This window comes from Bacteroides sp. 4_1_36 (assembly GCF_003466325.1).
In the GTDB taxonomy this organism is placed as follows: Bacteria; Bacteroidota; Bacteroidia; order Bacteroidales; family Bacteroidaceae; genus Bacteroides; species Bacteroides uniformis.
Genome location: NZ_QSOX01000003.1, coordinates 245,657 through 303,327, shown reverse-complemented (window position 1 = coordinate 303,327; position 57,671 = coordinate 245,657). Strand labels below are relative to the sequence as shown.

Here is a 57,671-nt window from a genome sequence, read left to right as displayed (position 1 = left end):
ACGGAATACAACCGTGCCCGTGCCGAATATCTGCGCCAACTGGAATCTGCTTATAACGAGCGTGACAAACGCAAGAATGAAGAGTACGTGGATGAATATGTCCGTCATTTCCTCGATAACGAACCGATTCCGGGCATCGAAAACGAATACGCCATCATCAATCAGATAGCTCCCGCCATTCCGGTTGCCGCACTGAACCAGATGATGCAAGCCCTCGTGACAGACAGTAACCAGGTAGTCGCAATTCTCGGTCCGGATAAGGAAGGATTGAAAATGCCGACAGAAGATGCAATCAAGAAGATTCTGAAAGATATTAAAGCTGAAAAACTGACTGCCTACGTAGACAAGGTGTCGGATGAACCTTTGATGGCCGAAGCCCCGAAAGGCGGAAAGATTGTATCCGAGCAGACAGATGATACATTCGGCACTACAACGCTGACACTCTCCAACGGAGTCAAGGTCATTATCAAGAAGACAGATTTCAAGGCAGACGAAATCCGCATGAAGGGAGTCAGCCTAGGCGGTAGTTCCTTGTTCCCCGACTCGGAAATCATCAACATCAACGGACTGGATGCAGTGAGTGTCGGTGGTCTGGGTAATTTCAGTGCCGTAGACCTGGAAAAAGTTCTGGCCGGCAAGAAAGCTTCCGTCAGCTATGGTATCGGTGACAAGACAGAAACCGTCAATGGCAGCTGTTCACCGAAAGACTTCGAAACAATGATGCAGCTCACTTACTTGACGTTCACCGCTCCACGCCGTGACGACGATGCCTTCGCATCCTACAAGAACCGCAACAAAGCTGCTTTGCAGAATATGGAAATGAATCCCCAGGTGGCGTTCAGTGACTCTGTCTCGGCCGGTATTTACATGCACCATCCCAGAAGAGCCAGAATAAAGGCGGACATGATTGACAAGATGGATTATGACAAGATTCTGTCCATGTATCAAGACCGCTACAAAGATGCCAGCGATTTTACCTTTATCTTTGTAGGAAATGTGAATGTGGAGGAAATGAAACCACTCATCGCCGAGTACCTGGGTTCACTGCCTGCCATCAACCGCAAGGAAACATTCAAGGACAATAAAGTGGACATGCGCCAGGGAGTTTATAAGAACGAATTCGTACGGAAGCAGGAAACTGCCAAAGCGTCGAACTTTGTCCTGCTGAACGGTGACTGCAAGTACGACCTGAAAAATGACATCCTGCTGAGTATGACCAGCCAGATTCTCGACTTGGTTTATACAGCCAAGGTACGTGAAGACGAAGGGGGCACTTACGGTGTATATGTAGGCGGCCAATTAAGCAAATATCCGAAAGAAAAGGCTCTCTTGCAGATTGTATTCGAAACCGCTCCGGCAAAAAGAGAAAAGCTGATGCAGATTATCTTTGCAGAACTCGACAACATCGCCAAAGCAGGTCCGTCGGAAGGAGACTTGAATAAAGTGAAGGAGTTCATGCTGAAGAAACATGCCGAAGACTTGAAGGAGAACAGCTACTGGCTGGGAAGCATTGACGAATACCTGTTCACCGGTATGAATCCGATAAAGGATTACGAACAGATTGTCAACAGCATCACCGTGAAGGACATCCAGAAGTTCACCGACGACTTGTTCAAGCAGAAGAACGAGATTGAGGTATCAATGATCAGTCCTGAAACTCCTGACAAAGAATAAGAGAGCCATACACACAGAAGGCTGCGTTGTTCGATGAAAGGCAGCGCAGCTTTTTTTATACAAACTCTATATATACAAATACTATGAGTCTTTTCTTAGATTTGCGCAAGCACGGAAAACTGGCAGAAAAACGAAATCCGATGTACGAAAAAAGTAAATTCGGAAAATTCTGGATGTACTTCATGTTCGTCTTCTGGGCCGGTTACCTGATATTCTTCGGTACGACCTTTGCATTCGCCTTTGACGGTGGTGCCACAGAAGCCTATCACGTAATGAATTCCGGATTGATATTTGTCCTTGTGCTGGATTTCCTGATACGCCTGCCTTTCCAAAAAACACCCACCCAGGAAGTGAAGCCCTACCTGCTGCTTCCCATCAAGCGGAACCGTCTTATCGACTTCCTGCTGATCCGTTCCGGACTGGATGGCTTCAATCTGTTCTGGCTGTTTCTGTTTGTTCCGTTTTCCATCATCACCGTCACCAAATTCTATGGAATCAGTGGTGTGCTGACCTATTGCATTGGCATCTGGCTGCTGATGGTATTCAATAACTACTGGTTCTTGTTGTGCCGCACACTGATGGGTGAGCGCATCTGGTGGCTGGCACTACCGGTAGTAGTATATGGTGGCATTGCCGCCGCACTATTCATTCCGGACAACAGTCCGCTTTTCGACTGTTTTGTCAATCTGGGAGAAGGGTTCATCACCGGCAATATACTGTCATTCATCGGTGTACTGGCTGCCATCGCCCTCATGTGGTTCATCAACCGCACCTTGATGCAGAAACTCATCTACAATGAACTGAACAAAGTGGAAGATACACGGATAAAACATGTATCCGAATACAAATTCCTCGACCGCTACGGCGAAATAGGCGAATACATGAGACTGGAACTCAAGTTATTGCTACGCAACAAGATTTGTAAGCGTTCGCTCTATTCCATCACCGGTGTAGTGATAATGTTCAGTAGTATCATTAGCTTTTCCGATGTGTATGACGGAGGTCTGAGAGATTTCTTCGTCCTTTATAATTACATTATCTTCGGCATCATGTTCCTCAGCACACTGATGGGTTACGAAGGCAATTACATTGACGGACTGATGAGCCGCAAGGAATCTATCTACTCGCTGCTGCGTGCCAAATACATACTGTACAGCATTGCATTGCTCATTCCTACGATTCTGATGATTCCCGGTATGGTTACCGGGAAGGTATCCGTACTCGGTTGCATCGCATGGCTGATATTCATTCCGGGAGCCGTATACTGCTGTCTGTTCCAACTGGCAGTCTACAACAACAAGACTACCGACCTGAATTCAAAGATGACCAGTCGGCAGAATATAGGCACCGGTCTGCAGAATCTGATTTCCGGAGGTGCTTTCGGCATACCTTTACTGCTGCTTTTTGCACTGAATGCCATCTTTGGCAAAGAGGTCACCCCCTGGATACTTATCGGCATCGGCGTGGCATTTATCGCCACTTCCAAATTCTGGCTGATGAATGTATATCACCGGCTCATGAAACGCCGCTACAAGAATATGGAAGGCTTCAGGGACAGTAGACAGAAATAGAAATCATTAAACATCAATCACTAACATGATACGCATCAACAATTTACAAAAGAATTTCGGCACAAAAAAAGCCGTAGATATAGAGAACTACACCATCGGGCAAGGCGATATGCTGGGACTGGTAGGCAACAACGGTGCAGGCAAGACCACCCTCTTCCGGCTTATTCTTGACTTACTGCAGGCAGACCGGGGCTATGTAACCATCAATGACATTGACGTCAGCAAAAGCGAGGACTGGAAGAACTTCACGGGAGCCTTTATAGACGACGGTTTCCTGATAGACTACCTCACCCCCGAAGAATACTTCTACTTCATCGGTAAGATGTACGGTCTGAAGAAAGAGGAGGTAGACGAACGCCTGCTTCCCTTCGAACGCTTCATGAACGGCGAAGTGATGGGGCAAAAAAAATTCATCCGCAACTATTCTGCCGGAAACAAGCAGAAAATCGGCATCATCTCCGCTATGCTACATCACCCGCAACTGTTGATTCTGGATGAACCGTTCAACTTCCTTGACCCCAGTTCACAGTCTGTAATCAAACACTTGCTGAAAAGATACAATGAAGAGCACGGAGCCACCGTCATCATTTCCAGCCATAACCTGAATCACACAGTGGACGTTTGTCCACGTATTGCATTGTTAGAAAACGGCGTTATTATCCGCGATATACGAAATGAGAACAACTCTGCCGAGCAGGAATTGGAAGCTTACTTCAACGTCGGTGTGGAGGAAGAAGCCGTGGTAGAAGAAACGGTAGTAGAAGCAGCCGTAGAAGAAATAACGGAAAAAGAAGATAAAACGGTAGAAGAAAAAAATTCGGAAGCATGAAAAAATATCTTTCTTATATAGTAGCTCTTACTATCATATTGATAGGCCTAAGTTCTTGCCATACTTCCGCGCCACGCCTGGACTACAAAGCCCTGGCGCAGGCATCCGTCCGTTTGGGAGTGGATATTGAACTGCAGGACAACCACAAGCTATACATCCATGCCTCCGAATGGATAGGCACCCCCTATCGCGCAGGTGGCGACAGCAAACGTGGAACGGACTGCTCCGGACTGGTATCGCAACTGTATAAGAAAGTTTACCACACCCGTCTGTCGAGAAGCACAGACGGGCAACTGAAAGAGAGCAGTAAAATCTCCCGCCGTAACTTGCGTGAGGGAGATTTGGTGTTCTTCACCAGCCGTGCTTCCCGCAAAAAAGTGGCACACGTAGGCATCTACCTCAAGGACGGCAAGTTTATACATGCCAGCACCAGCCAGGGAGTCATAGTCAGCAACCTCCGGGAAAAATATTACACCCAACACTGGCTCTGCGGAGGAAGAATAAAATAATACTAATTTTTCCCTTCTTGTGATTTTCTTTACTCTGTCCCGACTGATAGTCCAGAAACTATTAAAAGAAGAAAACAATGAAGAAACTTTTAGGCATCCTCTTATTCATCAGCATTGCGCTGAGCGCCAATGCACAACTTTTATGGAAAGTATCCGGTAAAGGATTAGAGAAACCATCCTATATTTTCGGTACTTATCACCTCTCTCCACTCAGTATAAAGGACAGCATTGCCGCCATGCCGCAGGCCATGAGCGAAACCGCCCAAGTCTACGGGGAAGTTGTGATGAGCGAAATGGCGACTCCCGCCTTCATGCAAAGCATGCAACAGCAGATGATGATGCCCAAAGACACCACGCTGCAAAGCCTCTTTACTCCCGAACAATACGAAGAAGTAGGCAAAGCCATCAAGGAAAACATGATGGTGGACATTGCCATGCTGGCACAACTGAAACCGGCTGCCATCAACCAGCAGCTTGTCGTCCTGCTCTACATGAAACACACTCCGGGCTTCAACCCGCAAGAACAGCTTGACACTTACTTCCAGCAGCAGGCCGCACAGCAAGGCAAGAAAATTGGCGGTCTGGAAACAGCCCAGTCACAAATAGACATTCTGTTCAACAGCCAGACGCTGCAACGCCAGGCAAGCCTCCTCTACTGCGCCATCAGCGACATTGAGAAAGGTATCGACCAAAGCAAACGCCTGATTGCCGCTTATGAAAAGCAAGACCTGGACGCCATGCTGCAACTGATGGAAGAGCGCGACGGCAATTCATGTGACCCACTACCCGGTGAGATGGAAGCCATGCTGGACAACCGCAACAAGGCATGGGTTGAAAAGATGCCTACCATCATGACGGAAGCCCCCACCCTTTTCGTAGTCGGCGCCGGGCACCTGCCCGGAGACAATGGAGTGTTGAACCTTCTGAAACAACAAGGATACACCATAGAAGCCATGAAATAAATCCTCTAACAATTCTCTCTAACAACTTTTAATGGCAAGCTATACAAAGCGTGACGGTCAAATACCATCACGCTTTGTTTGCATATACACTTTATTCTCCTCATCATATCGTACATCCCGAAAAATATACTACTTTTGCACCAAAGTCTTGGCAGTTATAGTGATAACGGCCATTTTTGACTTGATTCGATAAGAACGCAAGAAGCGAAAGTTATTATCCCTGCCTATTCGGAATCTGGAAAATTCAATAAACGTCATGGGATGATAGCAACAGTTTCTTCACGTCTATGTTATTATATACTTAGGCGTGGGGACTGTTGTCTATTTATGACGTGGGCATTTTCCAGAGCCTCGAATGCAGATAGGCAATAACAGTCCTCGCGCTTTTTATATAATAACCTTCGTCAACGGGGACAGACGAAATGAAAGATACCGCGTATGCATCTTACATTATTTGGAGAAATACAGTTATTTCTGTTGATTGCCGCTACATCTGCAAGCTTTCTATACTGGATAAATTATAAATACAAAAGTCTGAACAGGCAGATTATCCGGGCAATAGACATTCCGGTATATCTGCTGAACAGACAAGGTTTTGTCGTAAAACTGCTCAATACACCTACCGAAAAGGCGAACAGACTTCCGTTCCAAAACCTGGGAACTCTCAACATCAAAGATTTGGTGACAGACGCCGATGAATGCCGGAAATACATGACGTCGCTGTTACGCGTACTGAATACCCGCACTTCGGACAGCCTGACCCTAAAGATAAGAATAGAAAGTGGTGAGAAACTATATATCGCAGTGCGCATGGTCTACCTCAACAGAAATTATGTCATAGCCTTCATACGCGACATTACGGAAGATGAAGTCCAACGCCGGGAAAACGAAAAATACCGTTTCTTCCTTGAAAGTATTCTGGAGAACCTCCCCATCGCCACTACAGTAAAAGATAAAAACGATGAAGGACGTTACCTGATATGGAACAAAAAAGCGGCAGAGATGATGGAAGTCCCCGCTGAGGATATTGTGGGACACTATGAAGAGGAGTTCAAACCCCTAATGCAAGATAATTTCATTCAGGAGACAGACAAAGAAGTTGAAGAGTCGGAAATTCCCCAGTCCTACATCAAACACTTTGTCAATCCCAAAGGCAGAGAGTATATTCTGTCGTTTCACAAAACGCTGGTGTCCTACAACAAAGGGAAAGAGAGGTGGATTGTCAGTTCTGCACTGGACATCACCGAACTGCTGGCAGCCAAAGAGAAAGCAGAAGAAGCCAACCGCCTGAAATCGGCTTTTCTCGCCAACATGAGCCACGAGATACGTACTCCGCTAAACGCCATCGTCGGATTCTCCTCCATACTTTCCGATTATATACAAGACGAAGATACAAAGGAATACATACATATCATCGAAGAAAACACCCAACTGCTGCTGCAACTGATTAATGATATTCTCGACCTGTCACGCATCGAAGCTGGCATTCTCGAATTCACAGAAGGAGATATGGATGTAAACAAGACGCTTGATGAAATGCAGACGATGGCAAAACTGAAACTTCCGTCCGAAGTCAGTATACGTCTCCTGCCCGGTGCGGATTACTGTATTATTCACACAGTCCCCAAACGGGTAAGACAAGTGCTGAACAACTATCTGTCAAACGCCCTCAAGCATACGGAAGAAGGTTTCATCGACATTGGTTATCACCTGCCGCAAGAAGACAGGATTCGCTTCTTTGTCCGTGATACCGGTTGCGGCATTCCTCCTGAAAAGCAAAAGGATGTATTCGAACGCTTTGTCAAGCTAAACAGTTTTAAACAAGGCACGGGTCTCGGACTCTCCATCTGCACCATGATTGCCGAGAAAATGAACGGAAAAGTGGGCGTCAGCTCTATTCCGGGGAAAGGTTCCGAATTCTGGTTCGAAATACCCTATCAACCTACCGGAAGCCAACCTGCATAAAAAAGCCCGCCACTGACATGAACTCTGTCAACGACGGGCAACCTAAACCATCACCGATGCTATCCTGACTCACAATACCTATCGAAGACTAAATCGCAGTTTTCCACTCTGCACCAGTTCTTCATGAGTGATACGATATCGGGACAGTTTTTTTCCTCCTAGTTCCATTTCACGGATATAAAGCGACTCTGCCGACGGGCGTTCCGTCTCTATCACCAGTTGGTCGCGTCCCCAATACTTAGGGTCGAGCTTTATGGTCACCTTATCAAATACCGGAGTAGACAGCGTATAAGCCGGTTCTCCGGGACAATCCGGATAAAAGCCCATCATATTGAAGATAGCCCAAGCAGACATCGTTCCGGTATCATCATTGCCGGGAATTCCGTCGGGGGCATTCTTGAAATACTTCTGCAAAAGGCGGTGCAGCTCTTTCTGCGTGCGCCACTCCTCACCCTTGAAATAAGAAAAAAGATGGGCGTATGCAATGTCCGGTTCGTTGGCAGGGTCGTACAGTCCTTCGTCGAACACACGCTGAAGCTTGTCTACGAACGGCTTCTTTCCACCCATGAGCCGGGCAAGCCCTTTCACATCGTGGGGAACATAGAAAGTATAGTTCCAGGCACAACCTTCGTGAAATCCGGGGTTCGGCTCAAAGTTCTCTCCCTGCCTCGGGTCGAAAGGAGCATAGAATTCACCGTTAGGCAGGATAGGACGGAAAGTACCGTACTCCTTACAGTAATAATGCTTGTAGCCCAGCGAACGTTCGTGGAACAGACGGGCATCCTCCTTCTTGCCAAGCGCAGCGGCTATGCGCGACAAGGCATTGTCGGCAATATAGTATTCCAGGGCATGTGAAACGGAATTGTCATACTGCTCCCGCAGGGGCACATATCCCAATGACACGTAGTCGTCATTGTCCGGTCGGAGCAGATTCTCCGCTCCCGGCAGGGTGGCTCCCTTGCGCATGGCTTCGTAGGCCAGTTCTATATCAAAGTCGCGCAGACCTTTCAGCCAGGTGTCGACGATGACGGGAATGGAAGGGTCACCTTCCATGGTCAGCGTCTCACGTCCGTAGAGTTCCCATTTGGGAAGCCAGCCGTGTTCGCGGTACATGTCGAGCATGGAGCGCACCATCTGCAATTGCCGTTCGGGATATACCAGCGTAAGAAGCTGGTGCACATTGCGGTAAGTGTCCCACAAAGAAAAGACGGTATAACGGTCGCCTTGGGTAGTCAAAATCTTATCACTCTCCATAGCGGGATATTCCCCGTTCACATCTTGCAGGATATTGGGATGTATCAGCGTATGATAGAGTGCCGTATAAAAAACGGTTTTCTGCTCTTCCGTACCTCCTTCCACAAGGATGCGCGAGAGGTCATCGTTCCAGCGGCGACGGGCTTCTTCCAGCACTTGACCGAAGTTCTTTCCCTGCTGCTCGGTATCCAGATTGAGGCGGGCATTCTCCATGCTCACAAAAGAGACTCCCATCTGTACTTCCACCTGCTCGCCTTCTTCGGTATCGAATGTAAGATAGGCGCCGATATCATCTCCCGCCAGTTCCTTCTGGTAGCGGGTGTAAAGTTTGTAGCGTCCGTTATCGGGGTCCCATTCGGCCTCTACACCGGTCATGGGGCGCTGCTTCTTCCAGTAGCCCGAAGCGGCGGGCTGCTTGTTGACACGCATCACAAAGTAGATGGGAAAAACGGCTTGTGGGTTGTAGCAGAAAGTACCCAGCAGCTTCATACCTTCAAACTCGCATTTACCCGTCTGGCGCAGAAAAGCTCCCGATTCATTGGTCAGGCCTTCGCCCAGGTTCAGCAGCACATGGCTCTGCCCGGCAGGAAAGGTGAAACGCGCCACACCCGTGCGAGGAGTTGCCGTCACTTCCGTCTTCACATTGTAGCGGGTCAGGAAGTTGCTGTAATATCCGGGGGATGCCTGCTCGTCCTTATAGCGGCTTCCATATTCCTTATAATCTACGGACAGCTCTCCCGTAGTGGGCATCAGCAGCAGAGAACCCAATTCCGGACAGCCCACACCGCTCAAATTGACATGCGAGTATCCGGTAAAGAAACAATTGTGATACTCATAGGGAGTAGACCACCAGCGGGCATCTTTATCGTATTTGTTGTCCTCCGAACCCATCACGTTGAAGGGCACTACGGACATCATTCCATTGGGACAGACGGCTCCCGGATTCGTGGTACCGAAGTTGGTGGTACCGACAAAAGGATTCACATAGTCCGCAGGATGCTTCTCCGCAGCCATAGATGCCGTGAGCATTCCAAAGGAGATGATACAGAAAGTAATCAGTCGTTTCATAATATAGTAAGGATTTGTTCTTTATTAGTTAGTGAGCACGCTACCCATGCCGGTGTCATTGCATGCACTCTGCAAAGTTATTGCAAACGGTCTGCAGTGACACTGCAAACTACTTTGCAGTAGCGCTGCAACAGTTTTGCAGTGACGCTGCATCAGCTTTGCAGTGGCGCTGCAACGGCTTTGCAGTAGCACTGCAAAAAGCATGCAGTATCTTTGCAGTGACATTACACTAAGTATAAGACAGTTACGGCAGACGCTTTTCAGCAATACCAAGCACCCGCCAACTGCTTGGTGCTTACAAAATACTTGTGCGCTTCGTGAACTCCAGAATCTCGCGGATATAGCCAAAAGCAAGCCCCACTACCGTATCGGCTGCACCGTAGTATACAGCTACACGTTCTCCATCCTGCAATGCTGCGCAAGGGAACACCACATTGGGTACATCGCCTGCCAGTTCGTATGGAGCAGCCGGCGCAAGCAGATACTCACGGGTGCGGTAGAGCAACTTGGCAGGATTGTCCTTATCCAGAATAGCTGCTCCCATGGAGTAACGGAAACCGTTACAAGTGGTTATCACGCCATGATAGAACATCAGCCAACCCTCGTCCGTGAGGAACGGTACCGAACCTGCCCCTATCTTGGTACACTGCCAGGCACTTTCGGGGAAAGGCGTAGGAGCCATCACATGGCGGTGTTCGCCCCAGAATTTCATGTCAGGGCTGAAGCTAATGTAGATGTCGCCAAAAGGAGTATGTCCGCTATCGCTGGGACGGCTCAAGAGCGCATATTTGCCATCGAACTTCTGAGGCAACAACACACCGTTGCGGTTGAAAGGCAAGAAAGCATTCTCGCACTGGAAGAACTCTTTGAAATCGAAAGTATAGCCGATGCCGATGGTGGGGCCGTAGTAGCCGTTGCACCACGTAATCCAGTAGCGGTCCTCAATCCATGTCACGCGCGGATCGTATTTATATTCGGACTCTATCATGTCCGTATTCCCGGCCTTGAACTTGATTGGCTCATGCTCTATTTCCCAGTGGATGCCGTCCTTGCTGAAACCGGCAAAGATATTCATCTGCACCGCCCGGTTGTCACAACGGAACACACCGGCATAACCATCCTTAAACGGAACCACCGCACTGTTGAAAATGCTGTTCGACGACGGAATATGGTAGCGGTCTATTACGGGATTCTCCGAATAACGCCACATTACATCCTTACAGCCTGCCGGCCGTTCTTCCCAAGGCATTGTGATTTTGTTGCTCATAATTGCTCTATATTATTAATTGGTTATTGTTGTTTCTTCTCATCGGCATACGTAAATGGTATGAAGTACGTAATGAGGAACGCCGGAATGGTGGCAAACAGCGTGAAGGTAAAGAACGCCTCGTACCCCAACCAGTCGCTGACAAAACCGCTGATTGTGCCCGGCAACATCACACCCAGATTCATGATGCCCGAAGCAAAGGCATAATGTGCCATCTGGTGCTTTCCCGGCGCCACCTGCTGCATCATGAACAAAGTCAGTCCCACAAAACCAAAACCATAACCGAAGTACTCGAGCACGATGGCACTACCTATCAGCAACCCGCTTTCCGGCTGGTACATGGCAAGCAGGGTATACGCCACAAAAGGCAGATTGAAGATGCAGCACAGAGAGAACAGCGTCCGCCGCAATCCCCGGTGCGAAATGTAATAGCCTGCCAACAGTGACCCCAGCACAAAGGCTGCCGCCCCATAAGTGCCGTAGTACAAACCTATCTGCTGCTCATTCAGTCCCAAGCCACCTGCCGAACGCTCCGCCTTCAAGAAAAGAGGGACAATCTTCATGACAAAACCCTCGGCAAGGCGATAAAGGATAATGAACGCTATATAGTACCAGATGTGCTTCTTCAAGAAGAAATCCTTGATTACCGCCACCAACTGCTCCCACGTCTCTCTTGCCGACTTGGCGCCGGATGCGGCAGCACCGCCCGATGGCAGCATGCGCATGTGGTAGAAGCCAAGCAGCAGCATCACCGCCGCCAATATCAGCATCACCGTCATCCATGCATGCCGGGTAGCCTCGTGGCGGACTGCCTCTGTGGCACCCTCCACCCCACCGAAACCTACCAGCAAGGCACCTGCCAGCCAGACCAACCCGCCGGACGCCACAATCTTCGCTATATTGTAGAAGGCTCCCTGCCAACCGATATACTTGGCCTGGTCCTGCTTGTTCAGTTCCGACATGTAGACACCATCCGTAGCCACATCGTGCGTGGCTCCGCTGAAAGCAATCACTGCCAGCAGCGCAATGCATATCGCAAAAAAGAACGGTAACTGCAACGCCAAAGCCACCAGAGCAAAACCTGCTCCGGTAACCATCTGCGTCAGTACCACGAAAAACTTCTTCGTCTTGAACATTTCAAGGAACGGACTCCAAAGGAACTTCAGCGTCCAGGGCATCATGATGAGCGACGTCCACAGAGCAATCTGCGCGTCACCGATACCCAGCCCCTTGAACATCAACACAGAAACCATGTTCAGCACCACAAACGGCAATCCCATGGCAAAATATACGGTGGGGACCCACGATATAGGATTATGATTTTTTCGGCTCATCCCTTCTGTATATTATCTGTGTCACTTCAACGGTTCACTGCCCATAGTCAGCTCCAGCGTACCGCCGTCCACTATATCCTGATGCGTGAAGAATGGAGTCTCCAACTTATTGCCGTTCAGCACAATGCTCCGCACATACTTGTTGTCGCGGCTGTTGTTGTGGGCTATCACCTTGAACGACTTGCCGTCTTTCAGATGAACGGTCGCCTCGTTGAACAGCGGGCGTCCGATGGAATATACCGGCTTGCCGGGGCATACCTGATAGAAGCCCATCGCATTCAGAATGTACCATGCAGACATCTGTCCACAGTCTTCATTGCCCGAAAGTCCGTCGGGGTTGTTGAAGTAAAGCGTATGCAGCACCTCATCCACAATCTCCTGCGTACGCCAGGGCTGGCCTACGTAGTTGTAGAGATGGGCAATGTGATGGCTTGGCTCATTGCCGTGGGCATACTGGCCTATCAGACCGGAAATATCCACCGAGGTCGATTCACCTTCCAGCTTGGAATCGGCCGTGAACAGAGAATCCAACTTGCCGATGAAGGCGTCGCGTCCTCCCATCAGTTCCACCAGTCCGTCCACATCGTGGGGAACGAACCAAGTCCACTGCCATGCCGTACCTTCGCAATAGTCATCATTACGGTGATTGGAAGCGCGGGGGTTGAAAGGCGTACGCCAGTTGCCCTCACTGTCCAGTCCGCGCATGAAGCGGGTACTCGGATCGAAATAAACTTTATATCCCTCGGCAAAGGCCGCATACTTATCGCGGTTGGCTTCGTCGTCCAAGGCACCTGCCAGTACGGAGATACACCAGTCATCGTAAGCATATTCCAAAGCTTTAGCCACAGATTCATTGTCTTTATCGCAAGGCACGTAGCCAATCTTGTTCTTCCAGTACTTGGCCTGCGGCATCAGATGCGGCACAACCAAAGGATGGGTGATAATACCCGTCGTATCGTATTCTGCCGTACGGAGGCAAGCCTTGTAAGCCTCCTGCACGTCGAAGTTACGGTATCCCTTTACATAAGAATCCGCTATGAGGGAGGCTGCATGATAACCAATCATGGTACCCGTATAGTTTCCGGCCAGTTCCCACATAGGCAGGACGCCGCCCTCGCGGGACTTCTGGATGAGCGAACGGATGAAAGCCTCGTTCAGTTCAGGATCAATAATCGTCATCAGCGGATGATAGGCACGGAAAGTGTCCCATAAAGAGAAAATGGTGTAGATAGGCTCGTCCACCCTGCCTTGATGGGGCTTCAAGTCCATACCAAAGTAACGTCCGTCAGCATCGGTAAACAAGTTGGGCTGCATACCCGTGTGGTAAAGTGCCGTGTAGAACATGGTACGCTGGTCGTTGTCCTTCGTATCGATGTCAATCTTGGAAAGATAAGTGTTCCACTGCTGGCGGGCAGCACGGCGCACACCGTCAAAATCCCATCCGGAGATTTCGGCTTCCACATTCTTGCGGGCACCGTCCATATCCACGGCAGACACACCTACCTTTACCAATACCTCCTCATTGGGCTCCGTCTGGAATTGCAGTAAAGCTTTAGCTGTAGGCAGAAGCGGACCGCCTTCGTCCAATGCCATGGAGTCCGTGACCAGCGTATAGGTGAATGGTTTGGAGAACTTGGCATAGAAGTTGATATACTGGTCGAAAGCCCAATATACAGTCTTCTTGCGTCCACGGATTTCAGTATCGCTGATTACTTCCAGCTCCATCTGTTCATTCTTCTGGCGCTGGATACTGTAATCCAGGTCGAGGATAAAACCTGCATCTTCCGCTTTCGGGAAGGTATAGCGATGAATCGCCGCACGTTTGGTAGAGGTCAGTTCGGCTTTCACCCCGTAGCGGTCCAAAAATACGGAATAATATCCCGGTTCGGCTGTTTCATTCTCGTGGGAAAAGGCAGAGGCGTACGCCATCTGCTGGCTCTTCGAGCCCATGGAGTGGTAATCCTGCCGACCTACAGTGGGCATCAGCAGCACATCCCCGTAATCGGCACAACCCGTACCGCTGACGTGGGTATGTGAAAATCCGTTGATAGTAGTATCTGCATAGTAATATCCGGAGCAGGCATCCCACTCGTAGATACGCGTGTCGGGGCTGGGCTGAATCATCCCGTTGGGAACTACCGCTCCGGGATAGGTATGCCCATGTCCACCCGTACCGATGAACGGATTGACGTAAGACGCATAGTCCGGTGCCGTCTGGGTACAGCTGCAAACCGCCCCCAGCAGAAAAAGTCCGCCCAACAGTATGGAACTAGATTTCATGTTTTTCTTCATATTGTTTATTGTATAAGTAGGTGTATAGCTTCATAATAGAATCTTGTTATATGAGAATGCTTGAGGAGGGCCGCCCTATTACTTTGAGCAAAGCCCTCCTTTGTTTCATGTATGAAAAGGTTCAAGCATCCGTTTTCCGAAACCTCAGTTTACGGAAAACACGGCATCAGCGTACCTTCTTCATCGTATAGTTCTCACTCACGAAGTAAGGAACATCGGGGAAGATGTCGGTCTCAATCTCACCGCCTACATACTTATAGGGATTGATAGCCCATCTGTTGCCTAAGCCATAGATATGCATATCACCGTTAGGAGCAATAGCACCATCCATATAGTAATCATCATAGTTAGGATATGCTTTCCACTGGAAATTCTTGCTGTAAGTACCGAAATGCATCTTGTAGGTAGCAGGGTCTTCAGCATCGCCCTCATGAATGGTTTGCGGATAGATGAGCAGTGCACCGTTATAGTAATCGCAATGCATCGGATACTTACCGGTGATTTCGGGGAAAGTACCCCAGTTGTAAACCACATATCCGGTACCTTCTTCATCCTTCTCTATAATTACATTCTTCTCAAACTCCTGACTGCCTTTCCAATCCCACCAGCGAGGATTGCCTTCTTCATCCACATAGGTAAAGAGAGAGTTACTGGAAGTTACTTTCCACTCGCCGACCAAATCTTCATAACCCAACATTTTGCCCTGATAAGCTTCACCGATACGGCTCCAGTACTTGCCGCTCCACTCCACTTCATCATCAAAAAGTACTTTACTTATTTCCGAAAGCAACGTATAATACTGATACACCAGCGGTTTGGGATTGTAGAACATCTGAATGCCATAACCTTCATCTTTCACTTTCTGGAATTTGCTCTTGTCAAATCCACTCCAACCTCCGTTCAACTCATCATTAATCTTCCAAGGCAGCGGAGCATACTTGGATTTGGGCAGGTTCTCAAAATGAGACTCTTCACGGCCAAAGGCTCCCTCGGGATTCTGATTCTGGTAGTAACCGTAGGTCATATAGTCCACAATGTCACCTACCTTCATACCCTCTACCTCACCGTCTGGAGAGTCGAGCGAACCATATTCATACACACCAATCAACTTGTTGCCAAATACCTGGCGGCACTCATAAACCAAACGCGCGAAGTTGGCACGTGAGCGTGTTTCGAAGCCGGGGCTGGGATTGGAGTTGTTGTAGCTGGTGTACTCATCATCAAAGTCAATACCATCCAAACCATAAATATCCAAGTAGGCTTTCAGTTCCTTGGCAAAGTCTTTGGCAGCAGCTTCCGAAAGGTTACCCATACCAGCCTCGTCATGGTTGCCAAGAATAGTCATAGCCACCTTAATGCCCTTAGCCTGCAAAGGACGGATGAACTTATCCGCATTTCTCAGCAAGAAGGAAACCTGGTCATTGCAGAAAACATGTACGCGACCGGTCTTGCTATCCACATTGATGTTGGCAGCAAAAATGCTGACTACATCAAAGAAAGGCTTTCCGTTGCTCTTCATGGTATATTCACCCATATTCAAGATGTTCTCGTCATTTACTTCCACAAAGCAATGTGTAAGTATATCACCCTTACTGATACTCTCAGGAATAGCAGCCAAAGGCTTTACCAAGTAAATATATTCCTGATTGTTTGTAGAAACTTCCACACCGTTATTGGCAGATGCAGAAACGGCAACAGCATAAGTCTGTCCGATTGTGCCTCCGGCATTGATATTCAGTTCCACAGAAGCCGACTTCTGTTCGCCCGCCTTGATAGTGGCAGTTCCACCGTTCGCCAGGCTCAGCTTATCGGCGGGATACATTTTATAGCTTGTTCCATTCTTCTTATTGTAAGCCTCCAAAACGTCTTCGTCCACTTTGAAGGTCACCGTAACATCCTGCTCTGCAGCTTTGCTCAGTTCAAAATAGAGATGTCCGGTAGCAACCTTGTCGCCAAAAACAGAAATCGGAGTAAGTTCACGTGCACCGGCGGCAGACTTTACATAGCCATACACGCCATCCACAGTATCCAGCTTGTCACTGTTGCCGGTGTTGATGACAACATCATCTTCACAACCGGTGAAGCATATTCCTGCACATGCAAAAGCCATTGCCAGCAAGCCTGATTTTACATGATTCATATATTTCATAATCAATATCTTTTTATTTGAATTAAGGTATAACTAAATTATTTAGCGGGCAGTTCCACAGCAGTCCAAGTCAATGATTCCACTGCAGTAGCATTGTTCTCATTTCCGCTATAATCGTGAATGGCAGTACCGGCGCCCTCATCGAACTTCCAGTAAGAAACCAGTCCGTCAGCATCCGGCTCTACCTGGTAGAAGTGGTCCTTTGCATTGATTTCTGCTGATGTCAACACCTTGTTCCAGATACGCACCTCTGAGATATTACCTTCCAACCAACGGTCACGATTGTATGAATGGCCAATCCAGAATCCGTTACCTTCATCGGTCATGGTCTGGCCCCAGTTCACGACTCCGCAGTCCAAAGTAGTCTCCAGCATATTCTTACCATTGATGTAGATTATAACTGTTCTTGCATCCGCATCGTAGGTCACAGCGATATGTGTCCATTCGTTTGTCGGAATAACCAGACTCTCATCGGTCACATTGCCGCTACTTGTAGCCACCTGCAACTGGTTTTGAGGAATTCCGGCATCACCGATGCGGAGCAGGAACTTACCTTCGATACCCATAATGGAAGTCAGCATCTTGTCAAACTTGCTTACACGAATCAACGCTTCTGCCGTCAGCTTATTCATATTATTGGCTACATCTGGATTGGTCCAAGTTACGTAAACCAGATTCTTGGTAATATCAGGAACCGTATTAATCAATGCGGCACCCTTCAGCACGTAGTACATGGTACCGGAGCTCTTCAAGACTCCGATGCTTGCCTGGTCTACCGTAACCGGCAATACATATACCTTCTCACGGTCCAGCTCCGTCAAGTTCTTGAAGCTGACAGTGATGTCGTCTGAAATGACAGCACCGGCCAAAATGGTAGCCTGCGGAGTTTCTACCGTATAATAGTTTTCCGGCAGAGCCTCGGCTGTGTCATAATAGGTAGCGTTATAAGTAGCTACCAGTGAAGGGTCCGCCTTCAAGGCAATAGTTATATCCTGCGATTCAGGACGGGCCATTGAAATCCGGAATGAACCTTCCGTATCGGAAACAGTGTTTTTCAACAACACAGTACTGGTCATCGCCGAGCCGTTGATATACACCTGATTATCGAAATTCTCAACGTCATTATCATTACAAGCAGCAAATACACCTGCCAATAATGCCATCGATACTAAATATATACTTTTCAGTTTCATGATATTCTTTTATTTTTTAGGAGCAGGATTCATAATATTGATAGCTTCTCTCACGTATTGATAGGTATTGGTAGCATTGTAATAATCATTCTGCATGTTCTCAATAGCCAGACCAGCTTTTGTAAACTCTGCAGACGGTTCTGTCACCCAATAAGCAGCTTCCGACAGAGCTCTCAAAGCATTGTAATATCCGGTAGTCTTATCTGTTGTATCCAGAGAGACGGTAGATGCCGATACAATGAAGCGGTCAGCCGGAACACCGTCTGCCATCAAGGCCTGAAGCGCTTCTATCCCCAGTTGGGCAACATCCGTGACATCATTTGTAATCAAGATGATATGGTCACAAGAAGAGAGCACAGACTGGCCTATCAGGTTGGCAGGATACCCCTGGAACACCAGTTGCTTACCTGAATTGGCACTCTTCCAGTTGGATATCACACCGAAGAAAGTATCCTGATTTGCCTTTGCTTCAGCCTTGTCGGCTTCGGACATGTAGATAGGATTGCTACCACGATACTCGGCTACAATACCGTCGAAAGGTGCTTCAAGAGCTATCAGTCTGTTCAGCTCAGCCGACAGATAAGCCGAGAATGCAGATGTTTCTGTTCCTTCTTTCACCTTGTCGGTATGTTCCTTCAAGATATTGTCATAGCTGATGGAATAGAATACTTTCGTTCCCTTCTCATGTACATTTGCAATATCTTCCAATTCGAATTCCGCCAAATCGGGAGTAGTTGCGATAATTACGTCCAGGCTGTCGGGAACATCCGACATGTGCTGCCCGCGGCTGAAAGGAACTTTCTCACTATTATCAAACCAGCCGTATACAATCTTATGGTCAGAATTCTTGTATTCCTGCAAGTTCTTCAGATACTTGGCATACAGTTCGGGAGACTGTTCGTCGATTCCGGGTTCTTTCAGTTTAATACTCTCTGAATCCGTCCAGTCGGAGCAGGCAGACAATGCCAATACGGAAAAAGCTGCCAGCGCGATTCCTTTGAATGATTTCTTATATAATTTCATAATTATTCAGCATTTATTGTTATTATTTGCGTGCCCACCATACGTCAGTAGCCATGTTGTCCGGTCCACCCAGATAGCTGTTTACTGCCTCTTGCACGTTTTCAGTATTACTTGTATATTCTTCAGAAGGATAAGGCATACGGCGTGCACCTTTCTCGCTATCAACAATTCCACCACTCAAGTTACCTTCACTGGTTGCAGGCAACAGTTTGGGATAGCCTGTACGGCGATAGTCAGCCCAAGCTTCGTTACCTAACGGCCAATTCGCAATCCACTTCTGGGTAATGATACGTTCCTGTTTTTCTTCCTTGGATGCCCCTTCATTCCACTTGACAGTAATGGCTGAAAGGTTCTTTTCATAAGTATTAAGACCGGCGGGATCTTTGTAAAGAGCAGGTACACTGCTTTCATCAGCCAGATAGCTGTCTACACCGGTAGCTCCCCACTGTTCGAAAGAGAGACGGACACCTTGTTCATAAAAATCAGCAGCGGTTCCTTTCATGTTGAAACCATAGATTGCAGTGGCTTCAGCACGCAAAAAAGCAACTTCTGCCGCATTCATCCAAAGCACGGGATCAGAAGAGGAAATCTTCACACGTGAATAATTGATGAAATACTCCTTCATCTTACTGAGGTTGATACCGCGACGTAATCCTACATAAGTCTCTCCAGGCCATTTTGATTCCTCAAAATAGCTGGCACGACGATTGTCGTTGTAACCGTTCATGTAGCAGATGATGTCGGCAGCAGGATGGGTATCACCACCTGAAGCTTCTTCATTGTAACGTACTGCCACAAACAACGGATTGCTAATTGTACCGAAATACTTCCATGTAGCATTGTCTGCATTTGTTTCAATCAGACCCAACTCGTGATTCACTGCACTTTCAGCCATTTCTTTAGCCTTAGCAGGGCTTACATTGGCAATACGGATAGCCAAACGCAGTTTCAATGAATTGGCAAACTTCACCCACTTCTGTACATTACCACTGTACACGAAATCTGCAGAAGCAACCAACGCCGCATTTCTGTTTTCAGTCAGCACCTCGATGGATTCGTCCAGTTCCTTGAAGAATGCGTTATATACTTCTTCCTGCGTATCATAAGGAATGGTAATCTTGCCATCCTGACCGATTTTAGAATAAGGAATAGGACCATACGCATCAGTCACGCGACTCATGGCAGCAACCTTTATGATTTGAGCAATGGCATAAGGAACCGGATTATTGGTATTCTCCGATACTTGTTTCACTGTGCTCAAGTTACCGTAAAGTGTTGAAATGATACGGTCACTTATCAAGAACACACGCGTCCAGTCATTTGTAGCATTAAAATTGGATATTGTATTGGACCAGCCGGCATTTGAATCGGCAAAATAACCTCCCAACGGTCCACCCAACAAACAATCAGTAAACTGTGCCGTATTGACATCTGATGAGATAACCGTACTTGCCAAGTTACTCATGGCAGAACCCAGTGCATAATCATCCGGAGTCAAATCACCCGGTTGATAAGGATTGGAGTTGATATCCATATAATTGCCGGTACAGGACATAAAGCCCATAACCAACGGAGCAACAATCAATTTATTTATAATATTTTTCTTTTTCATATCGTTTGGTATTAAAATTTAAAGCTCAAGCTAAAGCCGATGTTACGCAAAGCCGGCATCATGAAATAGTCTATTCCCTGATAAAAGTTATCGGTAGAAGCTACACTTTCGGGATCGAAAGGAGCCTTGCTGTAAATCATCCACAAGTTGCGGCCTACCAACGAAACCTTGATATCGCACACATCATTCAACAACTTTCTGGGGATGGTGTAACCCAAAGATACTTCCTGCAGACGAACATTGGTAGCAGAATAAGTGTAGTATTGGGGAACAGACGTGCCGCTACCTACTACACCGTACCATGTTTCGGGGTTTACCTTATCTCTACCATTCACCAACACGTAACCTAAATCACGTGCATCGGCAGAAGCCTCGGACACACCGTAATAGTCCAACATAGCTTGTGTACGTGAGTAAACCACACCACCCAAACGGGCTGAAATCAAGAAACCTGCTGTGAAATTCTTCCAAATGAAGTTATTACGCCAAGCCAAATTACCTTTAGGAAGTACGCTTCCCAACTTGATGTATTTATCCGGGTCCGTTATGGCTTCCGTAGCAACCGTTCCATTTTGGTCCACAAAAATCTGTCCATTGGCATCACGTTTCATATCTCGCAGTGAGTAAAGGTCACCCATGCTCCCACCTTCTTTCAGCAAGAAGCGGGCATCACCTAAGCCACCCATATTCAACGTGCTCAAAGAGAACAGCTCACCGGTAACGGGATTGATGGCATTGTCTGCCAAAGTCAGGATTTTATTCTTGTTACTGGAGAAGGTTATACCGGTATCCCATGTAAAATCTTTCCAGGTATTCTTGTAATTCAGCGACAACTCAATACCGGAGTTACGTACGGCACCAGTCTGGATATACATAGCCGACCAACCGCTGACAGGCAACTGCGGGTTGAATGTCTGGTTCATAGTCTTGGCATTGTAATATGTCACGTCCAATTCAAAGTTCTTGAGGAAACGCATGTTCAAACCGATTTCCCAAGAATTGGTACGTTCAGGTTTCAAATTGTACAACGGATATTGGGTCGTGATACTCCACTGGCCGGAACTTGAATTCCATTCATAGTGAGGATTAGCCAAATATCTGGAGAAAGCACTACCAACAGATGCCCATGAACCACGAACCTTTATAAAAGAAAGATAATCTTTGTTCAAGTTAGGCATTAGCTCAGACAGTACAACAGAACCACCGACTGAAGGATAGAAGAATGATTTGCTGTTGGAGTTGGGACCTGCCAGCTGTGAAGGCCAGTCGTTACGTCCGGTCAGCGTCAAGAAGTAAGTGTTCTTGTAACCAAGCTCAGCCGAAGCGAAGAGAGACTGGGTCTGTTCACGCCATCCTTCCTGCAAACGCTGTGTCTTGCTGGCACTCAGGTTCTGGATGGCAAAGTAGTTGGTCAAACCTACCGGTTCGCCGCTGAAGGCATCGCCACCATCAGCAATCGGACCACGTGTTTTCATTGCATCCGAACGTATATCGGAGAATGAACCACCGACGTTGGCCTGGAGTGACCAATCTTCACCGAAATATTTGTTGATACTCACCAGGAAGTCTGCATACAACTGTTTGTCCTGCGTCTTGGTAATACCATAAAGACCTCGTGAAGAGCTCTCGGTGAGCTGTGTATTGGTAGAAGCATAGAACTTTTCTGTATAATCATTGTTGGAGTTATCCAAACGTACACGTCCTGAAACAGTCAGCCAGTCCAGAATCTTATAGCTCAAACCGGCATTCAGCATATAGCGGTCCTTCTTGTTCTGGCGCAGATTGCGGTAGTTAATCCAATAAGGATTCTGCATTACCATACCTTCGTCACCTACCGGCCAGTATTGCGTATAAATTTTACGGGCAGCGTCATAGCGCTCATACATGCTGATATCAGACCAGTCGTTGCTGCGCGGGAACAAATAAGCACCCACCAACGGGTTGTTGTAAGTACCCTGGTTCGTCATGTTCTGGTCATTCTGCAGAATATAGCTTGCACCGAAATCCAGAGTCATCTTGTCGTCCAGGAAAGTAGTGGTGTTACGTACCGTAAAGTTGTAACGGTTGTATTTGTTGTTGGGAACAATACCCTTGGAGTTTACAGCAGCAGCCGATGCATACGTCTGGTTTTTCTCTGTACCGGTTGACAAAGAAATGCTCTCTGTTCCTACAATACCCGTCTGGAAATAATCATCTCTCGGGCTGTAATTGTAGTTATTGGCTGCAGACAAAGGCGCTCCCCAGCTCATGGCTCCTGAAGTGCTCATCACACCACCGGTTCCCGTACCGTAACGGTTTTGGAAGCTCGGCATCACAAACGGATTGGTGAATTCAGTATTACTGCTGACAGTAAGGCTCACCTTACCTTCTTTACCTTTCTTTGTAGTAATGACAATGGCACCGTTGGCAGCTTCCGAACCATACAAGGCAGCAGCGGCGGCACCAGTCAGGACTGACATTGACTCGATGTCTTCCGGGTTGATATCGGCAATCGGTTCTGAAGATCCCTGGGAGTCGAACTCCTTACCTCCGGCAGTACCACGGCCAGAGAAAATAGGCACACCGTCAATTACATAAAGTGCATTGGAAGACTGCATGATAGATTTCGTACCACGCATCACTACCTTTGATACACCACCTACACCGGATGAAGAAGCATTGATGTTCACACCCGCTACCTTACCACTCAATGAGTTCACAAAGTTGGCATCTTTATTGGAAGTAATGGCATCTGTATTCACCTGCTGTACATTGTAGGACAATGCCTTTTCCGAACGCTTGATACCGAGTGCAGTAACCACAACTTCTTCAAGCTGTTGGGTATCTCCGGCCATCATTACATTAATCGGCGCATTACCTTTCACGGGGATTTCCTGCGTAGTATAACCGATATAAGAGAATACAATCACCGGATTCGCCTCCGTAGTGGTCAGCGTAAAGTTACCGTCGAGGTCGGTAATACACCCGTTGCTGGTACCTTTTATCAATACATTCACACCAATCAGAGGTCCCATGTCATCTGACACGACTCCGGTAATCGTCCGTTCTTTCCCTTGTTGGTTGCCCTCTTGAGGAGCAGCAGACTTTTCAGAAAGATAAACGATGTTATCCTCCACTTTATAGGAAATGTCTTTCCCTTTGAGAATAACATTCAAAGCATCTTCTATAGACGCATTGTTCACTTTGACGTTTTCTACCGGCAACGCAGCCAGTTTGTCGTCATAAAAAAATTGATACTTGGATTGAGACTTGATTTGTTCAATGACTGTCCCCAATGTGCCGCGAGACACATTCAGGTTTAACTGGGCAAAGCCCCACTGGATAGAAACTGCCATGAACAACAAAACTAATAAAGCCCGCATGAACGTCGAACTCCGAAAAGCATAATTGTCTTTCATAAACACAATTTATAGGTTATACAATAAATTACTTCGAGAGATTCATTCTCTCGCATTCCTATATAAAACAACAGACAATGAAAATACACTTACTGAAAAAGTATCTTTTTTATCATTAATCCTAAAAAAAAGAGTTACCCCGAAAACAAGTTGATATATCATTTTGCTCAATATTACTAACGAAGCAAATAATTATTTCCACCTGATTCAAGAAAAACACCTATAATACAGATAGTAAATAACAAAATGATATATCAACTTATTTTCGAGGCAACCCTTTTCTTACTATATTATTACTATTCTTTACTTCTTCAGTTCATTCGAGAAAGAATAAGGATAATCTTCCGGCTGCGTACCTCTCTTCATATTAGGCTGGCTGCCCATATCAAACCTCAAGGTACCGCCATTCAGCAAATCGCCATGCGTCAGATAATTCCTGGAATAATCCACGCCGTTCACCTTGAGAGACTCGATATACATGTTCTCCGGTGAGTTATCCGGAGCGTCAATTGTCAGGGACTTACCGTTCTCGAAATGGAGGGTAGCCTTACGGAACAGAGGGGCGCCCAATACATACTCGTCCGTACCAGGGCAAACCGGATAGAAACCAAGTGCAGAGAAGACATACCACGCGGAAGTCTGACCGTTGTCCTCGTCACCGCAATAACCGTCGGGACCGGCAGTATACATGCGGTTCATTACCTGACGAAGCCAATATTGGGCCTTCCAAGGTTCCCCGGCGTAGTTATAAAGGTAAATCATGTGCTGGATGGGCTGGTTGCCATGGGCATAGTTACCCATATTCATCACTGTCATCTCACGGATTTCATGGATTACCTGGCCGTAGTAGCTGTCATCGAACAAGGGCGGGACAATAAATACAGAGTCAAGCATCTCTACGAAAGACTCTTTTCCACCCATCAGGTCTATCAGACCTTGAGGGTCGTGGAATACAGACCAGGAATAGTGCCAGCTGTTACCTTCAGTAAAGGCGTCACCCCACTTCAAAGGAGAGAAAGGAGACTGGAACTGGCCGTCTTGATTACGACCACGCATCAGCTTGCTTTCCTTATCAAATACATTCCTATAGTTCATGGCACGTTCCGCAAAGAGTTTCTGCTCCTTCTTCGGACGGTTCAGTTCTTTTGCCATGCGGTAGATGCACCAGTCATTATAAGCATACTCCAAAGTACGGGCAGTGTTCTCGTTGATTTTCACATCGTAGGGAACATAACCAAGCTTGTTGTAATACTCATAGCCGAGGCGACCCGTAGAAGAGACCTCGGGATGGACATTCTTTGTACCGTTGATGAGACCTTCGTACAACGTCTGCACATCCTCCACCTTCACACCTTTCAGATAGGCATCTGCCAGTACGGAAGCAGAGTTGTTGCCAATCATACAGCCACGGTGACCCGGACTTGCCCATTCGGGGAAGAAACCGCTTTCCTTATAGGTGTTGACAAGACCTTCCTGAATCTGCCTGTTCACCGACGGATACATCAGGTTGAGGAATGGGAAAAGACAGCGGAAAGTGTCCCAGAAACCGGTATCCGTATACATATAGCCGGGCAACACTTGCCCATTGTAGGGACTGTAATGAATCGGATTTCCCGCCTCATCCAGTTCATAGAATGCACGCGGGAACAACAAGGAACGATACAAACATGAGTAGAAAGTACGGTACTGGTCAAGGGTTCCGCCTTCCACATCAATACGGCCCAGCACCTTGTTCCAGGCATCCTGACCTTTCTGAACCAGTGTTTCCAAATTGTCATTGCCAAGCTCCTTCAAGTTACGGTCAGCCTGCTCAAAACCGATGAAAGAAGAGGCTACACGGGCATGTACCACTTCACCCTTACGGGTTTTGAAACCGATAACAGCACCGGCATGTCCGGCTTCCTGCTCAACCTTATTCTCGGTCAAGACGCCATCGGCTACAGACGCCTTATAAGTAAAAGGCTTGTCGAACTCTATCACGAAATAGTTCTTGAAGTTCTCGGGAACACCGCCGCTGTTACGGGTAGTATAACCGATAATACGATTCTGTTCCGGAAGTATCTTCACATAAGAGCCCTTGTCAAAGGCATCGACAACAATGTATGAATGATCATTTTCAGGGAAAGTGAAACGGAACAATACGGCACGGTCGGTAGGGGTGAACTCGGTAACCACATCGTGTTCGGCAAGATATACCTTATAATAATGAGGAAGTGCTACTTCGCCCTTGTGGGAGAACCAGCTTGCACGCTTCTCTTCATCAAACTCGGGTTTGCCAACCACCGGCATAATGGAGAACTGCCCGTAGTCGTTAATCCAGGGACTGGGCTGGTGTGTCTGCTTGAAACCACGGATCTTGTTCGCGGTATAGACGTATTGCCAGCCGTCACCCATCTTACCTGTCTGAGGAGTCCAGAAGTTCATACCCCAGGGACGTGCGATCGCAGGATAGGTATTACCGGTGGAAAGCTCGAAAGTAGACTGCGTGCCGACAAGAGGACTGACATACCGGGTAAAGTCTTTGGCATGCAGCCATAAAGCACTGCTCACAAAAAAAAACAATAGGATTAATTTTCGCATAATATTAGAAAGTTGTTAGTATTAAATAAATTCTTCTCGTCATATCTCGAATTTGTGCGGCCTTCCTACTTCATTGAGGAGAGGAAAACACTGTTCCCCACAATTTTATACTCCAATGGAATGGCATTCTTTATCAGATTCAGCACAGCCCCTACACTCTCTTTTTTCTTCAGTGTACCCGAGTAAGTCTTGCTTACATCTATGTTCGGTGCCAGAATTACCCTCACCCCATACGAATTCTCCAATGTACGCGCAATGGTGTATAGGTCAGCCTTCTCAAAGACAAACTCATTATTGTGCCAGTTTTCGATTCCCGTATCCACCTGCTTCACCACCAGACGCCTAGTCATTCCGTTCAGCTCGGCTTTCTGTCCGGGGGCAAGGATAATCATACCCTCGCCATGATTACCTTTCACCTCTACTTCGCCTTTCAAAAGGGTAGCTACTGCAGACATCTTAGCCTTGTCAGACTTGAGGTTGAAAACAGTTCCCAATACTCTGACCTGCATGACCTCACTCTGTACGACAAACGGTTTTTCCGGATTCCTCATCACCTCAAAATATCCTTCTCCTTCCAGATAAACCTTTCTTCCCTTCCCTGCAAACTCATGTGGATATTTCAGGGTAGTGTTTTTATTCAGCCAGACTTTGGTTCCATCCGGCAGTTTCAGTTCCTTAATCTTATCATGAGTGGTGACAGCCAGTAATGTTTCCGGCTGGCTATAAGTCTGATAAAAAAGATAGCCGAAAGTACCCAAAAGGAAGAAGCCCACAAATACGGCCGCATACCGTATCCACCCAACCATCCTCCGTACCTTGTATTGTTTCGTCTTCTCTTGTTCCAGCCTTTTAAACAATCGCTTTTCGGCCTTTTCTATGTCTTGTGTATTCGAAGTATCCCCCAGTCTCCCCAAGTGGTAAATCTCCTCCAGCCTGAACAATTCGCGTGCATTCTCACCCGACTCTTCCAGCCAGGCGTTCACCTCACGAAGTTCATCTTCCGTACATTCACCCATAAGGAACTTGGCCAATATCTCCTCATTCAACTTATTCATTCTTTCCTTCATTATGATAATAAAACAACGCTGCTCGCAAAAACACTTACTTTCCCGATGAAAAACAGAGCCAACATCAGGTTCAGATACCCCAGTTTATCACGCAGCAACTTCAAAGCTTTGTACATGTGGGCCTCCACCGTACGCAATGACACTCCCATTGTATCAGCTATCTCCTTATTCTTCATATCATGCAGATAGCTGAGTTTGAATACCATCCGGCACTTGTCCGGCAATTCATTGATGGCATCGGACAGCTTCCTCCTGAGTTCGGCATCCTCTATCCGTTTCACCACATCATTGCTGTCAGGTTGATAGAACTCAACCCTCTTTTTATGGATTTCGAGCATGACAGCCTCATAGCCACTCACAATGTCCCGATGCTTCAGAACGTTCAAGGCACGGGTATACACCGCCCTATACAGAAAAGCCTGAATCTGCTCTCCCACCTTCATGGTATCTTTCCGCTTCCACAGCTCCACGAAAACATCCTGTACCACATCTTCCGCATCTTCTTCCCCCACAATGCGTGTGGCATAGAACAGCAGGTTGGTATAATACCTGCGGAAAAGGGATTTATATGTCAAGTCGAAATGTTCATTCATATGTTAGCCGGTTATCGGGGACTGTACCATGCCTGACCTGGCTTATCCCCCATTTCAAATTCGAAAACACTTCCATCCATTATCTGTTCATGCGTAATATAACTTTTGTCATAGTTCTTACCGTTGAGTTTGACAGATTGAATGTAGCAATTTTCCTTGCTCACCGCCGGCGCCAGTACCGTAAAGGTCTTTCCACCGGGCAGGTGCATCTTCATTTCCGGATATAGGGGGGTACCGATTTCATATTTTCCACCAACCGGGTCTACCGGATAAAAGCCCATCGCACTGAACACATACCAGGCGGACATCTGTCCGCAATCCTCGTTGCCGCACAAACCGGCAGGAGTGTTCAGGTAGAGTTCACGCATCACCCGGGCTGCATATTTCTGGGTTTTCCAAGGTTGATCCACAGCATTGAACAGATAGATGACGTGATGGCTAGGCTCATTTCCATGCGCATACTGGCCAATCATCCCGGTGCTGAAAATAGGCAACTCATCATCTGCAGAAGGATTGTAAGTAAACATACTGTCCAGCTTCTGGGCAAACCGTTCCTTACCTCCGGTCAAAACTATCAAACCGTCAATATCCTGCTGCACAGACCAGAAGTATTGCCAGCCGTTGCTCTCGCAGATGTGCGGAGTATAGTCGTCCGGCGAGAAGTTCCGGATAAACTCTCCCTTGTCATCACGGGGCTGCATGAAAGAACTTACCGGATTGTAGACATTCCGGTAATTACGGGAACGCTTATAAAACTCGTCCGCAACCTCCTTATCGCCCAGCTTCTCTGCCATACGGGCTATACAATAGTCATCATATGCATATTCCAGTGTTTTAGAAAGTGACCAGTTTTCCGAATTATACTGATCTGTCACATTATAAGGAACATAGCCATATTTCTTATATAACCCAATGCCACGATAGGAATCGATATTGGCAGTAGCTACACAAGCCTCCAAGGCCTTTTTCGCATCGAAGTCCCCAATACCTTTCAGATAGGCATCTACAATAACCGGCACAGAGTGGTAACCTATCATCATATCTGTCTCGCCCCCCTGAAAATTCCATACGGGAAGGCGGCCGTTCTGTTCGAAGAAGGCGAGGAAGGACTTCACCATATCATTCACCCGTTCCGGCTCAATAAAAGTATAGAGAGGATGAGCCGCACGGTAAGTGTCCCACAAGGAGAAAGTACTGTAATTTGTCCAGCCCTCTACCCGGTGCACTTGCTTGTCGGGACCGTAATAGGCGCCGTCCACATCACTGTAAATGGTAGGAGCAATCATCGAATGATATAAAGCTGTATAGAACTTGACTTTCTCATCGCGGTCATCGCATTTTATTTCTATCCGGGACAATTGTTCGTTCCAATCATCCTGCACAGCAGCCAGGTATTTGTCGAAATCATCATCAGGTACTTCTGCTGCTAGATTACGTGCCGCCCCTTCCATACTTACACCGGAGATGGCAGTACTGACAAGAATCTGTTCTCCTTCCTTAGTCTGAAAGTCGAATCGTGCAATGACAGATGTCCCTATCCGCTTGCCTTCTTTCTCTATGGCAGCTGTATCGAGCTGCATCGCAGCAAACGGTTTGGAGAAACGTGTACGGAAGTAGAGGCGCTGGTCGCGTGCCCAACCGTCAGAGTAACGGTAACCTTGCACCGTTACCGAATCGACGGCTTCTATGTGAGAATCATTGGTAAAATCCCAATTCATGGCTTTCCGCAAATTCAGGAAAACGGCAGCATCGGCTTTTGGGAAAGTATACCGCTGAATGCCACAACGCTCGGTGGCCGTCAACTCTACATTTATATTATAATCTTTCAGACGCACCTGATAATATCCAGCGCTTGCCGACTCTTCCGAATGAGAGAACAAAGAGTGAATGCCGAGCGGAGCTTCCGCCTCCTTATAAGGCAATGTCACCGGCATAAAAGAGATGTCATACAAGTCACCAGCGCCGGTTCCGGAGAGATGGGTATGGCTAAAGCCTGCAATGGTACTGTCCGGATAAAAATATCCGGAAATACGGTCCCAGCCCGGCAGTCCGTTGTCAGGACTGAGCTGCACCATGCCAAACGGCGCCTGAGCACCCGGATAGGTGTTTCCAGTAAAATCTGTACCGATAAAGGGATTCACAAACTCTGTATAAGACACACTCTTCACATCCGACACCTGCGAGGTGCATGCCAGAAAGGATGAAAAGACCACAAACAAACAACAAGATTTTATCAAATTCATAACATTATAGGGTTAACGTGTATAGTATAACAACCTAACCGGATAAAACACTTACACATCTTGTCACTTTTCTACAGAATTCATGCAAACAAAAGTAATACAAAATTCCGATTAATCCTCTTTTTTATTTTGTAAAAATATACTTTACACTATCTTTGTCACAAAAAGTCACAATGAATTACACGACCTATCTTTTCGACTTTGATTATACGCTTGCTGATTCTTCCCGCGGAATCGTCACTTGTTTCCGCAACGTACTGACCCGTCACGGATATACAGAGGTGACGGATGACGACATCAAACGTACTATCGGCAAGACTCTGGAAGACTCTTTTTCCATCCTCACCGGCGTGACAGATGCCGGACAACTGGCAGGATTCAAGGCAGAATACCGAAAAGAGGCCGATACGCATATGACTGTCAACACGGTGCTTTTCCTGGAAACCAAGTCCGTACTGACTGCACTGAAGGACTCCGGCGCCCGCATCGGAATCATCTCGACCAAATACCGATTCCGCATCAAGGAACTCCTCGACCAGCATTTTCCTGAAGATTTTATGGACATCATCGTGGGTGGTGAAGACGTGAAAGCCGCCAAGCCATCTCCCGAAGGGCTACTCCTTGCCATTAAGCGGCTACATGTCAGCAAAGCCGAGACCCTCTATATAGGCGACAGCACGGTAGATGCGGAAACAGCCCAAGCGGCCGGAGTAGACTTTGCTGGAGTCACCCACGGAGTAACCACTGCCAAAGAATTGGAGAAGTACCCACACCGGAAAATAATGAACACCTTGGAAGAACTGCTGGCAGTTCAGGAGGAGTATCCTTCCATATTCAAGATTGAAAATCCCATCCGGCCGGAAAACGCGCATGCCACTTCTCCCCGGAAACAGAAAAGGATAAGCGTCTGGCAAATCCTCCTTCTAGTGACACTCTTCTGGCTGGCTATTGAAGAGCTGGACATGACCGACGACAGCAACTTCTTCCCGGTTGTTTTCATACTGACATTGTGGGGTATCCTCCAAAAAAGAAGGATACTACCCAACAAAGCAAAAACTTTCATCGACTCATGGTGGCACCCCTGCGCAGTACGCTTACGCGCATTTCACATCAAGCTGATACAAGGGAGAAAAACTCCTCCCGCTGGCAACGAAACCTGCACCTGCCTGAATTGCGGCACCACCTATACCGGCAACTACTGTAACCGTTGCGGACAAAGCCGTAACACTCCACGCTATCGGTTGAGTAACGCGCTTAAAAACATTGCCGGAGGCTTCTTCAATATAGATAATGGCTTTGGACGTACCCTTCTGGAACTCCTCTACCGTCCGGGGTACATGATTAGAGACTTCATCGGTGGTAAGCGTGTAGAGTATTTTCGCCCGTTCCAGACACTCTTCATTCTTGCAGCCCTTTATATCATGGCTGTGCAACTGGTAGACCCGGAAGCCCTAAGCAAAAAAGAAAAGACGGAAAAGACAGAGCAGACAGACAAAGAAGAAATCATTGCCGCTAAAGAGAAGCTTACCAAAAAGATGGAGAAAACCTATAGCAAAGAGGAAAAGCGAGCCCTCGCCATCACTATAAAAAGCCTGGAGAAAAGCTTGAACAAACTGGAAGAGAAGAACGACTCCACTTCTGCCACACAGGTATCCGAACAGAACAGCGATGATGGCGACCTCATCGATGAATTTGTAAACGACACCTCGGAAGTGGGAGACAGACTGGAAAAAGTCTTCCAGAACTCTCTTTTCCTAATGAAAGTATGGAATCTGATGAAGAGCTGGGGACACGGAAACAAGGCATTCCGCATCATTGCCACACTGCCTTTGTTTGCACTTGCCACCCAACTTGCCTTCCGACGCCGGAAATATAAGTTAAACTACAATACCACGGAGCATGTGTTCATACAAGCCTACATAGCTTGCCAGATACTCCTACTGAGCATCATCGTGCTGCCTTTCAACGGGTACGCAAAGGTAGACGATTTGTATGAGCTGCCTTTATGGCTTATTTTCGTCCTATTCTGTTGGAATTACAAACAATTGTACCGCTGCACCTGGTGGAGAAGCTTTTGGCGCACTATCCTCATGCTGACTTACAGTCTTGTGCTACTCGTCATATTCGCGTGTCTTGTAATGGCGCTGATGCTGGCCGGTATCTATGTTCTGAAATTCATTTTGTAACAGAAACCATCCCTACACAGACTGTTTTTCTTTGATGAAACAGTTTTTCTCCAATAGGCTAAAAGTACAATCTGCATTAAAAGAACAAAAAAGCAGAAGAACATTTGTCCATTTAGAATAAAAAGAGTACTTTTGTGCCCGATTATTCCGCACCGGGTTCGACCAAGTGCTTTCTAAGTGATTAGAGACCACCCGACGGAGCTAACTTATACATTATATATAAGAAATGTACGCAATTGTAGAAATCAACGGTCAGCAATTCAAAGCAGAAGCTGGCAAAAAGCTGTTTGTACACCACATCCAGAATGCAGAAAACGGTGCAACAGTAGAGTTTGACAAGGTTCTTTTGGTAGACAAAGACGGCAACATCACTGTAGGCGCTCCCACAGTAGAGGGTGCAAAGGTTGTTTGCCAGGTCGTATCAAACATGGTAAAAGGCGATAAAGTTCTTGTTTTCCACAAGAAAAGAAGAAAAGGTTATCGTAAGTTGAACGGTCACCGTCAACAATTCACAGAGTTAACAATTACAGAAGTAGTAGCTTAATCAATTAAAACAGTAAGAAGAAATGGCACATAAAAAAGGTGTCGGTAGTTCTAAGAACGGCCGCGAATCACAGAGCAAGAGATTAGGCGTTAAGATATTTGGTGGCGAAGCTTGCAAAGCAGGTAACATCATCGTTCGTCAAAGAGGTACTGAATTCCACCCGGGTAATAACATCGGTATGGGAAAAGACCACACTCTTTTCGCTTTAGTAGACGGAACTGTACAATTCAAAGTGGGCAAGGAAGACAGACGTTCAGTTTCTGTTATCCCTGCAGAAAATGCAGAAGCATAAGTTTCCGAACAAGAAATAAGGAAAAGGGATGCAATCCGAATAGGTTGCATCCCTTTCTTTTATGTCAAAAGCAACACTTTATTTGTTTTTTCCATATCTTTGCACTCACAAAACCGAATAACATAAAAACAAGTATAAGATATGCTTACCATCAAACAAATTACAGAAAACACCGACGCGGTTCTCCGCGGACTGGAAAAGAAGCACTTCAAGAATGCAAAAGAAACCATTGCACAAGTGCTGGACTTCAATGACAAAAGAAAAGCCAATCAAACCATCCTAGATAAAAACCTGGCAGAAGCCAACTCACTCTCCAAATCCATCGGACAACTGATGAAGGAGGGCAAGAAAGAAGAAGCAGAAGCCGCCAAAAGCCGCGTGGCCGAGCTGAAAGAAGTCAACAAGGACTTGCAAGCCAATATGGACCAGGCTGCCAACGATTTGCAGACTTTGCTTTATACCATCCCCAACGTTCCCTACGACAGCGTGCCTGAAGGCGTAGGTGCCGACGACAATGTAGTAGAGAAAATAGGTGGTATGGAAACCGAGCTGCCCAAAGACGCCCTGCCCCACTGGGAACTGGCCAAGAAATATGACTTGATAGACTTTGACCTGGGTGTCAAGATTACCGGTGCCGGCTTCCCCGTATACAAAGGCAAAGGCGCACAACTGCAACGCGCACTCATCAACTTCTTCCTGGACGAAGCACGCAAATCCGGCTATACGGAAATAATGCCGCCCACAGTGGTGAACGCCGCTTCCGGCTACGGCACGGGACAGCTGCCTGACAAGGAAGGGCAAATGTATCATTGCGAAGTGGACGACCTCTACTTGATTCCTACCGCCGAAGTCCCCGTAACCAACATCTACCGCGATGTGATTCTAGACGAAAAGCAGTTGCCCATCAAGAACTGTGCATACACACAATGTTTCCGCCGTGAAGCCGGTTCATACGGGAAAGACGTACGTGGCTTGAACCGCCTGCACGAATTCTCCAAAGTGGAACTGGTACGCATCGACAAACCGGAACACAGCAAACAATCCCACCAGGAGATGTTGGACCACGTAGAAGGTTTGCTTCAAAAGCTGGAACTCCCCTACCGCATCCTGCGCCTTTGCGGTGGCGATATGAGCTTCACGGCTGCCCTCTGTTTTGACTTTGAGGTGTATTCCGAAGCACAGAAACGCTGGCTGGAAGTAAGTTCCGTCTCTAATTTTGACACTTATCAAGCCAACCGTCTGAAATGCCGCTACCGTACGGCAGAAAAGAAAACAGAGCTTTGCCATACGCTGAACGGTTCCGCACTCGCTCTGCCACGCATCGTTGCCGCCTTGCTGGAAAACAACCAGACTCCAGAAGGAATCCGCATACCAAAGGCATTGGTTCCGTATACGGGATTTGAAATAATAGACTAAGGCCATAATAGTCACGTGCAGCAATACGCCTTTGACACTTTCTTTCGGGCACGAATTACATGAATTTCACAGTTGCGGTTAGCAAAAAACGTGAAATCCATGTAATTCGTGCCCGGAGTTTTATCATGACAAGCTTCTCCTGCGCAACTACAAAGTATTCTTCAAAATACGTGCAAACACCTCCTCGCGGAAATTACGTGCCACCGGAACAGTATGCCTCCCAACTATAATCCGATTGCCATCTATCATCTCAATCTTTTCCAAATTTATCAGATATGATTTATGGACTTGCTGAAATACTCCACCAGGAAGAGCCTCTATCATACGCTTCATGGTAGAACGTACAAGCAGCTTTGTGCTTTCCGTATAAATACAGACGTAATTTTCCAGCCCCTCCACCACCAGAATATCCTTAAACAACACCTTATGCATCTGACGGTCTGAACGGACAAATATAAAATTATTAGCTTCATCCGGCCATTTCTCCTGCTGCAAAAGACCATGTACTTTATTCACCGCTTTCAGGAACCGGTCAAACGAAATCGGTTTCAACAGATAGTCCGTAACATCAAGTTCATAACCTTTCAATGCATACTGCTCATAAGCGGAAGTGATAATCACATGAGGCGGATGGGCAAGAGATGCCAAGAGTTCAAGCCCCGAAAGATAAGGCATTTCAATATCCAGAAACAACAAGTCCGGCTGCTCAGTCTGCAAAAGAGTGTTCAACTGCATAGTATCTTCACATACACCCATTAAAGAAAGGAAATCCACCTTTTCCACATAGCGTTGCAATCCTTCACATGCAGTAGGCTCGTCATCGGTTATTACACATTTTACCTGTTTCATCCTATAATTCTATCACAAGTTTTACTCTAAACAAAGTATCTCCTCTATTTATGTCCAGCGTATGACGCTCCGGATATAGCAGCTCCAGCCTGCGCCTCAGATTTTCTATGCCGATTCCATGTTTTCCTTTCTGGTGCACTAATGGTTCCGGTATAGAATTTTCAATACTAAAACACAACTTGCCTTCTTTCAGACACATATCCATAGCTATAAAATAGTTCCCTCCCACATATTTGAAAGCATTCTCCACCAACGGTACAAACAACAATGGATAAATCTCAACCTGCGCCTCCATTTCATCGAAATGCACCTGCAACTGCAGCCGCTTCGTAGCACGAAGTTTACATAGGCTGATGTATTGTTTCAGATATTCCACTTCCACACGAACTTGCACTTTCTCCCCGTCATTGTATAATTGGTAACGAAGCAAATCGGACAATTGCTCAAGAGTATGCCGTGGAGCCTCATTATTCTCATCTATCTGAAAATAAACCGTATTGAGTACATTAAAAAGAAAGTGTGGATGATATTGTGCTTTAAGGAATTTCAGCTCTGTCTGGAGCTGGTCATTTTTTATCTTCTCCAATTGCAGGCGTTGAGCTTCGTTTTCCTTCTGTATCATCTGATTACGCAAGAATATATAGAAGAAGCCGCCAAGCAACATACTGACTATGGCGGGAATAGGCACATCGTATAAATCAAGACTTACCCCCATCAAAAAGCGGATAACCCACATCGTCAGAAGACACCAGACGGGAGCTGTCAGGACAACCACCCCGTATTCCTGCCACCACACCAACTTCCGCTTCCGGCACAAACAAAGCCAATACTTCAATAGAAAAAAGATAGGGTAAGACATGAAGAGTACCACAAGCATATCCTTCAACATGAAATTCCACTCATTACTTTCCCAATAGTATTCATGTTTCGGAATATCATTCGCCACACGAATACACAGAAAAAGAATCACGGCAAATAATGCCGGCACCAGCCACTTGTTCCACAGTCTGCCCATAACAGTTACAAATTTACTCTTTTTGTTTCATCTATTTCTTTTTTCCTTCTGCTTTCTTTTGTCTCGCTGCCTTTTTGAAAACGCCAGGCGAAAGCAATACCCAGCACACGTTTGTTGTGCCGTTCGTCAACAAACGCCTGCACACCGGGAGATTGAATATCTACTTTTTGATAATTGGCGTTGAATACATCCTTGGCAAACAAGGTAACGGTGCATCTGTTACGGAACATCTTCTTTTGGATGCCGACATTCACTTCCAGCGCCGGATGTACTGTGGCTTGTCCGTAGGCCATTCGTCCATTATAATTTGCCGAAAGTTCGGCCGACCATACGGAAGTGAAAGCAAACTGGTTCATGCAGCCGAATATCGGGGTAAACATACGGTTTTTCATTTTCTGCCCTTGCTCCGTCCAACCATAATTATTATAAATACCGATAGCGGTCAGATTCACCTTCCAAAAAGAAACAGGTGAGAGGTTGGCGGCATGTACACGCATACCCGTCTGTACATAGGAAGACAGATTCTGGGGCATTACATAGATACGCCGCCCCTCCTGTTCGCGATAGCTCTTCATGATAGCATCATCTGTATGCGAGAAAAAGAGCACTGTCTGAAACCAGTCACGATACACATACCCCAACTCTATATTATCAGAGAAAGAAGGATGCAGCTTCGTATTTCCCCCTTCATGGGTATAGTCATCAAATATATAGGTAAAAGGATTCAAATCACCATAATTGGGGCGGGTAATACGCCTGCCATACGAAAGCTGAAACAGATGTTCCGAAGTCAAACCGTATTGCAAAGCAATAGTAGGAAACAAATGGAAGTAATTCGTTGTAAACGAAGAGTCTTTCTGTTGTGTATTTCCTCCAAAATCCCCGTGTACATGGGTATGTTCCAACCTTAGACCCGCTGAGATTTTCAAGCGGTCTTTCTCATAGCCGACTTGTAGATAAGAGGCATTGATATTCTCATCATATACGAATCGGGAACCAAGTGCCCCGTCCGGCAGCCAGCCGGAAACCGACGGACGCATATAACCTGCCGTATTGTCTATCGTAACAAATGAGGTTTTGACTCCGGCCTGTAACTTCCAAACCTCACTCAATGGATAAACCGCATCTATCTGTCCGACATATAAGTCGGTATTTCCCTTCATATCCCCTTTCAATGTATCGGGCTTAAAACTATCCATCAACTGGTTTCCAACACGGTAGTAATGGAAATAATCAAAAGAAGCGCTGAGTTCTCCCCCTTCTCTTTTCAGCTTGTGCACCATACTGGTTCCGGCAGAAACATTATTCCGGTTTTGCTCCGCATGGCTGTAAGTATTTCCCGCAACTCCGGTTTCTCGGATTTCCGTAAACATGCCTGCATTTTCCCTTTGCCGGGAAAAGTTTCCACCCAATGAGACTCCCCAAACTGTCCGCTCATTGAGATAATAATCACATCCGGTACGAAAATAGTGCGAATAATTCCTACGCTTCCGGTAAGAGTCCTGCATCATCCTTCCTCCATCCCGTTCGAACGCACGGTCGATAAACAAGTCTATGACATCCTTCCCCTGATAATACGAATAGTTCAAATAAAGATTGAACTTATTCTCCCGGATATTCATGGAGGCACCTCCATAACCGCTACCCGTCCGTCCAAGACTGCCATTGCCGTTCAAGGCCAGATTCACACCGCGCAGTCTGATTTTTCTTGTACGGATATCAATCAACCCGGAGCTTCCCGCCGCATCGTGGCGTGCGGAAGGCTGGGTTATCAAGTCTATCTTATCAGCATTAGTTGCAGGAGTAGATTTCAACAGACTCATCAATTCATCTCCCGAAAGATAAGTAGGCTTGCCATCCATCAGAATCGTCGCACCGCTTTGTCCGTTCAGCAAGATATTACCATTGGAATCTATCACGACTCCCGGCAGGGAAGCAAGAACATCATAAAGACTTCCCGTACTTTGAGTGACTGACGCATCCATCCGGTAACTTGTTTTACCGGCAGATATTTCTACCAACGGGAGTTTAGCAGTTACCATAATTTCTTCCAAACGCTGGTCGGCAATCGTATCCTGCTGCGACCAAACCACCAAAGGCATACTCAATAAAATTGCCCCTAAAAAAACATTTCGATACATACTCTTCCTCATTTTTTATTTCAAAAGTAGGCAGGCTGTAGAAAGTGAACAAATTATAGTGACAAAGGAATGTTATCCAGTGACAACATGCAGTTTTACCCTATTCTTCTTTTGATATTACCAAATAACCCCTATCTTTGCAAAATCTATCAATCTGACAGTAATTGCGTAATTACACCAACAAAATTATTAGATAATGAATAAAATCATTAGCAAAGAACACTTTTCTGAAAAGGTCTTTAAGTTAGTCATTGAAGCACCATTGATTGCCAAATCACGTAAGGCAGGGCACTTTGTCATTGTACGTGTGGGCGAAAAAGGCGAACGTATGCCGCTTACCATTGCGGAAGCCGACCCGGTAAAGGGAACCATCACACTGGTGGTTCAGGAAGTCGGGCTCTCCTCTACCCGTCTTTGCGAACTGAACGAAGGCGATTATATTACGGATGTTGTCGGCCCGTTGGGACAAGCTACGCACATTGACAACTTCGGTACTGTGGTCTGTGCCGGAGGTGGTGTAGGCGTAGCTCCCATGCTCCCTATCGTGCAAGCGCTGAAAGCTGCCGGCAACCGCGTCATCACCGTACTGGCAGGACGTACCAAAGAACTGATCATCCTTGAAAAGGAGATGCGCGAAAGCTCCGACGAAGTCATTATCATGACCGACGACGGTTCCTACGGACGAAAAGGTCTGGTGACGGAAGGCGTAGAAGAAGTCATCAAGCGCGAGAAGGTGAACAAGTGTTTCGCCATCGGCCCCGCCATCATGATGAAATTTGTTTGTTTGCTGACAAAGAAATACGAAATCCCCACGGATGTATCCCTGAATACGATTATGGTTGACGGTACCGGCATGTGTGGCGCCTGCCGAATCACCATCGGAGGAAAGACCAAATTTGTATGTGTGGACGGCCCTGAGTTCGACGGACATCAAGTGGACTTCGACGAGATGCTGAAGCGTATGGGCGCTTTTAAAAACATCGAACGCGAGGAGATGCACAAGCTGGAAGAACCTCAGACCTGCCAAGCTACCGGTGAAAACATGGAAGATGAGAAAAGCCGTAATGCTGCATGGCGTCAGGAGTTACGCAAATCCATGAAAGCCAAAGAACGGACTGCCATTCCACGCGTGGAGATGAACGAGCTCGATGCAGAATACCGCTCGCACAGCCGCAAGGAGGAAGTCAACCAAGGGTTAACGAAAGAACAAGCGCTGACAGAGGCCAAACGTTGCTTGGACTGCGCCAACCCCGGATGTACGGAAGGTTGTCCGGTAGGTATCGACATCCCCCGCTTCATCAAGAACATTGAGCGCGGTGAATTCCTCGAAGCAGCCAAGACACTGAAAGAAACCAGTGCACTGCCTGCCGTCTGCGGTCGCGTCTGCCCGCAGGAGAAACAGTGCGAATCCAAATGTATCCATCTGAAAATGAACGAAAAGCCGGTAGCCATCGGCTATCTGGAACGTTTTGCCGCTGACTACGAACGGGAGAGCGGACAAATCTCCATACCTGAAATCAAGGAAAAGAACGGTATCAAAGTAGCTGTCATCGGTTCGGGTCCCGCCGGTCTGTCATTTGCCGGAGATATGGCGAAGTATGGCTATGACGTGACTGTTTTCGAAGCACTGCACGAGATTGGTGGTGTATTGAAATATGGCATTCCTGAGTTCCGCCTGCCCAACAAAGTGGTGGATGTGGAAATTGACAACCTTGCCAAAATGGGAGTAGAATTCGTCAAGGACTGTATCATCGGCAAGACGCTCAGCGTGGAACAACTGGAAGAGGAAGGCTTCAAAGGCATATTCGTAGCTTCCGGTGCAGGACTGCCCAACTTTATGAACATCCCCGGCGAGAACTCCATCAATATCCTCTCGTCCAATGAATACCTGACCCGTGTCAACCTGATGGATGCGGCAAGTGAAGATTCCGATACACCGGTTCCCTTCGGCAAATGTGTAGCCGTGATAGGCGGCGGTAATACTGCCATGGACTCCGTGCGTACTGCACGCCGCCTCGGTGCAGCGCGCGCCCTAATTATCTACCGTCGTTCGGAAGAAGAAATGCCGGCACGTATCGAGGAGGTGAAACATGCCAAGGAAGAAGGTGTAGAATTCCTGACCCTCCACAACCCAATCGAATACATTGCCGACGAACAAGGAAAAGTGAAACAAGTGGTGCTTCAGAAAATGGAACTGGGTGAGCCGGATGCCAGCGGACGCCGCAGTCCCGTACCCATCCCCGGAGCCACGGAAACCATCGACATTGACCTTGCCATCGTCAGCGTAGGTGTATCTCCCAACCCGATTGTCCCAAGCTCCATCAAGGGACTGGAATTGGGCCGGAAAGGAACGATTGCCGTCAACGATAACATGCAGTCGTCCATCCCGACCATCTTTGCCGGAGGAGACATTGTCCGCGGAGGTGCTACCGTAATCCTTGCCATGGGAGACGGACGAAAGGCAGCAGCAGCGATGAACGAACAGCTAAAAAAATAAGAATCTGTCATGAAAGGTGGAGACATACGAACTCCACCTTTTTTATTCTACTACAACCTCTTCCTCTACTTTCCCCTTCTAGCATACAATTTAAATATTTCAAGAATATGAAACGTATTTATCTATCCCTCCTTCCCTGTCTGGCTTCCCTATTGGCAAGCGCCCAAGAGCCCCTAAACGGGGATTCCCTTGCCTCAGACTTTCGGTATCTGGTAAAAGAACTGGCAGCAACCCATCCCGACCCTTACAGCGGCTTCGGAGGAAAAGTATTCTTCTACGAACAAGCTTTCCATCTGGAGAACGAGTTACGCCGGACTCCCGGTACGAAACAGACCTTTTTTGATAAGGTAAGCATTTTCCTATCCAATCTGCAAGACGGACATACCTACCTTTTACCTCCCACAGCCAATCAACAAGCAAATCAGCGTTACCTGGCACTGGAAGTACGCACCATCCCCGACGGCATTATACTTCAAGGAATCCCTGAAACGTACAAAGACTTGTTAGGTAGCCGTATCACAACCATCAACGGAGATTCTTTAGAAGAGGTACTGGCCCGCACTGCCGCTATCCAAGCCAGTGAAAACCTATATGACCGTTATGCCAATCTATGCAGGTCCATGCCTACGGAACATTTCTTGAGACAGCTTTTCCCTGAAATGAAAGACAACCTTCACCTCTCACTTCTTACTCCCGACGGCAAATCAAGAGGATTAACCCTTCCCTTATTGTCAAGGCAGGAAGTGCAAAACACACCCATGCAACACAATAACAGTTGGAAAGCTTATACAGACAAACAACTGGCCTATCAGTTCATAGACAACGACAAGCAAATAATGCTCATCAATATCAACAGTATCATGGCACGGGATAATTTTGAGTATATGCAAAAACAAGGGCTGAAAGATTTATACCGGCAAATAGGATTCTATTATCGGGATATCCTGAAACAAGATATGCCCGCCGATACCCTGCAAGCCATTCGGCAACTCCCGTCCCTTTCCGAAGTTTTCGCCCATATGCTGAAAGAGATGAAGAAGGAAGCCTCCTCCACCCTCATCATAGATTTGCGCAACAATAGCGGCGGCTGGACTCCAATTGTCCTACCCACACTTTACCAACTGTTCGGCGACCACTTCCTGCAAACGGATATGGATATAGAATTCTATCGTATCATCTCTCCCCTCTACATGCAAAAACTACAGACAAACTTACAGGATTTCAACCAAGCATACGGAACAGACTATGCCTACGGTGACTACACTTTCAGTACGGACGAAGCAGACACCACAAACATAGAACAGCGACGGACCGACTTCATTGAGAACTGTATGTCCAGTGTGCCGGAAGAATTGAGAAAGCAACAAGGAAAGGCGCTCTATACTCCGGAACACATTTACGTCATTACCAACGAACATACCTTCAGTGCAGCTTTCCACTACACTTTCTATCTGTGGAAAATGGGTGCTACCCTTGTAGGAATACCCAGCGGACAAGCCCCCAATACCTACATGGAACAAACCTTATTCCGGCTACCCTATACCGGTATGCAAGGCTCTATCTCCAACTCCATACAAATATGCTTTCCGGGCAAAGACCGGTGTGCCCACACACTTTATCCAGACTTGATGCCCACCTATCAGGATTACCAAAGATATAATTTCGATGTCCAAACTGAGATTCTGTATTTACTCGACAAGATTAAATCGGCTCCTCATTCTCATACGAACCCTGCGGAGAAGAATCAGAAGTAAAACAAAGCCCCGTTTACAAATAAATTGCAAACAGGGCTTTATTTCCATATTTCAATAAAGAGACTACTTCACCACCTTGTTCGTTGCCGGGTCGGGGAAAATCACCGTCGGCTTGAACGACTTGGCTTCTTCAAAGTCCATCAGCGCGTAGGACATGATAATAACGATGTCATCAGGTTGCACCTTGCGGGCTGCCGCACCGTTCAGGCAAATTTTGCCAGAGCCACGCTCGCCTTTAATAATGTAGGTTTCAAAACGTTCACCGTTATTATTGTCGGCTATATACACCTTCTCGCCAGCAATCATGTTGGCGGCATCCATCAAATCTTCATCAATCGTAATGCTTCCCATATAGTTCAGGTTCGCTTCCGTGACGCGGGCACAATGGATTTTCGACTTCAACACTTCAATCATCATATCTTTATAAATTACGAATTACTAATTATAAATTACAAGGCAGCAGGCTCTTTGTACTTGATATTATCAATCAGACGAACTTCCCCACAGAATACTGTGATGCAACCCACAGCATAAGAAGTTTCCTCCCAATCGGTAATCTTCTGTAAGGTATTGCCATCCACCAGCTCAAAGTATTCCAAACGCAATCCGGGGGCGGCTGCGATGGTGTCTTCCACAAACTTCTGTGTCTCAGCTACCGTATGTGAAGCTCCAAAGGTACGACTTTCAAATAAAGTCTGCGAAATTTTCAGTGCATTTTTACGTTCTTCGGCAGATAAACGGGCATTGCGACTGCTCAGAGCCAACCCGTCTTCCTCACGCACAATCGGACACCCTACAATTTCCAAAGGATATTTCATCTGGCGGACCATCTCGCGAATAATTGCCAGCTGCTGGAAATCTTTCTCGCCAAAGTAGGCACGATCCGGCTGCACAGCATCAAACAGTTTGCTCACAATCTGGCAGACACCGTTAAAATGTCCCGGACGGAATGCTCCTTCCATCACTGTGTCCAGCGGCGCATAGCTGAAACGGCGGGCATCCGGTTCCGGATACATCTCCTCCACTGAAGGTGCAAAGACAAATGCCGCTCCACACTCCTCCAGCAAACGGCAATCAGCCTCCGGCGTACGGGGATATTTCACTAAATCATTCTTGTCATTAAACTGGGTCGGATTTACAAAAACGCTTACTACGGCAGCGTCATTTTCTGCCACACAACGTTTCACCAATGAGGCATGACCGGCATGCAAAGCACCCATCGTAGGCACCAGACCTACCTTCTTTCCCTGGGCTCTCAAAGCCGAAAGTCCGGCCTGCAAGTCCTTGATAGTATGTACTATTTCCATTTTAATTGGTTATATAATAACTTGGTTGTTCGCAAAAGCGGTGCAAAATAAACCATTATTTAGCATATAAAGAAGAAATATCGCAAATTAATGCAAAACTCAGTACACTTTCCGGCAATTCCAAAAGCAGCTGTTTCACTGAATAACAAGCAGTTAACAATTCATAAGGAATTATAGACGGGCTCTGTTTGCTTTATTGCCCGATTTTTTTTATATCTTTGCAGAATAATTGAGAACATTGTTATTATGACAAAGGCGAACAAGGTTTTATTTATAACCCAAGAAATTACCCCTTACGTTTCAGAATCCGAAATGTCCCTCGTAGGCAGAAACCTACCTCAGGCTATTCAAGAAAAAGGCAGAGAAATCAGAACGTTTATGCCCAAATGGGGAAATATCAACGAACGCAGAAACCAGCTGCATGAGGTGATACGACTCTCCGGCATGAACCTCATCATTGACGATACCGATCACCCGCTCATCATCAAGGTTGCCTCTATCCAGTCTGCACGTATGCAAGTATACTTCATCGACAACGATGACTACTTCCAGAACCGCTTGCAGGTAACAGACGAAAATGGTGAAGAGTATGAAGACAATGATGCCCGTGCCATCTTCTATGCCCGTGGCGTACTGGAAACGGTGAAGAAACTGCGTTGGTGTCCCGACATCATCCACTGCCACGGCTGGATGACCGCTTTAGCGCCTCTGTACATCAAAAAAGCCTATAAAGACGAACCTTCCTTCAGAGATGCCAAGGTCATATTTTCCCTTTATGAAGATGACTTCAAACAACCTTTCCACGCAGACTTCTCTAACAAGCTATTGTTGAAAGGCATCGCCAAGAAAGATATTGCAGGATTGAAGGAACCCATTGACTACACAGCACTTTGCAAACTGGCTGCTGACTTCTCCGACGGCATTATCCAGCAAAGCGAACACGTCAATGAGGAAGTACTGAACTATGCCCGCGAATCCGGAAAACCGGTATTGGAATATCAATCTCCCGAGAACTTTGCTGAAGCCTGCAATGACTTCTACGACAAGGTATGGGAAACAGAACAAAAATAAAATCGATTTAGACAGTTAAAACTATGAAAGTAAGATACCTGGGAACATTGCTTTTGGCAGTCCTGACTTTCTTTGGATGCGATGACAACACCGGAACATTAGGTCTGGGTATGTTGCCCGATTCTGACGGCATGTCAGCGCATACTACTACTTTTAATGTAACAACACGTTCATTTGCCGTTGATTCTGTATTTGCCAAAACGAGTACCGGCTATATAGGCAAGTTTTCCGACCCGGAATTCGGTTATTACGAAACAAGTTTCCTTACGGAGCTGAACTGTACGGAAAACTTCTCCCTTCCGGAAGTGTATAAAGTGACCGAACGGGACAGTGAAGGAAATCCAATCAAGGCAACTGGTACAATGACTGCCGACTCGGTAGTTTCAGTGCAACTTGCAGTCTATTACTCCAGTTGGTTCGGCGACTCCCTGAATGCATGCCGGATGAGTATCTATGAACTGGACAAGAAGCTGGACAAAAATCGCTATACCAATATCAATCCGGAAGAGTACTACAACAAGTACGACCCCAAGTCCCTGCTCGGACGTAAGGCTTATTCAGCTTTCGATACGTCTGTTCCGGATTCTGTGAGATTTGAAAAGGACAATAATGGTTATTATACTTTCTATCCCAATGTGACGTTCCCATTGGACAAGAAAACTTTCGGCGAAGACAGAATATTGAAGGTTTATCGCGAGCATCCCGAATACTTTAAAGACGCCGCAACTTTCATAGACAAGATTTTCAAAGGAGTATATGTAAAGAGCGATTACGGAGATGGAACCATCCTCTATGTGGATTATGTGGCTTTGAATATGCAATTCCGTTTCCACCACGTAAATGATACTACCGGTGTAGCACTGAAGAAAAAAGATGGTACAGACTCTTTGTTCTATAGCATGCAGACTGTATTTGCCTCTACCAAAGAGGTTATCCAGGCAAACCAGTTCCTGAATTCAGATTTAATAAAGGAAAAGGCTGCCGAACCTCAGCACACTTACATTAAATCTCCTGCCGGTATCTTCACCGAAGCTATCATGCCATACGATTCAATATACAACAAACTGACCAATGACACCCTGAATGCCGTGAAACTGACTTTCACGAATTACAATATAAACAGTGACTACGAATATAGCATGAGTGCTCCTAATGACGTGCTGTTGATACGTAAGCAGGAGTTGAAGAGCTTCTTTGAAGAGAACAAAGTCAGGGATAATATTACCTCATTTACAACCACCCACAATGCATTTGCTACCAATCAATATGTATTCAGCAACATAGCCCGGTTGGTTACCACTTGCATCAACGAAAAACAAGCTGCCAAGAAAGCCGCCAAAGAAAAGGCCGGCAGTTCTTGGAATGAGACAGAGTGGGAAAAAACTTGGAACAAAGAAAATGAAGACTGGGATAAGGTATTGCTGATTCCGGTTTCCATTACCTATGACAGCAGTACAAGCAGCAGCGGCAACAAAACCATAACCGGTATCCAAAACGACCTCAAGCCGGGATATGCCAAACTAAAAGGCGGCCCGAAAGAGAATGCAAAAGGCGAAGTGGAATCTCCGCTGAAAATAGAAGTTACATACACCAGTTTCAACAAGTAACTGACAGATATTCCATAAAAAAGCCTTCCGCTCATTGTAGAGCGGAAGGCTTTTTTGATTGATGGGACAAGCTGCCGATATTATTCAGCAGCCTTTTTAGTTGTTTTCTTTGCGGCAGGCTTTTTGGCAGGAGCCTTGGCCTTTGCCGGTTTTTCTGCGGCAGATTTAGCTGTAGCCTTGCTCTCTTTCTTTTCTGCAGCCTTTATCTTCTCCAACTTGGCCTGTGCTTTCTCCAATTCCTTATGCAGTTCCTCTATCTCGGCACCTTGGTTCTGGATAGTGGTCAGCAATGCATTCAGTTCTTCGTTATCTATATCCACCGGATAGAGAGAATCGACACGTTTGATAAAGTCACCAAGAATATTCATATAATTGGTAAAAGCATCAAAAGGAGATTCATAAATACCACGGTTCAAGCCGACACCGCTTTGCTTGGTAGTCATGAAACGGAAGTTGTTACTTGCCTGCAGATAATCCCAGTCTTGCTTGATACGGCGGTCATCACAGAGATGGACACGTTCGGCAACACTATACAGCTTGTTGAATGCTTCACGCTGCATCACGTTACCCAGCCAACAGCTGGTATCTCTTTCTTCGTCCACCCAAGACATTGGGTATGGAACATCCAACTGGGAAACAGATTTCAGTTTGGTAACGATTTCCGTCGGTGTGGAGAAAGTAATCCCCTTTTCCTTGGCACAGTATGGAAGTGCCTTCAGGAATTCCAGAATATTGGAAGACAACGGCTGTGCCATACCCAGAGCAGAGAGTTCCATAAAGACATTGATAACCTGCTCTTCCTGCGGCAGAGCATCAATCCAGTTGATGTACTTGTCGGCAAACAAAGGATACTCGTTCCACTCGGAGTTGGAGAAGCGCAGGCTGATGTCGTCAGACAGCTTAAAGTCACGCAACAGCAACTTCAAGTTAGGATTCATAGAGCAATGGTATACATAGTGCGGACTCTTCCAACCCAGAACATGCTTGGCTCCTTCCGTCAGCATACCCTTGAATCCCAAAGCTGCCACCATCGCACCAATCTCGTCATTATAAATCAGACTGGAATTACGGAACACCTTCGGTGCCTTACCGAACATTTGCTTCATCTTAGCGCTCTGACGCATCACCTCTTCCTTGAAGCAATCCTCGTTGGCCAGAGAAGAAAGGCCATGGGAATAAGGCTCGGCAAGGAACTCACAGCAACCGGTATCATTCAGCTGGTGCAACAAGTCGATGACAGCCGGCGCATATATTTCCAACTGCTCCAGCGCAACCCCCGAAATGGAGAAAGCCACTTTAAACGCACCTCCGGAATTCTTCACCATTTCAATCAGGGTGTTCAATGCCGGGATATAAGAGCGTTCGGCTACATCATTGATACTGGTTTCATTGGCATAATCATCGTAGTAATAATGATCGGTACCTATATCAAAGAAACGGTAACGTTTCAGATGAATGATTTGATGTATTTCAAAATAAAGACAGATAGTTCTCATTTCTATTATTGTTTTTGTTATTTACCATAGTTTCTTAACACATCCTCGTAGAGGGCGCGGATTCTCAAACCTACTTTTTCCCACGTGATTCCATCCACTTCCTTCTTGCCTTCCTCCTGCAGATATTGGAAGAGAGCGGGATTGGTGCAGAGAGAATAAATGGCATCGGCCATTGCATGAATGTCCCAATAATCGGTCTTAATGACCTTATCAAGAATTTCACCGCATCCCGACTGCTTGGAAATGATGGAAGGAGTTCCACACTGCATGGCTTCCAGCGGAGCGATACCGAAAGGCTCGGAAACGGAAGGCATAACGAATACATCACTGTTCTTGTAAACCTCATATACCTGCTTTCCCTTCATGAAGCCCGGGAAGTGGAACCGATCGGCAATGCCCCGCTCGGCCGCCAGATTAATCATGGCATCCATCATATCTCCCGAACCGGCCATCACAAAGCGGATGTTGCGGGCACGCTGCAATACCAGCGAAGCTGCTTCCACAAAGTATTCCGGCCCCTTCTGCATGGTGATACGGCCCAGGAATGTCACAATCTTTTCTTTGGAATGGTCGGGACGCGGAATGTCCTGGTATTCCTGCGAGAGAGGATAGACGGCATTGTGCATGGCAAACACCTTCTTGGGGTTCTGATGGTACTGCTCAATAACCGTGCGGCGGGTCAGTTCGGACACGCACATGATGCAGTCGGCATAATCCATACCGTTCTTCTCCATAGAATAGACGGTAGGATTGACTTTTCCGCGCGAACGGTCAAAGTCCGTAGCATGGACATGGATACAGAGCGGCTTTCCGCTCACCATCTTGGCATGCACTCCGGCAGGATACGTCAGCCAGTCGTGGGCATGAATAATATCAAATTCCTGCTGGCGAGCCACTACTCCGGCAATCACCGAGAAGTTGTTTATCTCTTCGTGCAGGTTGCCGGGATAACCGCCGGCAAAGTCCATGCAGCCTATGTCATTGACGTGCATATAAGAGAAATCCGAATAAATATGGTCGCGGAAAGAATAATAATCTTCCGGCGTCATGTTGCGCGTCAGCCTCGACTTCAAATAATTGTAATCGACATCACGCCACACGATAGGCACCTGGTTCATGCCCACTATCTTCAAGAAGTCCTCTTCTTCGCCCGTCGGCTTGGGCATGCAGAAAGTAGTTTCCACATCACCCTGCAAACTCAATCCCTTAGTTATTCCATAAGAAGCAACCGCAAGACCACCATATATTTTGGGAGGAAATTCCCATCCAAACATTAAAACTTTCATCTTCGTTCCTCCTATTATAAATTATACTTAGACAATAACTTCAAGATACGCAGGATTTCCGCCGTATTCATGGCAAATGACACCGCCCCTCTTCCAACAAACGGAGGATTACCATCGAAGAGTTCGGGCAATGCGCCAATACAGTGGGAAGTCATTTCATCTTCCATACCGATGAGGTATCTCTCTACAAACGACACGCCACTCACTTTATAGATACGCAGATATGCTTCCATGTAGAAACCCATCAGCCACGGCCATGCCGTACCCTGATGATAGGCATAATCTCTTTGAATCTGAGGACCTACATAATTCGGATTGTATCCGCCACTCTTGGGGCTCAGTGTACGCAAGCCCTTCGGAGTCAACAGTTCTTTCGTCACAATATCAAGCACCTGTTTCTTCTGGGCCCTATCCAACGGAGAATAGTCAAAGGCAACGGTAAATATCATGTTGGGACGTACGCTCCAGTCCATCATATAACCATCCACATAGTCGAACAGATAGCCATACTCATTGCGGAAGACGTCTACGAAAGACTTTCCGGTGATTTCTGCCTGAGCGTCCAGTGTATCGGCAAGAATTTCATTGCCCCCCTCCCGAACCATATCGGCTACAAAACGCAGGGCATTGTACCACAGTGCATTCACTTCTACAATGTAGCCCGTACGTGGAATAACCGGGCGGCCATTGGCGGTAGAGTTCATCCAGGTAACCGCTTTCTCGGTGCCATTGGTATACAACAGTCCGTTTTCGTGCAGGAAGAGATTGTCATGCCTGCGTTCATGGATATAGTCAACAATCTCCTCGAGAAGATTACCGTACATCTGCCGGCAATTTTCACGCGAAGTCTCCTTGGCATACTGCTGTAAAGCCCAGACAGCCCACAGCAGCACATCCGGATGCTCCATCTCGTATATCTTATAGGAGGAAGGTTCTCCATTGATAAACTCACGGATAGCCTTTTCGGCTGTTTTCATCACGTCTTCAAATTCATCTTGCTCGCCTAAGGCCAAAGTAAGACCCGGCAGGGAGATGAACAAGTCACGGGCGCGACACTTGAACCAAGGATAGCCTGCAAGCACATAATGCTCCTCCCCCTGCTTGTTGTGAAACTGGTGCGCCGAGTTTTTCAGACAGTGGTAAAAACTGTCACGCGGAGTGCGGTCGGCCACCTCGGACTCAAAAGTCTGCTTCAGCTTGCGGGGAGAAATCTCGGAGATACCGGCGGAGAAGACAACGCTTTCCCCTTTCTTTATATCCACTTCAAAATATCCCGGCACATAAAGGTCTTCGTTGAAGTCATATCCGCGTTCCTGTTCTTTGGGATACTCGATACCACGATACCAGTCAGGCTGGAAGTGGAACTCATTCTTTTTGTTGAGCTGCATGAACAACTCCGGATAACCGGGATACATGCAGGTTTTAATGCCATTCTCTACCAACTGGTAGTCGCGGCTTGCCTGCGCATTTTCGTGCGTGTACTCGCGCACACTGCGGAATGCCAGGAAAGGGCGGAAACGAAGTGTGGTTGCCGAATGGGCATCGACCAAGGTATAACGAATCAGAATCCGATTTTCATGGTGTACGAAAATCTTTTCCTTACGAAGGATGACGCCTCCTACACGATAGGTAGTTGTGGGGATATTTTCACAGTCAAACTCTCGGATATACTTGTGCCCGTTAGGACTGAAGTGGTTTCCTTGATACTTATGCAACCCCAGGTTGAACTCCGCACCGTGCTGAATTACAGTTTCATCCAAAGAAGACAGCAGCACATGGTTTTCATCATCGAGGTTGGGGACCGGTATCACCAACAGACCGTGATATTTGCGTGTGTTACAATCTACAATTGTTGTACAATGATAGGCTCCCGACCTATTCGTCCGCAATATCTCCCTTGGCAAAGATTCTTGCAGATTAATCATCAGGGTCTTGTCAAATCGTAAATAACTCATAGTTGTGCATTATTTAAAGGTTAATTATTTCGGTATATGCGCTACAAGCCATGTAGCGATGCCCAAAAATACGAATTAAAGCTTATAGGCAAAATAAAAAGTCAGTTTTTTTTCGGTTTTCGTCAAATATTCCGTAGTATTGTACAAAAATAGCAATCACTGTACGAAATATGAAGCATGATATACGCAGAATGGCATTGGCGGCGGTTATACCCCTATTCCTGCTATTCATTTTATACATTTTAAAGTTTTTGGAGACAGGCATGGATTGGAACTTCACACGACTGGGAGTATATCCGATGGAACAGCGGGGCGTGTTCGGAATTTTCGCACATCCACTGGTACACAGCAGTTTCAAGCATCTGTTCGCCAATACGATTCCACTCTTTTTCCTGATGTGGTGTCTGTTCTATTTCTACCGGCATATAGCCCCCTACATCTTCTTTGCCATTTGGATAGGATGCGGTGCGCTTACCTTTCTTATAGGGAAACCGGGATGGCATATCGGAGCCAGCGGCATCATATACGGACTGGCTTTTTTTCTGTTCTTCAGCGGCATTCTGCGCAAACATGTACCGCTTATCGCCATTTCACTGTTGATAACGTTCCTATATGGCGGCCTGGTATGGAATATGTTCCCACAATTTGCCAAAGCCACCACTTCCTGGGAAGGACACCTTAGCGGAGCCATAGCAGGCACGCTATGCGCCATAGGCTTTATGGAATACGGTCCCCAACGGCCCGATCCGTTTGCCGGAGAGGAAGACGAAGAGGAAGACGAAGATGAGGAAAACAATGAGGATGAGGACGATAAGAAGGAAGAGGAGAAGGATGAGGATTCGTCTACAAGGATTGAATAGCACGTTTAAGAAACAATAAAAAAAACAAAAAGAGGGGCAAAGAGTTTACAGTACACCTTGATAATATCTACTTTTGTTTCAAAACAAGAAGAAAAAGCATTATGAATACAATGTTTGATACATTACTGCAACTGCCACTCTTTCAAGGACTCGCACAAGAAGACTTTACCAATATCCTGGGGAAAGTCAAGCTGAGCTTTACAAAGCATAAAGCCGGCGAAGTTATCGTGAAAGCCGGTGACACATGCAGTCAACTGATATTCGTATTGAAAGGTGAAATCTCCTCATGTACTTCATCTGCGAATACATCATACAGCTCCACGGAATATTTTCAGGCACCTTATGTCATCGAGCCACAATCTCTGTTCGGGATGAGCACCTCCTACGTCTCGGCCTATACCGCCCAAACCGAGACCCACACAGTGAGCATCAGCAAGGCTTTCGTCATGAGCGAATTGTTCAAATATGACATATTCCGCCTGAATTACATGAATATCATCAGCAACCGCGCCCAAAGCCTAAACAGCCGTCTTTGGGCAGAAAGCACCGACAACCTTGAGAAACGTATCGGCAACTTTATCCTGACACATATCGAACGTCCGTCAGGCAGGAAAATACTGAAAATAAAAATGGAAGAATTGGCTCAGGTGGTCAATGATACCCGTATGGGAGTATCAAGAGCGTTGAACAGCATGCAGGAGAAAGGCCTGCTCGAACTGCACAGAGGCGAGATGATGATTCCCGACGCAGAAAAGCTCTTATAGGCCACCTGAACCGGGATTTCCTACAACACCTTGTCTATCGCTTTCTTTATCAAGGCTTCCATCACTTTATACCCTTCTAGAGTGGGGTGTACCCCATCCCGGGTATACGAGGAGTTCAGAGCCTTATTGTCGCCTTCCACCATCTCACTGTAATAGTCGACATAAGGAATCTTGTTTTCCTGGGCATACTTCCGGATTCTGGCATTCAGCTGCATTATCTTTTGCGGAGCATCCTTCACCGAAGGATTCCAGCCAAAGGCAGCGGCAGGCAACACAGACGTCAAAATCACCTTTATCTTATTGGCCCGTGCCAGCTCTACCATAGACACTATATTTCCAAAAGTGTATTCTTCATTATAAGCGCCTGCATTTTCCGCAATGTCATTGGTACCTGCATTTATCACGACCAGCGCCGGAGCAAGCTTGATGACATCTTCGCGAAAACGGAGCAGGAAATGGGAAGAAGTCTGCCCGCCTATACCACGGCCCACATAACCGTTGTCTTCAAAGAAAGCGGCATCGTTTGCCACCCATCCTTCCGTGATGGAGTTGCCCATAAAAACCACCCGGTCCTTCTGTTTTCCCTTCCGTACCAGTTCCTTGTTTGCCTCTGCATAGCGTTTCAAATTTCCCCAGTCCTGCTTCTGTGCGTCAGAGGCTACCCAGGGGATGCACAAAAAGACAGCAATCATACATAAAAGTTTCATTGTTCTATTCTTTGTTGTTTTGTTATAAAAAAAACAGCCCCACCGTTTTTAAGGTGAGGCTATCATTATCATTGGTCAATCTCACTCCCACTCGATAGTCGCATTGGGTTTCGGAGACATATCATAACAAACGCGATTGACGGTTTTCACTTCCTTGAGAATACGGTCGGTAATCTTCATTAGGATGGGCCAGTCCACCGGCTCAATGGTAGCGGTCATGGCATCCACTGTGTTGACGGCACGGATAATGACGGGCCAGTCGAACGAACGTGCATTGTCGCGTACACCCACAGATTTGAAATCGGGCACCACAGTGAAATACTGCCATACCTTCTTATCCAGGCCTGCCAGTTGGAATTCCTCACGCAGAATGGCATCCGACTCGCGTACAGCCTCCAAGCGGTCGCGGGTAATGGCTCCCAGACAACGTACTCCCAATCCGGGACCGGGGAACGGCTGACGGTAAACCATCTCGTACGGCAATCCAAGCTCTACACCGCATGCACGTACTTCGTCCTTGAACAGCTGGCGCAACGGCTCCACCAATTCAAACTGCAAATCCTCGGGCAGACCGCCTACGTTGTGATGAGACTTCACCATCTTGGCTGTTTTTGTGCCACTCTCTACAATATCGGGATAGATGGTACCTTGTCCCAGGAAGTCGATACCGTCCAGCTTGCGGGCTTCTTCCTCAAAGACACGGATAAACTCTCCGCCGATAATCTTGCGCTTTTCTTCCGGGTCAGCCACGTTTTCCAGCTTGGAGAGGAAACGGTCTGTAGCATCCACGTATATCAAGTTAGCTTTCAGCTCCTTGCCAAAGATTTCCACCACGGCTTCCGATTCGCCCTTACGCATCAGTCCGTGGTTCACGTGTACGCAAACCAGCTTGTCTCCGATGGCTTTCAGCAGCAAAGCGGCCACCACGGAGCTATCCACACCACCGGACAGTGCCAGCAGCACCTTACGGTCGCCCACCTGACGACGTATCAACTCCACCTGGTCGTTGACGAAATTCGTCATGTTCCAGTTCGCCTCAGCCTTGCAAGTATCGAATACGAAAGATTTCACAGCCTCCTTGATGGCTTCCACATCATCCGTAAACTGCGGCAGCTTCACTTCGCACAGCGCCTTGTCGTGTCCGGCAGCCATTACGGGGAATCCCGCTTCGTAAATCTCGGGCAACACGTCGATGGACACCCCGTCAACCACATTGTTGGGGCCGCCGTTGATGATGATGCCTTTCACATTCGGCAAGGCCTTCAGTTCGGCGGCAGTAATGTCGTGCGGGTAGATTTCGCTATATACTCCCAACGCACGAATCGCCCGGGCAAGCACTGTGTTCTCATGGCTTCCCAAATCCAGAATCACAATCATATCCTGCTTCATTCTTCTATATTGTTTTTAAGTTAATAATTTCAGTCGGTCTTATTCCCATTCTATTGTGCTGGGTGGTTTTGAAGAGATGTCATAGGTCACGCGGTTCACACCTTTCACCTTATTTATAATGTCGTTGGACACCTTACCCAGGAATTCGTAGGGCAGATGCGCCCAGTCGGCTGTCATGGCATCGGTGGAAGTAACGGCACGCAAGGCCACTGCACGTTCATAGGTGCGTTCGTCGCCCATCACGCCCACACTCTGTACGGGCAGAAGAATGACGCCCGCCTGCCAGACCTGATGGTAGAGCGATGTCTCGTTGCCGTCGGCATCCTGCACTTTCCAGTCACGCAAGCCCTGAATGAAAATATCGTCGGCTTCCTGCAAAGTATGCACCTTCTCCGGTGTTATATCCCCCAGGATGCGGACAGCCAGTCCCGGACCGGGGAAAGGATGACGGGTAATCAAATGTTCGGGCATTCCCAATTCGCGTCCCACGCGGCGTACTTCGTCCTTGAACAGCCACTGCAACGGTTCGCACAGACGGAGGTTCATCTCCTCGGGCAGACCGCCCACGTTGTGATGGCTCTTGATGGTCTTGCCCGTAATGTTTAGGCTCTCGATGCGGTCGGGATAAATGGTGCCTTGTGCCAACCAACGGGCATCGGTTATCTTGTGCGCTTCGGCATCGAAGACCTCGATAAAATCGCGGCCGATGATTTTACGCTTTTGCTCAGGCTCGGTCACTCCCTCCAAATCCTTGAAGAACTTCTCGCTGGCATCCACGCCAATCACGTTCAGTCCCAGGCATTCGTAGTCGTGCATCACATTCTTGAACTCATTCTTGCGAAGCAGTCCGTGGTCCACAAAGATACAGGTCAAGTTCTTGCCAATGGCACGATGCAGCAACACGGCGGCTACCGAAGAATCCACACCGCCACTCAGTCCCAGGATAACTCGGTCGTTGCCAAGCTGCTCCTTCAGTTCGGCCACAGTAGTATCTACAAACGATGCGGCGCTCCAGCTCTGGCTGCAACCGCATACGTCCACCACGAAGTTGCGCAGCATCTGCGTACCGTCCTCGCTATGAAATACTTCCGGATGGAACTGCACTCCCCACATCTCCTCGCCGGACACCTGGTAAGCAGCAATCGCTACCTTGTCCGTAGAAGCTATAATCTTGAAGTTGTCGGGAATGGCTGTAATCGTGTCTCCATGGCTCATCCATACTTGGGTATTCTTCCTTACCCCTTTGAAAAGGACATTCTCCGAATCGAAAGAACCGAGATGGGCACGTCCGTACTCGCGGGTTCCTGCCGGCTCCACCCGTCCACCGTTGCTGTAGGAGATAAACTGCGCACCGTAGCAGATACCCAGAATGGGGTATTTCCCACGAATCCCGCTCAAATCTACCTTGAATGCACTCTTATCATAAACAGAAAAGGGGCTACCCGAAAGGATAACTCCTTTTACACTCTCATCTCCGTATGGAAATTTGTTGTAAGGTACAATCTCGCAATAGACATTCAATTCGCGCAGCCGGCGGCCGATGAGCTGCGTGGTTTGCGAACCGAAATCAAGAATAATAATCTTCTCTTGCATATAAATCCGTATAGACTTTAATAAATGATTTGCAAAAGTAGAAAAAGTAAAGGAATTATCAGGGATAATGTGACAGAAAAACGTTTTTTTACTAAAAACAGCTTTAATTTCAGGCTAGAACTATCCACAAGGATACTAAAAGCTATTCTTACTACAACCGTGCTGTTTTCTTACCACAGCTATGCAACTTGCTTACCACAGCAATGTTATTTTCTTACCACGGCTGTGGTAAGATTACTGCTTAGTATAAAAAGGGACAGTTTCCGGCGGTACCGGGGAGAGTTAAATGCATTAGGGAATGTATCAAAAGCCATGAACGCTTTCATCATGTTATAATATTAGGCGCGGAATTCTAAGAC

At 47.0% G+C, this 57,671-nt stretch carries 40 protein-coding genes (1 of these 40 cut by a window edge); 16 read left to right on the top strand and 24 right to left on the bottom strand.

All coding sequences use genetic code 11. From position 1 onward, the window contains the following. The 6 genes from DXD65_RS05585 to DXD65_RS05560 all read left to right on the top strand — a co-directional run. Positions 1-1,674: the 3' portion of a M16 family metallopeptidase gene (locus DXD65_RS05585; RefSeq protein WP_044467820.1), read on the top strand. The gene continues 1,155 nt to the left of window position 1, outside the view; only the last 1,674 of its 2,829 coding nucleotides appear in the window; the start codon falls outside the window, past its left edge; its stop codon occupies positions 1,672-1,674. Positions 1,675-1,757: 83 nt separating this feature from the next. Next, positions 1,758-3,245: a DUF5687 family protein gene (locus DXD65_RS05580; protein ID WP_005835497.1), complete on the top strand. Its 1,488-nt coding sequence runs from the start codon at positions 1,758-1,760 to the stop codon at positions 3,243-3,245. A 25-nt stretch (positions 3,246-3,270) separates the two neighbouring features. Continuing rightward, positions 3,271-4,074 (top strand): ABC transporter ATP-binding protein, encoded by an 804-nt coding sequence (locus DXD65_RS05575; RefSeq protein WP_057097192.1) that lies wholly within the window; start codon positions 3,271-3,273, stop codon positions 4,072-4,074. Further along, positions 4,071-4,583 carry a C40 family peptidase gene (locus tag DXD65_RS05570; RefSeq protein WP_005828855.1) on the top strand — a complete coding sequence of 171 codons (513 nt, stop codon included), beginning with the start codon at positions 4,071-4,073 and terminating at the stop codon, positions 4,581-4,583. Before DXD65_RS05575 ends, DXD65_RS05570 begins: the two co-directional genes overlap by 4 nt. Positions 4,584-4,660: 77 nt before the next feature. Further along, positions 4,661-5,545 (top strand): TraB/GumN family protein, encoded by an 885-nt coding sequence (locus tag DXD65_RS05565; RefSeq protein WP_117887407.1) that lies wholly within the window; start codon positions 4,661-4,663, stop codon positions 5,543-5,545. Between the two features lie 438 nt (positions 5,546-5,983). Then, positions 5,984-7,510, top strand: coding sequence for a PAS domain-containing protein (locus DXD65_RS05560; protein ID WP_117887406.1), 1,527 nt, complete (start codon positions 5,984-5,986; stop codon positions 7,508-7,510). Positions 7,511-7,588: 78 nt separating this feature from the next. On the opposite strand, the gene DXD65_RS05555 is transcribed toward DXD65_RS05560, so the two are convergent. The 13 genes from DXD65_RS05555 to DXD65_RS05495 all read right to left on the bottom strand — a co-directional run bounded on the left by DXD65_RS05555 (position 7,589) and on the right by DXD65_RS05495 (position 30,583). Then, the gene (locus DXD65_RS05555; RefSeq protein WP_009037044.1) at positions 7,589-9,832 is read right to left on the bottom strand and encodes a GH92 family glycosyl hydrolase; all 2,244 of its coding nucleotides are present in this window, start codon (positions 9,830-9,832) and stop codon (positions 7,589-7,591) included. A gap of 295 nt (positions 9,833-10,127) precedes the next feature. After that, complete coding sequence (locus DXD65_RS05550; protein ID WP_009037046.1) at positions 10,128-11,099, bottom strand: glycoside hydrolase family 130 protein; 972 nt, start codon at positions 11,097-11,099, stop codon at positions 10,128-10,130. 23 nt (positions 11,100-11,122) lie between these two features. Continuing rightward, positions 11,123-12,433, bottom strand: coding sequence for an MFS transporter (locus DXD65_RS05545; RefSeq protein WP_016272635.1), 1,311 nt, complete (start codon positions 12,431-12,433; stop codon positions 11,123-11,125). Between the two features lie 21 nt (positions 12,434-12,454). Next, entirely contained in the window at positions 12,455-14,725 is a 2,271-nt protein-coding gene (locus DXD65_RS05540) for a GH92 family glycosyl hydrolase (RefSeq protein ID WP_005828868.1), read from the bottom strand. A gap of 166 nt (positions 14,726-14,891) precedes the next feature. Further along, positions 14,892-16,874 (bottom strand): BT_3987 domain-containing protein, encoded by a 1,983-nt coding sequence (locus DXD65_RS05535; protein WP_044467815.1) that lies wholly within the window; start codon positions 16,872-16,874, stop codon positions 14,892-14,894. 38 nt (positions 16,875-16,912) lie between these two features. Beyond that, positions 16,913-18,067, bottom strand: coding sequence for a DUF1735 and LamG domain-containing protein (locus DXD65_RS05530; protein ID WP_117887405.1), 1,155 nt, complete (start codon positions 18,065-18,067; stop codon positions 16,913-16,915). Between the two features lie 9 nt (positions 18,068-18,076). Then, positions 18,077-19,090, bottom strand: coding sequence for a glycoside hydrolase family 18 (locus tag DXD65_RS05525; protein ID WP_005835485.1), 1,014 nt, complete (start codon positions 19,088-19,090; stop codon positions 18,077-18,079). A gap of 22 nt (positions 19,091-19,112) precedes the next feature. Further along, positions 19,113-20,702 (bottom strand): RagB/SusD family nutrient uptake outer membrane protein, encoded by a 1,590-nt coding sequence (locus DXD65_RS05520; RefSeq protein WP_005828876.1) that lies wholly within the window; start codon positions 20,700-20,702, stop codon positions 19,113-19,115. A gap of 11 nt (positions 20,703-20,713) precedes the next feature. Next, positions 20,714-24,100, bottom strand: coding sequence for a TonB-dependent receptor (locus DXD65_RS05515; RefSeq protein ID WP_035449952.1), 3,387 nt, complete (start codon positions 24,098-24,100; stop codon positions 20,714-20,716). Between the two features lie 303 nt (positions 24,101-24,403). Further along, positions 24,404-26,680: a GH92 family glycosyl hydrolase gene (locus DXD65_RS05510; RefSeq protein ID WP_005828880.1), complete on the bottom strand. Its 2,277-nt coding sequence runs from the start codon at positions 26,678-26,680 to the stop codon at positions 24,404-24,406. Positions 26,681-26,745: 65 nt separating this feature from the next. Further along, complete coding sequence (locus DXD65_RS05505; RefSeq protein ID WP_005835480.1) at positions 26,746-27,735, bottom strand: FecR family protein; 990 nt, start codon at positions 27,733-27,735, stop codon at positions 26,746-26,748. An 11-nt stretch (positions 27,736-27,746) separates the two neighbouring features. Beyond that, the gene (locus DXD65_RS05500; RefSeq protein ID WP_005828885.1) at positions 27,747-28,340 is read right to left on the bottom strand and encodes an RNA polymerase sigma-70 factor; all 594 of its coding nucleotides are present in this window, start codon (positions 28,338-28,340) and stop codon (positions 27,747-27,749) included. Between the two features lie 11 nt (positions 28,341-28,351). After that, positions 28,352-30,583 carry a GH92 family glycosyl hydrolase gene (locus DXD65_RS05495; protein ID WP_016272631.1) on the bottom strand — a complete coding sequence of 744 codons (2,232 nt, stop codon included), beginning with the start codon at positions 30,581-30,583 and terminating at the stop codon, positions 28,352-28,354. Between the two features lie 173 nt (positions 30,584-30,756). Between DXD65_RS05495 and DXD65_RS05490 the strand changes: the two genes are divergently transcribed. The 4 genes from DXD65_RS05490 (at position 30,757) to serS (ending at position 35,021) form a co-directional block, all read left to right on the top strand. Continuing rightward, on the top strand, positions 30,757-32,769 hold the full coding sequence (locus tag DXD65_RS05490; protein ID WP_117887404.1) for an HAD-IA family hydrolase: 2,013 nt from the start codon (positions 30,757-30,759) through the stop codon (positions 32,767-32,769). Between the two features lie 226 nt (positions 32,770-32,995). Then, positions 32,996-33,313 (top strand): 50S ribosomal protein L21, encoded by a 318-nt coding sequence (gene rplU / locus DXD65_RS05480; protein ID WP_005828892.1) that lies wholly within the window; start codon positions 32,996-32,998, stop codon positions 33,311-33,313. 22 nt (positions 33,314-33,335) lie between these two features. Continuing rightward, entirely contained in the window at positions 33,336-33,605 is a 270-nt protein-coding gene (rpmA, locus tag DXD65_RS05475) for a 50S ribosomal protein L27 (RefSeq protein WP_005828893.1), read from the top strand. Positions 33,606-33,746: 141 nt separating this feature from the next. Further along, positions 33,747-35,021: a serine--tRNA ligase gene (gene serS, locus DXD65_RS05470; protein ID WP_005828896.1), complete on the top strand. Its 1,275-nt coding sequence runs from the start codon at positions 33,747-33,749 to the stop codon at positions 35,019-35,021. 147 nt (positions 35,022-35,168) lie between these two features. Here serS and DXD65_RS05465 read toward each other — a convergent pair whose 3' ends face one another. From DXD65_RS05465 to DXD65_RS05455, 3 genes are read right to left on the bottom strand one after another with little or no spacing between them, the layout of a single operon-like run. Next, on the bottom strand, positions 35,169-35,870 hold the full coding sequence (locus DXD65_RS05465; protein ID WP_005828898.1) for a LytR/AlgR family response regulator transcription factor: 702 nt from the start codon (positions 35,868-35,870) through the stop codon (positions 35,169-35,171). Position 35,871: 1 nt separating this feature from the next. Then, complete coding sequence (locus DXD65_RS05460; RefSeq protein ID WP_117887403.1) at positions 35,872-36,885, bottom strand: sensor histidine kinase; 1,014 nt, start codon at positions 36,883-36,885, stop codon at positions 35,872-35,874. Positions 36,886-36,890: 5 nt separating this feature from the next. Beyond that, positions 36,891-39,026 carry a TonB-dependent receptor domain-containing protein gene (locus DXD65_RS05455; protein WP_233556118.1) on the bottom strand — a complete coding sequence of 712 codons (2,136 nt, stop codon included), beginning with the start codon at positions 39,024-39,026 and terminating at the stop codon, positions 36,891-36,893. A gap of 196 nt (positions 39,027-39,222) precedes the next feature. Between DXD65_RS05455 and DXD65_RS05450 the strand changes: the two genes are divergently transcribed. Then, positions 39,223-41,523 carry a bifunctional dihydroorotate dehydrogenase B NAD binding subunit/NADPH-dependent glutamate synthase gene (locus tag DXD65_RS05450; protein WP_005835472.1) on the top strand — a complete coding sequence of 767 codons (2,301 nt, stop codon included), beginning with the start codon at positions 39,223-39,225 and terminating at the stop codon, positions 41,521-41,523. A gap of 107 nt (positions 41,524-41,630) precedes the next feature. Next, positions 41,631-43,277: a S41 family peptidase gene (locus tag DXD65_RS05445; protein WP_117887401.1), complete on the top strand. Its 1,647-nt coding sequence runs from the start codon at positions 41,631-41,633 to the stop codon at positions 43,275-43,277. A 63-nt stretch (positions 43,278-43,340) separates the two neighbouring features. On the opposite strand, the gene panD is transcribed toward DXD65_RS05445, so the two are convergent. Both panD and panC read right to left on the bottom strand, forming a co-directional pair. Continuing rightward, the gene (gene panD / locus DXD65_RS05440) at positions 43,341-43,694 is read right to left on the bottom strand and encodes an aspartate 1-decarboxylase (RefSeq protein ID WP_005823568.1); all 354 of its coding nucleotides are present in this window, start codon (positions 43,692-43,694) and stop codon (positions 43,341-43,343) included. A gap of 32 nt (positions 43,695-43,726) precedes the next feature. Continuing rightward, positions 43,727-44,584 (bottom strand): pantoate--beta-alanine ligase, encoded by an 858-nt coding sequence (panC, locus tag DXD65_RS05435; RefSeq protein WP_044469131.1) that lies wholly within the window; start codon positions 44,582-44,584, stop codon positions 43,727-43,729. Positions 44,585-44,830: 246 nt separating this feature from the next. On the opposite strand from panC, the gene DXD65_RS05430 reads away from it, so the two are divergent. Next, complete coding sequence (locus tag DXD65_RS05430; RefSeq protein ID WP_005823572.1) at positions 44,831-45,655, top strand: glycogen/starch synthase; 825 nt, start codon at positions 44,831-44,833, stop codon at positions 45,653-45,655. A 23-nt stretch (positions 45,656-45,678) separates the two neighbouring features. Further along, a complete protein-coding gene (locus DXD65_RS05425; RefSeq protein ID WP_016272626.1) occupies positions 45,679-47,262 on the top strand; it encodes a DUF4270 domain-containing protein in 1,584 nt (527 codons plus the stop codon). Between the two features lie 80 nt (positions 47,263-47,342). On the opposite strand, the gene DXD65_RS05420 is transcribed toward DXD65_RS05425, so the two are convergent. The 3 genes from DXD65_RS05420 to DXD65_RS05410 are packed head-to-tail and all read right to left on the bottom strand — an operon-like array spanning position 47,343 to position 51,999. Next, positions 47,343-48,758, bottom strand: coding sequence for a glycoside hydrolase family 57 protein (locus tag DXD65_RS05420; protein ID WP_117681420.1), 1,416 nt, complete (start codon positions 48,756-48,758; stop codon positions 47,343-47,345). Between the two features lie 17 nt (positions 48,759-48,775). Then, the gene (locus DXD65_RS05415) at positions 48,776-50,044 is read right to left on the bottom strand and encodes a glycosyltransferase family 4 protein (RefSeq protein WP_008666090.1); all 1,269 of its coding nucleotides are present in this window, start codon (positions 50,042-50,044) and stop codon (positions 48,776-48,778) included. Between the two features lie 14 nt (positions 50,045-50,058). Next, positions 50,059-51,999 carry a glycogen debranching enzyme N-terminal domain-containing protein gene (locus tag DXD65_RS05410; protein WP_005823580.1) on the bottom strand — a complete coding sequence of 647 codons (1,941 nt, stop codon included), beginning with the start codon at positions 51,997-51,999 and terminating at the stop codon, positions 50,059-50,061. A 170-nt stretch (positions 52,000-52,169) separates the two neighbouring features. On the opposite strand from DXD65_RS05410, the gene DXD65_RS05405 reads away from it, so the two are divergent. Both DXD65_RS05405 and DXD65_RS05400 read left to right on the top strand, forming a co-directional pair. Continuing rightward, positions 52,170-52,859, top strand: coding sequence for a rhomboid family intramembrane serine protease (locus DXD65_RS05405; RefSeq protein ID WP_005823585.1), 690 nt, complete (start codon positions 52,170-52,172; stop codon positions 52,857-52,859). A gap of 101 nt (positions 52,860-52,960) precedes the next feature. After that, entirely contained in the window at positions 52,961-53,623 is a 663-nt protein-coding gene (locus tag DXD65_RS05400; protein WP_005823588.1) for a Crp/Fnr family transcriptional regulator, read from the top strand. 20 nt (positions 53,624-53,643) lie between these two features. Here the strand turns inward: DXD65_RS05400 and DXD65_RS05395 are convergent, their stop codons facing one another. The 3 genes from DXD65_RS05395 to guaA (DXD65_RS05385) all read right to left on the bottom strand — a co-directional run bounded on the left by DXD65_RS05395 (position 53,644) and on the right by guaA (DXD65_RS05385) (position 57,312). Continuing rightward, entirely contained in the window at positions 53,644-54,330 is a 687-nt protein-coding gene (locus DXD65_RS05395; RefSeq protein WP_005823589.1) for an SGNH/GDSL hydrolase family protein, read from the bottom strand. An 81-nt stretch (positions 54,331-54,411) separates the two neighbouring features. Next, positions 54,412-55,719: a glutamine-hydrolyzing GMP synthase gene (gene guaA / locus DXD65_RS05390; protein ID WP_005823591.1), complete on the bottom strand. Its 1,308-nt coding sequence runs from the start codon at positions 55,717-55,719 to the stop codon at positions 54,412-54,414. Positions 55,720-55,758: 39 nt separating this feature from the next. Beyond that, positions 55,759-57,312 carry a glutamine-hydrolyzing GMP synthase gene (gene guaA / locus DXD65_RS05385; protein WP_005823593.1) on the bottom strand — a complete coding sequence of 518 codons (1,554 nt, stop codon included), beginning with the start codon at positions 57,310-57,312 and terminating at the stop codon, positions 55,759-55,761. Positions 57,313-57,671: the final 359 nt, after the last annotated feature.

Coding starts and splice junctions, on each gene's coding strand:
- DXD65_RS05540 (WP_005828868.1), bottom strand. CDS start 14,725: ATGAAGAAAAACATGAAATCTAGTTCCATACTGTTGGGCGGACTTTTT.
- panC (WP_044469131.1), bottom strand. CDS start 44,584: ATGGAAATAGTACATACTATCAAGGACTTGCAGGCCGGACTTTCGGCT.
- DXD65_RS05515 (WP_035449952.1), bottom strand. CDS start 24,100: ATGAAAGACAATTATGCTTTTCGGAGTTCGACGTTCATGCGGGCTTTA.
- DXD65_RS05500 (WP_005828885.1), bottom strand. CDS start 28,340: ATGAATGAACATTTCGACTTGACATATAAATCCCTTTTCCGCAGGTAT.
- DXD65_RS05465 (WP_005828898.1), bottom strand. CDS start 35,870: ATGAAACAGGTAAAATGTGTAATAACCGATGACGAGCCTACTGCATGT.
- DXD65_RS05505 (WP_005835480.1), bottom strand. CDS start 27,735: ATGAATAAGTTGAATGAGGAGATATTGGCCAAGTTCCTTATGGGTGAA.
- DXD65_RS05525 (WP_005835485.1), bottom strand. CDS start 19,090: ATGAAATTATATAAGAAATCATTCAAAGGAATCGCGCTGGCAGCTTTT.
- DXD65_RS05430 (WP_005823572.1), top strand. CDS start 44,831: ATGACAAAGGCGAACAAGGTTTTATTTATAACCCAAGAAATTACCCCT.
- DXD65_RS05510 (WP_005828880.1), bottom strand. CDS start 26,680: ATGCGAAAATTAATCCTATTGTTTTTTTTTGTGAGCAGTGCTTTATGG.
- DXD65_RS05445 (WP_117887401.1), top strand. CDS start 41,631: ATGAAACGTATTTATCTATCCCTCCTTCCCTGTCTGGCTTCCCTATTG.
- DXD65_RS05395 (WP_005823589.1), bottom strand. CDS start 54,330: ATGAAACTTTTATGTATGATTGCTGTCTTTTTGTGCATCCCCTGGGTA.
- DXD65_RS05555 (WP_009037044.1), bottom strand. CDS start 9,832: ATGAAACGACTGATTACTTTCTGTATCATCTCCTTTGGAATGCTCACG.
- DXD65_RS05575 (WP_057097192.1), top strand. CDS start 3,271: ATGATACGCATCAACAATTTACAAAAGAATTTCGGCACAAAAAAAGCC.
- rpmA (WP_005828893.1), top strand. CDS start 33,336: ATGGCACATAAAAAAGGTGTCGGTAGTTCTAAGAACGGCCGCGAATCA.
- guaA (WP_005823591.1), bottom strand. CDS start 55,719: ATGAAGCAGGATATGATTGTGATTCTGGATTTGGGAAGCCATGAGAAC.
- DXD65_RS05530 (WP_117887405.1), bottom strand. CDS start 18,067: ATGAAACTGAAAAGTATATATTTAGTATCGATGGCATTATTGGCAGGT.
- DXD65_RS05520 (WP_005828876.1), bottom strand. CDS start 20,702: ATGAAAAAGAAAAATATTATAAATAAATTGATTGTTGCTCCGTTGGTT.
- DXD65_RS05420 (WP_117681420.1), bottom strand. CDS start 48,758: ATGAGAACTATCTGTCTTTATTTTGAAATACATCAAATCATTCATCTG.
- DXD65_RS05580 (WP_005835497.1), top strand. CDS start 1,758: ATGAGTCTTTTCTTAGATTTGCGCAAGCACGGAAAACTGGCAGAAAAA.
- DXD65_RS05405 (WP_005823585.1), top strand. CDS start 52,170: ATGAAGCATGATATACGCAGAATGGCATTGGCGGCGGTTATACCCCTA.
- DXD65_RS05490 (WP_117887404.1), top strand. CDS start 30,757: ATGAATTACACGACCTATCTTTTCGACTTTGATTATACGCTTGCTGAT.
- DXD65_RS05570 (WP_005828855.1), top strand. CDS start 4,071: ATGAAAAAATATCTTTCTTATATAGTAGCTCTTACTATCATATTGATA.
- DXD65_RS05495 (WP_016272631.1), bottom strand. CDS start 30,583: ATGAATTTGATAAAATCTTGTTGTTTGTTTGTGGTCTTTTCATCCTTT.
- DXD65_RS05550 (WP_009037046.1), bottom strand. CDS start 11,099: ATGAGCAACAAAATCACAATGCCTTGGGAAGAACGGCCGGCAGGCTGT.
- panD (WP_005823568.1), bottom strand. CDS start 43,694: ATGATGATTGAAGTGTTGAAGTCGAAAATCCATTGTGCCCGCGTCACG.
- guaA (WP_005823593.1), bottom strand. CDS start 57,312: ATGCAAGAGAAGATTATTATTCTTGATTTCGGTTCGCAAACCACGCAG.
- DXD65_RS05400 (WP_005823588.1), top strand. CDS start 52,961: ATGAATACAATGTTTGATACATTACTGCAACTGCCACTCTTTCAAGGA.
- DXD65_RS05415 (WP_008666090.1), bottom strand. CDS start 50,044: ATGAAAGTTTTAATGTTTGGATGGGAATTTCCTCCCAAAATATATGGT.
- DXD65_RS05425 (WP_016272626.1), top strand. CDS start 45,679: ATGAAAGTAAGATACCTGGGAACATTGCTTTTGGCAGTCCTGACTTTC.
- rplU (WP_005828892.1), top strand. CDS start 32,996: ATGTACGCAATTGTAGAAATCAACGGTCAGCAATTCAAAGCAGAAGCT.
- DXD65_RS05460 (WP_117887403.1), bottom strand. CDS start 36,885: ATGGGCAGACTGTGGAACAAGTGGCTGGTGCCGGCATTATTTGCCGTG.
- DXD65_RS05450 (WP_005835472.1), top strand. CDS start 39,223: ATGAATAAAATCATTAGCAAAGAACACTTTTCTGAAAAGGTCTTTAAG.
- DXD65_RS05565 (WP_117887407.1), top strand. CDS start 4,661: ATGAAGAAACTTTTAGGCATCCTCTTATTCATCAGCATTGCGCTGAGC.
- DXD65_RS05545 (WP_016272635.1), bottom strand. CDS start 12,433: ATGAGCCGAAAAAATCATAATCCTATATCGTGGGTCCCCACCGTATAT.
- DXD65_RS05560 (WP_117887406.1), top strand. CDS start 5,984: ATGCATCTTACATTATTTGGAGAAATACAGTTATTTCTGTTGATTGCC.
- DXD65_RS05455 (WP_233556118.1), bottom strand. CDS start 39,026: ATGTATCGAAATGTTTTTTTAGGGGCAATTTTATTGAGTATGCCTTTG.
- DXD65_RS05535 (WP_044467815.1), bottom strand. CDS start 16,874: ATGAAATATATGAATCATGTAAAATCAGGCTTGCTGGCAATGGCTTTT.
- DXD65_RS05410 (WP_005823580.1), bottom strand. CDS start 51,999: ATGAGTTATTTACGATTTGACAAGACCCTGATGATTAATCTGCAAGAA.
- serS (WP_005828896.1), top strand. CDS start 33,747: ATGCTTACCATCAAACAAATTACAGAAAACACCGACGCGGTTCTCCGC.